This window comes from Pseudacidovorax sp. RU35E, assembly GCF_900156165.1.
Taxonomy (GTDB): Bacteria; Pseudomonadota; Gammaproteobacteria; order Burkholderiales; family Burkholderiaceae_C; genus Xenophilus.
Genome location: NZ_FTMY01000002.1, coordinates 278,577 through 334,277, shown reverse-complemented (window position 1 = coordinate 334,277; position 55,701 = coordinate 278,577). Strand labels below are relative to the sequence as shown.

Sequence of the window (55,701 nt, the reverse complement as noted above, 5' to 3'; positions counted from 1 at the left end):
GCAGGCGGTGGCGCTGGCCGCGCGCGAGCTGGGCATGCCGGCCGCCATCCTGATGCCGGAGGACGCCCCGGCCGCCAAGATCGCCGCCACCCGCGGCTACGGCGGCGAGGTCATCACCTACGACCGCTACACGCAGGACCGCGAGCAGCTCGCCCGCAGCCTGTCCGAGGAGCGCGGCATGACGCTGATCCCGCCCTACGACCACCCGGACGTGCTGGCGGGCCAGGGCACGGCGGTCAAGGAGCTGATCGAGGACACGGGCCCGCTCGACGCGCTCTTCGTCTGCCTGGGCGGCGGCGGGCTGCTGTCGGGCTCGGCGCTCGCGGCGCGGGCGCTGTCGCCGCAGTGCAAGGTGTATGGCGTGGAGCCCGAGGCCGGCAACGACGGCCAGCAGTCCCTGCGCGCCGGCCGCATCGTGCACATCGACACGCCGCGCACCATCGCCGACGGCGCGCAGACGCAGCACCTGGGCGCCTACACCTTCGCCATCATCCGCCGCGACGTCCAGGACATCCTCACCGCCACCGATGCGCAGCTGATCGAGGCCATGCGCTTCTTCTTCACGCGCATGAAGCTGGTGGTCGAGCCCACCGGCTGCCTGGCCTTCGCCGCGGCGCGCGCCATGAAGGCGTCGCTGCGCGGCCAGCGCGTGGGCGTCATCCTGAGCGGCGGCAATGTGGACATGGCGCGCTTCTGCGCGCTGATCGCGGAGCCGGCCGCCGCGCGCTGAGCGGGTCGACCGGCGGGGGCCGGCGGCCCCTGGTCATTCAATTCAGGCGACGGCGGCTTCGCGCGGAAAGCGCTCGATCATCTGTCGCCCCAGGGGCGTGATGCCAGAGACGGTGGCGGGCGGCTGGTGATGGCCTGTGAGGGTGCGCACGGGACGAGGAATCACGGCCTGCACATGGCCGGCCAGGGCCAGCATGCGTACGGCGTCGACGTCGGCGCCGCCCGTCAGCGACACAGGCAGTTGCGTGGCGGCAAGGCGGTGGAGAAGGGACAGCGTCATGGGCCGAAATGTTCGGCCGAACCAAAGGTTGCCGCTATGCAACAAATTCACACAAAGTGAATTTTTGATTTCTCAGAGCAGCGCGCGGAGTTCTCGCGCGGCCTCGGTCAGCAGGGGCAGCATGGTCCGTTCCAGCGCCTGCGGCGACTGTGGCGCACCCGACAGCACGAGGTTGAGGGCGGCGACCGTACGACCCTGCATGTCGCGCAACGGTACGGCCAGGGCCTGGACACCGAGCTCGTGCTCTTCGCTGGCCAGGGCGTAGTCGTCCTTCCGGATCTGTGCCAGCCGGCGCCGCAGTTCCGCGGCGCGGGTCAGGGTGTGCGGCGTCAGTCGCGCCAGGTTGCGCCCCTTGAGCCAGGTGGTGAGCGCGGGCGACGGCAAGGCTGCCAGCAGCAACTGGCCGGTCGACGTGGCATGCGCCGGCAGCCGGGCGCCCAAATGCAGGCCATAGGCCAGCACGCGCGACGGTGCGCCGTAGCTGCCGCTGCGCGCGACGATGACCACCTCCTCGCCGTCCAGCACGACGGCCGAAAAGGATTCGCCGGTCTGCGCCGACAGCCGGTTGAGCGTGGGCTGCAGCGCACGCGGCAGCCGCGACGAGGCCAGGTAGCTGCCAGAAAAACGCAGCACCCGCGGCGCCATCCAGAAATAGCTGCCGTCGGTTTCCAGATAGCCCAGGTGCGCCAGGGTCAGCAGATGGCGCCGCGCCGCTGCCCGCGTCAGCCCGGCGCGCTGGGCCGCCAGCGTCGCGTTGAGGCGCTGGCGCTCGGTGTCGAAGCTCTCCAGCACCGCCAGGCCCTTGGCCAAGCCCTCGATGAAATCCGCCCTGGCGATGGTCATGAATCGGCTCCGTGCATCCGCAATGATGCGCGATCATCGCGCAACACGACGAATGATCGCGCCGGACGACCTTGCCGGGGCCCGCAAGGGGGCCGACTTTTCCTACGCTTGCAGCCATTCCTTCTTGCCCTCGAATCAGGAGACTTTCCGCATGCGTACCCAAGTCGCCATCATCGGTGCCGGCCCCGCCGGCCTGCTGCTCGGCCAACTGCTCCACGTGGCCGGCATCGACAACGTGATCGTCGAACGCCAGACCGGCGACTACGTGCTCGGCCGCATCCGCGCCGGCGTGCTGGAACAGGTCACGATGGACCTGCTCAAGAAGGCCGGAGTCGACGCCCGCGCCCATGCCGAAGGGCTGCCGCACCACGGCATCGAGCTGCTGTTCCAGGGCCAGCGGCACCGCATCGACATGCATGCCCACACGAACGGCCGGCAGGTCATGGTCTACGGCCAGACCGAGGTCACGCGCGACCTGATGGAGGCGCGCGCCGCCGCGGGCCTGACCACCGTCTACGGTGCCGCCAACGTCAGCCTGCACGACTTCGACGGCGAACGTCCACGCGTTCGCTACGAGAAGGACGGCGCCACGCACGAAATCGAGTGCGACTTCATCGCAGGCTGCGACGGCTACCACGGCGTCAGTCGCGCCAGCGTGCCGGCCGGCGCGGTCAAGCTCTATGAGAAGGTCTATCCCTTCGGCTGGCTGGGCATGCTGGCGGACGTGCCGCCAGTGTCCGATGAACTCATCTACTGCAACACGCCGCGCGGCTTCGCCCTGTGCAGCATGCGCAGCCGCACCCGCAGCCGCTACTACGTGCAGGTGCCGGTGGAGGAAAAGGTCGAGAACTGGAGCGACGACGCGTTCTGGAACGAACTGCGCCTGCGCCTGGACCCCGAGGGCCGCGAGCGCCTTGTGACCGGCCCCGCGCTGGAGAAGAGCATCGCCCCGCTGCGCAGCTTCGTGGCCGAGCCGATGCGCTTCGGCCGGCTCTTCCTGGCCGGCGACGCGGCGCACATCGTGCCGCCCACCGGCGCCAAGGGCCTGAACCTCGCGGCCTCGGATGTGGGCTACCTGTACCAGGCGCTCGAGCGCTACTACGGCGAGCGCAGCAGCAGCGCCTTGGACCGCTATTCGGACCTGTGCCTGCGCCGCATCTGGAAGGCCGAGCGCTTCTCGTGGTGGTTCACCTCGCTGATGCATCGCTTCCCGGACACGGGCGATTTCGGGCAGAAGATCCAGGAGGCCGAGCTGGACTATCTGGTGCACTCGCCGGCCGCCTCGACCTCGCTGTCCGAGAACTACGTCGGGCTGCCGCTGGAATCGTTCTGAGTCTTCGGCACTGCGGCTGCCGGCCGCCTGCCCTACGAAGGCGGGGCGACACCCTGCGCGAATGGCGGACGGTGATCGGCGGCCCGCCTTGAGGCCGCCGCTGCACAGGGATGGACGCTCACAGGTCGACGTCCAGCGTGTGCGGCATATGGGTCCGTTCTTCCAGCCCGCGCAGCTGGAAGTCCAGCGACACCCGCCAGCGCCTGCCATCCGACTGCCGTTGGAGCACGGACAGCCAGCCCTCACCGTCCCAGGCACCCAGCCCCGTCACCCTCACCTGCAGCCCCTCGCCGATCGGCAACCGCTCGTCCGCCATCACGGTCTGCGCGAGCGAATTGGCGAAGCGCATGGGTGCGTGAAGCGGCGGCGCGACGATGGCCAAGCCGCGCAGCGCGGGGCCGATCTCGAGCCGGGCCACAGCGCTGCAGTGATAGTCGCTGGACAGCAGGACCACGTTCTGGATCCGGTGGCGCACCAGCAGATCGAAGAATCGCTGCCGGTCGCTGGGCGACATCTGCCAGCTGTCCGATTGGCGGGGCGAAGGACGACCTGCGGATTCGCGCAGGCCCGGCGCGATCACCGAGCCGGACATCACCCACTTGGGCGCATCGCCCCGCTCGCGCTGCTGCGCGCAGAGCCACTTCTCGAGCAGTGACCAGGCGGTGGTCGACAGGATGGCCCGCGTGCCCAGGCGGCGCGCCGTGCGGGTATCGAGCAGGAAGGCCGACACGCCGCCGCACCGGAAGGCCCCATGGTGCTGCAGGTCGTCCGTGGCCCCGAGCTCGCCCAGGAAGGGATCGGGTCCATGCGCGCGCTGGAAGGCGCGGTACGCCGTGCGCGCCGTGCTGGCACGCCACAGACCGTTGCGGCCAAGATCCAGCTGCTCACGCGTCCAGTTGTCCACGATCTCATGGTCGTCCAGCACCATGTAGAGCGGCAGACGTTCGGCCAGCGCACGAAAGCCGGGAGAGCCCAGGGCGTCGCGGTAGCGCGGCAGGATGCGCTCCAGCTCGGAAGCCGTGTCGAACAGGCCGGCCCGCGCATCGGCATAGACCTGGTCGCCCAGCATGGCCATGAAGCGAGCCTCTCCCGACGCGGCATGTGCGGCCGTCAGGGCCGCAAGGCTGCCGTCCGAACGCGCGGTCTCGAAACCCGAGATGCCCGGATGCCGGCAGGCCGCGGCATAGAAGGTGGTGTCGATGTCGTCAGGACGGCGCAGGGCGTCGGCCACCTGCACCCGGGCCTGCGCCAACGTGGCGAGCTCGCGGGCCACACGCGACAGCGTCGCGGGATCGGCGCTGCGTGCGGCGCTGGAGCGCCGTGTGAGCTCCGCCGACAGGCGGTCGATCAACGCCTCCACGAAGTCCTGGTCCAAGACCGCGCCCTGTCCGCTCACCGGTCCGATCAGGTGGTCCTTGCCGAACGGGCTGTCGTCGGCGTCGGCGCCTTCCGGCGGGAGCGCCACGCGGGCCACTCTGGGCATCAGGCGGCGAGGCGTCTTCGCCGACGGCGGGTCGACGTCGCCGGGCGCAGGGCGCGCCATGCCGACGGGGCCGCGGTCCACGGTCGCGCCCTGCGCCGGCTCGACCACGCCGGCGCCCTGGCTGGTGATGGCTTCGAAGTCGAGCCGGGCCTGGGCGAGCTCACGCGCCTCCAGGTCCCACCGCCTGCCTGCATCCGCCAGCGCATCGGCCGCCGGCGCCGCCTGCCCAAGCAGCATTCCGGCGCCAGCTGCTGCGCCACCGTCGAAGGTGTAGAGCCCGAAGACGTCGATGTGCGCCTCGGTCACATCCACGGGCAGCACCACGTCGGCCACCAGGATGCTGAGCGGGTAGGCCGTGCCCGGCGGCGCGTCGGCACCCGGCTGCGTGCGCAGGACCACGGTGCGCGTGGGCCAGGCCTGGTCCAGGCGCCAGGGTTTCCCATCGCGCATTCCTTGTGCCGTGGTCAGGCCGCCCACCAGCAGTCCGCTGTAGCGGCGGCCGAACTCCGCCCAGACGCGGACCACGGTGCCCCCGTCTTCATCCGGCCGCACCCAGCCCATCAGCGGGCCGGTGGCGGGCAGTCGGGCTTCGACATGGCGTCGCACCGGGGGCTGAGCGAGGGGCCGGTCCCAGGCGTCGGCCAGGAAACGCGCGATGCGGGGAAAGACCTCCTGCGCCGCCGCGCGGCCGATCGTGCAGTCGAAATGCGCGAAGCCGGGAAGCCGATGCGCTGTGACGCGGGGCATGGTCGTGGCGGACGGGTCCACGGGCCCCTCCTCTCCGAAGACGCGGCGCAGCTGGTCCGCGCTGCGTGCCAGCGAGCCGATGTCGAAGAGCTGGTTGTCGCTGCCATGCATCAGCATGATCGGCATGTCGAGGTACTGGCGCACCTTGTCGTCGGAGAGGTAGTCGCGGCCATCGTTGTCCACCAGCCGCTCATGTTCCACGCACTTGGCGCCATGCAGGAAGACGCCGAGATTGGTCCGCCCGAAGTACATGTCCAGCCGCGCGTGGTAGGTCTCGCCCAATCGCCCGTGATCGAACAGCGGACTGAGCAGTCCGGACATGCGCTTGCAGGTGGTGGTGTCGGGCTGGTGCAGGCGGAGGTCCGATTCATGCGGACAGGCCTGCGTCTTGTGCGGACAGCGCGCCCCGTGGGGGCAACCCGCGTCCTGGTGCGGGCAGGCCTCGCCGCGAGGCACGCAGGGCAGGTCGGGATGGGGCATGGTGGCGAACACACGGTCGAGCAGGCCATGCAGAACGTCCGGCGTGCCCACGCCCGCCGCGAACTCCAGGTACTCGCGCCCCAGCACGTTGTTCATGAAAGCGCCCAGCTGCAGGCGCTGCTGCGCAGAGTTGGAGCCGATGACGTAGGGCTGGAACTGCGAGAAGACCACGCCGGCCAGACGATGGATCTTGTCCTCGCCCCCGTCCGGATGCGCGATGGCGAGGTGACCGCCCGCCAGCGACATGGCAAGCGACGCCGCGCCCACGCAGTGGCTGAAGGCGTGGATGCGCACGAGCTCGGGCGGCATGCCCAGTTGCTCGCCCAGCTCTTCGCAGATGCGCGCCACGGCCGCCGGGATGTCGAAGGCGGCGATGTCGTCCATGGTCGCGAAGCGGGCGGAGGCTTCGAGCAGCGGGCTCACCCGGTACTCGAGCAGCCAGAGGTCCCAGCCCTCGTCATAGAGACGCGCGGCGAGGCTGTCGCTGTGCATCAGAGGCTCGACGAAGGGCAAGGTGGACTGCGCGAAGCCATTCATCATCAGCAGCGCACGCACGCGCCGGGCACCCTGGGCATCGCGTGGCTGGACGTGCAGGTCGTCCTGCCGGTAGCGCACGAGCGCCAGTTCCACGGGCGAGGCGGCCGGATCGTCCAGACGCGCCCGCACCTGCAGGCGGATCGGCGGGCACGGCGCCTTGTCGGGGTGGGCGCGCCGGTGCAAAGGCGGAAAGCCCAGGTGCTCCCAGCCCTCGGGAAAGCGCAGCCAGACCCGCTCGTCCCTGGCGCGCCGGTACGCCGGCGGATCCTTGCCCTCGTCCTGCAGTTTCGGGACGGTGCGCTCGGCATAGTCAGGCGCCCGGAAGTCCAGAAAGCGCGTGCGCAGCAGGCCGCGCGCCAGCAGCAGCGGATAGCCCAGCGCCGCCATGGTCGCCGTCAGGCTGTCGCGGCCCGCATGCAGCTGCGGCAGCAGGTTGCGGGCGATGTCGGGCAGGTCCATGCGCAAGCGGCCCTGCAGGAGGACGCGGCCCGCGCCATCCGGCGCATCGGTGAGCGAAACCGGCAGTTCGCCCAGCTGGCTCCAGATGCTGAGCCGCTCCACCGCCGGCCAGCCGCCGTGCTTCACCCGCTCAGCCAGCCAGTGCCGCAGGGCCTCGCCCGAGGCCGCACCGTCGATGACCTTGGTGCCCTGGAGGTACAGCGGCTGGTCGGGCGCCTCCTGCATGCGCAGCACCAGCCGGTAGTCGAAGACGCGCACCTCGGCCGCCTGCCACAACATCGTCAGCGTGCTGCGCAGCAGCTTGGCCGTCCGCCACAGCCTCGAGGGGCGCCACCCGCCGCTCTGCCCAGGCGTCCTGCCCCGGTCTGGCCACCAGCGGTTGATCGTGTAGGTCAGGCCCAACCGCACGAAGCGGCCGGCATGCACGGGCCAGGGCTCGGCTCGACGCGCATAGAGGTCCGCATGGCCCTGCTCCACCCACAAGGTGCGCTCGGCCCGTCCTTCGAGCTTGAGGCGCAGGCGCGCCGCCTCGTAGGTCTTGGGCTTCGTCGTCCACGATGGCTGCACCGGCGCACGGTGGCGGGGATCGGCGAGAAACGCGGCCCAGTCCGCCACCTCCATCTTCACGAAGAGCGATGCGGCATGCTCTGACGCGGCCATGCCCGATGGCAGGGGCCCGCACAGCTGCAGCGCCGTATCCACCGCCACCGGACCCCGCAGCACCTCGCGCAGCGATGCGCCGGCCGGCACGGCGCCCGCAGTGCTCGTCGGTCGGGGCGCAGGGTCCAGGGGCGGCGGAAGCGGCCGGCGGGTGGCGGTGGACGGCACCGGCGCGCGGGCGCCTCCCGCGGCCTGCTCCCGCGCGATGAGCTCGGCGCAGCTTCTCTCGGCCAGGGCCGTGATCGTGAGCATCGGATTGACGCCCAGCGAGGTGGGAATCACCGAGCCGTCCATGACGTACAGGCCCTCGTGGACGTCGGTGCCGCCCGCACCGCGGAAGACCTGGCCGACATGGTTGCACACACCCTGCGTCGCATCGTCGGCCATCGCGCATCCACCCAGCGGATGGACCGTGGCCAGCACCTGGCCCATGTCGGGGCCGCTCATCAGGCTGCTCAGGGTGTCGGGGAGGATGCCACTGCCGGGGTTGCGCAGGTAGCGTCCATGGCGGCCGCCCGTGCCCGCCTGCACGCGCGCCCGGTGCAGCGGCGGCGCCTCCGCCTGCTCCGGTCGGGGCCAGAGCCAGCGCACCCGGTCGCCCTGCGCATCGAGTTCGATCCGCGCGGGACTGTCGTCGTGCCCCATGCCGAGCAGGGTGAGCGAATGAGTGCGCACCTGCGGTTGCGGTGCGAGATCGTCCGAGCCGTCGGCTGGTGGCGCCGCCGGGTCGTCCAGTCGGGCCACGGTGGTCAGGGTCTGGATCAGTTCCTGGAACACCGGACCCAGCAGGCCGGGTACGCCGCCGTCCTGCACCAGCGTGGAACGACGCGCGTCCCCGCCGTCGCGAAAGCGGATCATGGCCGAGATGGTCGGCCCCGTCGGCTCGTCGTTCGGCCCGGCGGATGTCTCGCCCAGGGCGTTGGCGGGCGCCTCCAGCTCCGCGATGCAGGCGACGTCGTCGCCATTGCCGGAGACGCGCTCGCCCAGGCGCTCGCTGGTGGAAAGGCCATGCCAGCGAAGTCCGTCGGCATCGGTCTGCGCCACGCGGGAGCGCAGCAGGATCTCGGTGCTGCCGAAGGTGCCTGCGGCCAGCACCACATGGCGCGCCCGCAGGACATGGACCCACTGCGTGGGCATGGCGGCCGCGACATCCGCGCGCAGGCCCTCGTACAGCGCGCGCTCGGCCGTGCGCACGATCCGCAGCGCCCACGGGAAGCGATGCCCGTCGTCCCGATGGACGCTCAGCACCGTCGCGCCGGTGAAGAGGCGCGCACCAGCCCGACGCGCCGCCGGCAGGTAGGTCTTGGTCAGGCTGAGCTTGGCGTCCTCGTTGCACCCGCTGACGCAGTTGCCGCAGCCGATGCAGGCCGAACGTGGCCCCAGCGCGCCGCCGTCCGCGTCCAGTTGCCACGGGTGCAGGCACACGGCCACTGGCACTTCCTCGAACACCGCCCCCACCGTCGCCGTGTCCGGCGTAGGCATCCGGCTCGGCAGTCGTTCGTGCAGGGCCTGCAAGGACTGGTACTTGCGCGTGGACCGCATGTCGAAGACCCGCATCGGGTCGGCCGGATCCGACAGCTCCAGCATGCGGCGGGCCTCGTCGAACCAGGGGCCAAGGTTGGTGCGACGGATCGCGGTCGGCCAGGGCTCGGCCTGGAACACCTCGGCATCGGGCTGCAAGCCCACACCCGCGTTGATGAGGCTGCCTCCCCCCAGGCCATTGCCCACCAGGGCTGCAGCGCCCTGCCCCACCCGGAAGTCGAAGAGGGCCTCTTCGTAGCCCGCACTCTGCACCCCTGCCGGCCCTTGCCACTGGGCTCGCACATGCTTGCCCACGTCGCCCAGGTCGCTCGGAAACTCGCCCGCGACGTACTCCTGGCCGCGCTCGAGCATGCAGACCTTCAGGCCGGCATCGGCCATTCGCAGGGCGGCGACCGAGCCGCCGTAGCCCGAGCCCACCACCACGACATCGGAACACCGCTGGTCATCGGGCGCTTGGAGCAGCGCCTCCAGGTTGTCGGAAAGCCACTGCATCGATCGCCCTTTCGTTCGTCAGTCGTCCATGGCGCGGAACAGTCCCAGCACCGCACGCAGTTCTTCAGGATCCACCGGTTTCTCGAGCACCGGCAGACCCTCGTCCGCCAGCCGTTGGCGGATGGCGGGATCGGACTCGCCGGTGACGATCACACAGCCCATCTCCGGCTGCTCGGCCCGCAGGGCCTCCAGCGCGGCCAACCCGTTCTCCGTCGGGCTCAGGCGGTAATCGGTCAAGGCGACGTGCGGCGCGCCCAGGCGCTGCACCGCCCCGGCCACCTCGCTGCCCGAGCGGCAGGTCGCCACAACGCAGCCCCACTGCTCCAGCAGGGCCCGGGTGGCGTCGAGCACGGCCGCCTCGTCGTCAAGGATGAGCACTCGCAGGCCGTGAAGGTCGGGCAGCGCTACCTCGGGCTCGACCGCCTGCTCGTCGGAGGGCTGTGCCATCGGCAGCACCAGCATGACCCGCGTGCCGGTCCGGCGGACCGGGTCGACGAACTCCATCCGCAATTCCGCATGGAGCAGCCGGGCCAGCCGCTGCACGATCGACAGGCCCAGGCCCATGCCGGCGGATGTCACGTCCCGGCTGCGGTAGAACTCGTCGAACACGCGTTCGCGCTCTTCGACCGGAATGCCCGGACCGGTGTCCGAGACCTCGAGCATCACCTGGCCGGATGGCGTGGAAAGCGCCAGGCAGACACCGCCATCGCCGCCGTGCTTGAGCGCGTTGTCCAGAAGGTTGCGCAGCACGCGTTCGAGCAGCGCGAGGTCGGTGCGCACGTGGGCCGTCTCGGCGCGGCACTCCCAGCGCCGGCCACCTTCGAGGCAGAGTGCGCGGTATTCAATGTCCAGGCGGGCCACGAGCGGCGCAATCGGGACGTAGCGCAGATCGGGGCGCAGCGTGCCGCTGTCCATGCGGGACAGATCGAGGATCGCCGAAAAGAGCTGCTGCAGGCCTTCGAGCGCGGTCGACAGGGCCTCCCGCGCCCGGTGGATGTCTTCGGCGCTGGTGGCACGCGCCAGCACGCCGCCCAGCAGCCCGATGGCATGTAGCGGCTGGCGCAGGTCATGGCTGGCGGTCATGATGAAGCGTGTCTTGGCCGCATTCGCGGCCGACAGCTGCTTGACCAGTTGCGCGTTCTCCGCGCGGATGGCGATGCCTTCGGCGACCCGGCGCGAGAAGCCATGGCCGAATGCACTCAGCACAAGCCAGTACATGAGCAGGCCGCCCATGATCGCCGGCGACAACGAGGTCGTGAAATCGCGCGCCCATCCCAGTGCGACCCCGCCCAGCATGACACCCAGGTAGCTCGTGTAGAGCCGCGGCACGATGCCCAGGGACGACATTCCCGCCGCGCCCCAGCAGCAGAAGAACAGCGTCACCAGCAGCCCGACTTCCGTCTCCATGTGGGGCAGTCCGGCCGCGGGCAGGCTGGCCAGGACAGCGGACAGCACGAGCGACGACACCCAGAGGACACGGCGCGCCTGCGGCGCCGGGCGCCCTTGCGCCAGCAAGTCCGTCGGTCGCGCGATCAGGCGGTTGCGCAGCAACAGCGTGCCCGCCGCGGACACGCCCCAGGCCGCCACGCCCCATGCGCCCACATCGTGCCAGGTCACGGCGACCAGGATGAGCACGCCCACCAGGGCCAGCTTGGCCGCAGCTGCAGCCTGGGCCAGGGCAAAACCGATCAGTTCGCGTTCGTAGGACTCAGCATCCAAGCGTGATGCCCCGTCGATGCGCCTCGACCACCGCCTGCGCGCGCGAACTCACATTGAGGGCTCTGAAGACGGCCACGGTGTGGCTCTTGACCGTGCCTTCGGACAAGCCGAGCGTACGCGCGACCTGCTTGGCCGACATGCCATGCAACAGGCAGTTCAGCACATCACGTTGCCGGGCGGAAAGCGCCAGCCCGTCGTCGGGCACGGTGCGACCGCGGCCACCGGCCTTGGCCGTGATGCTCTCGGGCAAGGCGAGCCGGCGGCCGCACACGTCCTTGAGCGCCTGGAACAGCACCGTCTCGCTTGCCGACTTGAAGAGGTAGCTGGAAGCACCGGCCTGCAGGGCCGCATCGACGCTCTGGGGGCTTTCGTCGGCCGAGAGCACGAGCACGGCCAGTTCGGGGCGCAGCTGCTTCACTTCCGACAGCACGTTGAGGCCGGACATGCCGGGCAGTTGCAGGTCGAGCACCAGCAGGTCGAAGTCACGACGACCCCGCAGCACCTCGACAAGATCCCGGGCGTTGCCGGTTTCGGTGACGTCGCTCGTGGCATCGACCTGTCGGGCGAGCAGCCGCAGTGCCGTCCGGATGGGCGGATGGTCGTCACAGATCAGCAGGCGAAACACGCAAGCTCCTGGAAAGGCGGATTCGCCTCGAAACTTCTTCTCGACGCCGACGAAGTCTGGGTCGGCGCCCTCGATGGCTCGGTAAAAACCGGCCGGCCGGAAGTGTGCCGCAATCTCGGTTGAGCACGTAGCCTTTTTGGGTGACATGGCCCGAGGAGGGGGGCGCACGTCCGAGCGGGCGCTTCGACAGCTTCCAGGTCCAGGGCCGCGGGTGCGCCAAGGGATTGCCCCAGAATCGGCCTGTGGCCCGATCTCCTCGAAAACTGCCCTGGCTCGCTGAAGGCGAGCCCTTGCCGCCGGCCGAAACCGCCTGGGGCCCGAGCGACCCCGTCCCCGGCGTGGTGGCCGCCGGGGGCGCGCTCGACGTGCCCACGCTGCTCGATGCGTACAGCCACGGAATCTTTCCGTGGTTTGGCGACGACCAGCCCATCCTGTGGTGGAGCCCCGACCCTCGGATGGTGCTGCGACCGCAGGACTTCCGGCTGCACCGCTCGCTGCGAAAGACGCTGCAGGTGTTTCGCCAGCAGATGCCGCGGTGCGAAGTCCGCATCGATCACGCATTCAATGAGGTGATCGCCGCCTGCGCAGGTTCACCGCGGCCTGGGCAGTCGGGCACCTGGATCCTTCCGCAGATGCAGGAGGCCTACCGCGCGCTGCACCGCGCCGGCCATGCGCACAGCGTGGAGACCTGGATCGACAACGAGCTCGTCGGTGGCCTTTATTGCGTCGCGCTGGGCCGGTCGGTCTTCGGCGAATCGATGTTCGCGCGACGAACCGATGCTTCGAAGATCGCGCTGGCGGCGCTGGTGGCCTTCTGTCGCCATCATGGCGTGCAGGCCATCGACTGCCAGCAGAACACGGCCCACCTCGCCAGCCTGGGCGCAAGCGAATGGCCGAGGGCGCCATTCCTCGCCCACATCGGCGACGCGTGCAAGCAGCCAGCCATCCCGACGTGGCAATTCGACCCCATATACTGGAATGAACTCCTGCCGGCACCGCAATGACGCTCCTCAAGGATCTGCCGCTCCAGACGCTGCAGTTCTACGCGACTGCGCCCTACCCCTGCAGCTATCTGCCCGACCGTCAGGCGCGCTCCCAGGTGGCCACGCCCAGCCACCTCATCAACAGCGACGCTTATTCCGATCTGGTGTTGGGCGGCTTTCGCCGCAGCGGCATGTTCACCTACCGCCCCTACTGCGACGGATGTCGGGCCTGTATCCCACTGCGCATCCTGGCCGACAAGTTCACCCCCAGCCGTAGCCAACGCCGTGCGGTGCAGCGCCATCAGCACCTGCAGGCCCGGGTGCTGCGGCTGTGCTTCATGCCCGAGCACTACCAGCTCTACCTGCGCTACCAGAACGGCCGCCATGCAGGCGGCGGCATGGACCACGACAGCATCGACCAATACACCCAGTTCCTGCTGCAGAGCCGGGTCAACTCGAGGCTGGTCGAATTCCGCGAGCCGACCGAAGACGGCAGCCCGGGCGCGCTGAAGATGGTGTCGATCCTGGATGTGCTCAATGACGGCCTCTCGGCCGTCTACACCTTCTACGAGCCGGAAGACGGAACGGCCTTTGGCACCTACGGCGTGCTCTGGCAGATTGCCCAGGCCCGCGAACTGGGCCTGCCGCACGTCTACTTGGGCTACTGGATCGAGCACAGCGCCAAGATGGCCTACAAGGCCAAGTTTTCGCCCCACCAGATCCTGGTGGATGGCAACTGGCGCGACGTTTGATTTCACGCTGTAAAATGGCGGCCGTTTGGTTCAGCGCCGTCCCATGAGAAAGAACAACACCGACGTTCCTGCCACGCCCGTCATTCAGGTCATCGAGCGCATGTTTGCCTTGATCGACGTGCTGGCGTCTCGCGAGGACGCCATCTCGCTCAAGGAGATCAGCGAGAAAACGGGCCTGCACCCCTCCACCACCCACCGCATCCTCAACGATCTGGCGGTGGGTCGTTTCGTGGACAGGCCAGAGCCCGGCAGCTACCGGCTCGGCATGCGGTTGCTCGAACTGGGCAACCTGGTGAAAGGCCGGCTCAACGTCCGCGATGCAGCGCTCGGGCCGATGCGCGAACTGCACAAGCTCATCCAGCAGCCGGTCAACCTGAGCGTGCGCCAGGGCGACGAGATCATCTATGTCGAAAGAGCCTACAGCGAGCGCTCCGGCATGCAGGTGGTGCGCGCCATCGGCGGTCGGGCGCCTCTGCACCTCACGTCGACGGGTAAGCTGTTCCTGGCGGCGGACGAACAGCCGCGCGTGCGCAGCTACGCGACGCGCACGGGTCTGGCCGGACACACCCGCAACAGCATCACGCAGTTGCCGGTGCTCGAACGCGAGCTGGCCCGCGCCCGCCAGTACGGCATTGCACGCGACAACGAAGAGCTCGAGCTCGGGGTGCGTTGCATGGCCGCAGGCATCTACGACGACCAGGGCAAGCTCGTGGCCGGCCTGTCCATCTCTGCGCCGGCCGATCGGCTCGACGACGGCTGGTTGCCCAAGCTGCAGGCGACGGCAAACGAGATCTCGGGCGCGTTGGGCTATGCGGGTGCGACGCCACCGTCCGACGGCACCTCTTCGGCAGCACGCGCCGCCTGACCTTCCGCCACAGAGCGCTGTTCAAGCGACCGCGTCGCGGACGCAAAGCGTAAAGGGCCCCGAAGGGCCCTTTCGTCTGGTCGGCACGGGTGCCGCGCCGGCTTATCCCGAGATCTGGCTGCTGGCCGTGTGCACCGGCGCAAAGCGGTTCGTCTCGACCCACCGACGCACGCGCTCGGCATCGGCGATCCGGCTGAATTTGCCAGCCGAATCGAGGAACACCATGATCAGCTTGCGACCGGCGACACGCGCCTGCATCACGAGGCATTGACCCGCCTCGGAGATGTAACCCGTCTTCTGCAGACCGATGTCCCAGTCGGGGCTGCGCACCAGCCGGTTGGTGGTGTTGAACTGAAGCGTCCGGTTGCCGATCTCGACCTGGTACTCTGGCGAGGTCGTCAGGCTGCGCACCAGCGAATCCTGGGAGGCTACGGCGACCAGCAGAGCCAGATCCTGTGCCGTCGACTGGTTGCTGCTCGACAAGCCGGTCGGCTCGACGTAGCGGGTGTCCTTCATGCCGAGCATCCGCGCCTTGGCATTCATGACACTCACGAACGTGGCCAGGCCGCCGGGGTAGGTCCGACCAAGCGCATGGGCTGCACGGTTCTCGCTGGACATCAAAGCCAGGTGCAGCAATTCGCCGCGCGGCAGCGTGGTGCCAACGGCCAGACGGGAGCGGCTGAACTTCTCGGTGTCGACGTCGTCCTGGGTGATGGTGATCGGCTCGTCCATCGGCAGCTTGGCTTCGCTGATCAACAGGCCCGTCATGAGCTTGGTGATCGACGCGATGGGCAGCACGGCGTGGTCGTTCTTGCTCAGCAGCACTTCACGGGTGTCCTGATCCATCACCAGTGCCACGCTGGACTTGAGGTCCAGGGGGTCCTGCGAATGGTGCAGACCTGCAAGCTGCCCGAAGGACTGGCGAGGCGGCTCGGCGACGCGCACCACCGAGCGGCGCTGCACAGCGACCACCGTCTTGCCGCCGCTCTTTCGCACCGTGGCAATGACGTTGCGGCCGCCGCGCACGACGCGCTCTTCGGTGCGCGCCTTGGACGCCTTCGCAGGCTTGGCCGCCACTTTGCTGACCGCGGCCGGCTTCTTGGCTGCTGCCTGCTGCTTCTTGCCGTTGGCATGCGCGGCGGGCGTGAAAAAGGATGCTGCACAGAGCGCCACGGCCAGAAGGCGCAGGGCGGGCAGATACCGCTGTGAGGAAATTCGGGACAAAACAGGCTGCGCGGGGGCTTCGGCCATCAACTACTCCAGCGGCTTGGAAATCGACAAGGTGCCGCAGTCTATCGAATACAAAAAAGAGACGCAAATCAGTGACTTGCGCCTCCTTCTTCAAGCAAGCAGGAAAACGCCCGAAACTAGCCTTGCGCGGCCACGCGCTCAGTCTGGCTGTGCAGCTTGTTCAGGGCACTCAGATAGGCCTTGGCGGAGGCCACGACGATGTCGGGATCGGCGCCCACTCCGTTGACCACGCGCCCCGCATTCTGCAGCCGCACCGTCACTTCGCCCTGGCTTTCGGTCGAGCCGCTGATGGCATTGACCGAATACAGCACCATTTCGGCGCCGCTCTTCACATGCGACTCGATGGCCTTGAGCGAAGCATCAACCGGGCCATTGCCACCGGACTCGCCCACCACTTCCTTGCCATGGTCGACAAAGACGACGCGTGCATGAGGCTGCTCACCGGTCTCGCTGTGCTGGGAGAGCGAAACAAAGCTGAACTGCTCGTCAACGTTCGACTGCTGCTCCGCGCTGACAAGGGCCAGGATGTCTTCGTCGAAAATTTCGGCCTTGCGGTCCGCCAGTTCCTTGAAGCGCAGGAAAGCCGCGTTGAGGTCGGCTTCGCTGTCCATCGACACACCCAGATCCTGAAGACGCTGCTTGAAGGCATTGCGGCCACTGAGCTTGCCGAGCACGATCTTGTTGGCGGTCCAGCCCACGTCTTCGGCTCGCATGATCTCGTAGGTGTCGCGTGCCTTGAGCACGCCGTCCTGGTGAATGCCGGACGCATGGGCGAAGGCATTGGCACCGACGACGGCCTTGTTGGGCTGCACCACGAAACCGGTGGTCTGGCTCACCATGCGGCTGGCCGCCACGATGTGCTGGGTGTCGATGTTGAGCTGGAGGCCGAAATAGTCCTTGCGCGTCTTCACGGCCATCACGATCTCTTCGAGCGAGCAGTTGCCGGCGCGCTCACCCAGGCCGTTGATGGTGCATTCCACCTGCCGGGCGCCGCCGATCTTGACGCCGGCCAGCGAGTTGGCCACGGCCATGCCCAGGTCGTTGTGGCAATGGACGGACCAGATCGCCTTGTCACTGTTGGGAACGCGCTCACGCAGCGTCCTGATGAAGTTGCCGTACAACTCGGGCACTGCATATCCCACGGTGTCGGGCACATTGATCGTGGTCGCGCCTTCCGCAATGACTGTCTCCAGCACGCGGCACAGGAAATCCACGTCACTGCGATAGCCGTCCTCAGGGCTGAATTCCACATCAGCCACCTTGTTGCGAGCGAAGCGCACGGCCAGCTTGGCCTGCTCCAGGACCTGTTCTGGCGTCATCCGCAGCTTCTTCTCCATGTGCAGCGGCGACGTCGCGATGAAGGTGTGGATGCGGGCGCGGGCCGCGCCGGCCAGCGCGTCCGCGGCCCGCGAGATGTCGCGGTCGTTGGCACGCGACAGGCCGCAGACGGTCGAGTCCTTGATCGCGTTGGCGATCGCCTGCACCGCCTCGAAGTCGCCGTTGGAACTGGCCGGGAACCCGGCCTCGATCACGTCGACCTTGAGCCGCTCCAGCTGCCGCGCGATCCGCAGCTTCTCGTCACGCGTCATCGAGGCGCCGGGCGACTGCTCGCCGTCGCGCAAGGTGGTGTCGAAAATGATCAGCTGGTCGGTCATCGTGGGCTCCTTGTGGGCGTTGCGCTTTCAGGCCGTCGTCTCGGCGGCAACCGGCGATTGTGCCTGCTGCATCCCCGTGTTTCCGACACGCTGCATGCCCGAGACGATGGCCTTGAGCGCGGCGGCCGTGGTGTCGGCATCGATGCCGACGCCGAACACCGTGCGCGAGTCGCCCATGCGCATTTCCACATAGGCAACCGAGCGCGCGTCGGCGCCGGCGCCGATGGCATGCTGGTGGTAGTCCATCACGCGGATCGGCTGGCCGACGGCCTCAGCCACCGCCCGGCTGAAGGCATCGATGGGTCCGTTGCCCCGACCTTCGATCGCCACTGACTCACCGGCCCACATGAGTTCGCCGCGCAGCACGGTGAGCGCCTGATCGCCCTCGCCTTCCACGGACTGCACGCGCTGGCGCAGCCCCTGAGCGTTGTCCATGCGGTACTCGCGGCGGAAGATGCTCCAAAGGTCGGCCGCGCCCAGCTCCTTGCCTTCCACGTCCATCACCTGTTGCACCACCTGGCTGAATTCGATCTGCAGGCGGCGCGGCAACTCGAGGCCGTATTCGCTCTCGAGCAGGTACGAGATGCCGCCCTTGCCCGACTGGCTGTTCACGCGGATCACAGCCTCATAGCTGCGGCCCACGTCCTTCGGGTCGATGGGGAGGTAGGGGATGTCCCAGATGTCGCCGTCCTTGCGGGCCGCGAAGGCCTTCTTGATCGCATCCTGGTGCGAGCCCGAGAAGGAGGTGTAGACCAGGTCTCCCACGTAAGGGTGGCGCGGGTGCACGGGGATCTGGTTGCAGTGCTCGACCGTGGCGCGGATGTCGTCGATGTGCGAGAAGTCGAGGCCCGGTGGCACGCCTTGCGTGTAGAGGTTGAGCGCGACGTTCACGATGTCGAGGTTGCCGGTGCGCTCGCCATTGCCGAAGAGGCATCCCTCCAGACGGTCGGCACCAGCCATCACGGCGAACTCGGCGGCGGCCGTGCCGGTGCCGCGGTCGTTATGCGGGTGTGCGCAGAGCACGATGGCATCACGCCGCTCGAGGTTGCGATGCATCCACTCGATCATGTCCGCGAAGATGTTGGGCGTGGAATGCTCGACGGTCGACGGCAGGTTGACGATGCACTTGTGCTCGGGCGTCGGTGCCCAGACCGCGGTCACCGCATCGACCACACGCTTGGAGAAGGCCAGGTCGGTGCCCGAGAACATCTCGGGCGAATACTGGAAAGTCCACTGGGTGGCGGGCTGGCGCGCGGCCTGGTCCTTGAACATCCGCGCATGGGTCACGGCGAGTTCGACGATGCCGTATTCGTCGAGCCCCAGCACCACGCGGCGCATGACCGGCGCCACGGCGTTGTAGAGATGCACGATGGCCCGCGGGGCGCCCTGCAGCGACTCGAAGGTGCGCTCGATCAGGTGCTCGCGCGCCTGCGTCAACACCTGGATCGTCACGTCGTCGGGAATGCGGTCTTCCTCGATCAGCTTGCGCACGAAGTCGAACTCGGTCTGCGAGGCCGAGGGAAAGCCAACCTCGATCTCCTTGAAGCCGATGGCCACGAGCGTCTCGAACATGCGCATCTTGCGCTCGAGGTCCATCGGTTCGACCAAGGCCTGATTGCCGTCGCGCAAGTCGGTCGACAGCCAGATCGGCGCACGGGTGATGACGGCGTCGGGCCAGGTGCGGTCCTTGAGGCCGATCGGTTCGAAGGCGCGGTACTTGGTGTGAGGCTGCTGAAGCATGTCGATTTCTCTGCAAGAGGTTGGAACGGACCAGCAACCCCATAGACAAACGGCCCGTTGCTGGTGCAAACGGGCCGTGTCGAGGGTGTTTTGCGCGTGCGCCTTTACCTTCTCCGCCCGTCGGGGGAGACCAGTAGTAGCGCCAGGGCAAAAACGTTCATGAGGGTTGCGACTCTAACACAGGGCTTGATCATTCGTGCAAGCCGCGCTCGTCTGGCTCATCGGTGGAAATGCTGATCAGGCTTACCGGTCGGCCCTTGGTCTTGCGCCATGCATAGATCGCGTAGCCACTCAGGCCATAGAGCACGAAAAGGCAGAACAGCACGGTGGGCGGATGGATGTTGATCACCGCGATGCCCAGCGCAATCAGCACCAGCGTGGCGAAGGGCACGCTCTTGCGGATCTGCATGTCCTTGAAGCTGTAGAACGGCGCATTGGTCACCATCGACAGTCCCGCGTACAGCGTGAAGAAGAAGGTGATCCAGGTGATCTGCGTCCAGCTCAGGTACCAGACGTCGGCGCCGCGCCGACCCCAGTCGGTCATCAGCCAGATGAAGCCCGCCACCAGCGCTGCCGCTGCAGGCGAAGGCAGACCCTGGAACCAGCGCTTGTCGACCACACCCGTGTTGACGTTGAAGCGCGCCAGCCGCAGCGCCGCGCAGGCGCAGTACACGAAGGCAGCGATCCAGCCCCAGCGGCCCAGTCCCTTGAGCGACCATTCGTAGGCGATGAGCGCCGGCGCCGCGCCGAAGGACACCATGTCCGCCAGCGAGTCCATCTGCTCGCCGAAGGCGCTCTGGGTGTGCGTCATGCGTGCCACACGGCCATCCAGGCTGTCGAGCACCATGGCGCAGAACACGCCCACCGTGGCCAGGTCGAAGCGGCCGTTCATGGCCATGACGATGGCATAGAAGCCACCGAACAGCGCCGCCAGCGTGACCAGGTTGGGCAGTACGTAGATGCCCTTGCGGCGCTTGCGGATCGGCGCGTCGTTCAAGGGGGAATGGTCGTGCATGAGTTCGGCCTCCGGCCTGCCGGGAAACTTGGCAGTGTAGTCAATGACGTTGTCGCGTCCTGTGCAGTACCGAGGCTGCCGAAGGACATCGGTGCACACGCCATCGAGGGTGACGACAAAGAAAAAGGCCACCGCACGCGGTGGCCTTTGCGCCTGGCGGAGATGACCCGCCAAGGCCCGATCAGTTGCGGCTCTGATCGACCAGCTTGTTCTTGGCGATCCAGGGCATCATCGCGCGCAGTTGGCCGCCGACTTGCTCGATCGAGTGATCGGCGGTGTTGCGGCGGCGGGCCGTCATCGAGGGATAGTTCAGGCGGCCTTCCTGGATGAACATCTTGGCGTAGTCGCCGTTCTGGATGCGCTTGAGGGCGTTGCGCATGGCGGCGCGCGACTGCTCGTTGATCACCTCGGGGCCGGTCACGTACTCGCCGAACTCCGCGTTGTTGGAGATCGAATAGTTCATGTTGGCGATGCCGCCTTCATAGATCAGGTCGACGATCAGCTTGAGCTCGTGCAGGCACTCGAAGTAGGCCATCTCGGGCGCATAGCCGGCTTCGGTCAGCGTCTCGTAGCCCATCTTGATCAGCTCGACCGCGCCGCCGCACAGCACGGCCTGCTCGCCGAACAGGTCGGTCTCGGTCTCTTCCTTGAAGTTGGTCTCGATGATGCCGGCCTTGCCGCCGCCGTTGGCCATGGCGTAGCTCAGGGCCAGGTCACGGGCCTTGCCCGACTTGTCCTGGTGCACGGCCACGAGATGGGGCACGCCGCCACCCTGGGCATAGGTGGAACGCACGGTGTGGCCGGGGGCCTTGGGCGCCACCATCCACACGTCCAGATCGGCGCGGGGCACGACCTGATTGTAGTGCACATTGAAGCCGTGGGCGAAGGCCAGCGAGGCGCCTTCCTTGATGTTGGGCTCGACGTTGTTCTTGTAGACCTCGGCGATCTGCTCGTCGGGCAGCAGGATCATCACGACGTCGGCGGACTTCACGGCGTCATTGACTTCGAGGACGTTCAGGCCGGCCTTGCCGACCTTGTCCCACGAAGCGCCGCCCTTGCGCAGGCCGACCACGACCTTCACGCCGCTGTCGTTCAGGTTCTGTGCGTGCGCGTGGCCCTGCGAGCCGTAGCCGATGATGGCGACCGTCTTGCCCTTGATCAGGCTCAGGTCACAGTCCTTGTCGTAAAAAACTTTCATGTCTTCTCTCCGGTTGGATGATGCGTTTGCGATGCGTGGATGCCGTCCGTGCTGAGCCTGTCGAAGGGCTCATTGCAGTCCCGCAGGCCGGCTGGCTCGCGGGGCTTCGACAGGCTCGGACCGGACGGACAAGGACCGAGCCCCGATGTCGTCACACGCGCAGGATGCGCTCGCCGCGGCCGATGCCGCTCGGACCCGTTCGCACCGTCTCAAGGATGGCACTGCGGTCGATGGCGTCGAGGAAGGCGTCGTTCTTGCCGTGGTCGCCCGTGAGCTCGATGGTGTAGCTCTTGTCGGTCACGTCGATGATGCGGCCGCGGAAGATGTCGGCCATGCGCTTCATCTCCTCGCGCTCCTTGCCCACGGCGCGCACCTTCACCATCATGAGCTCGCGCTCGGTGTAGGCACCTTCGGTCAGGTCGACCACCTTGACCACCTCGATGAGGCGGTTGAGGTGCTTGGTGATCTGCTCGATCACGTCGTCCGAACCCTGGGTCTGGATGGTCATGCGCGACAGGCTCGGGTCTTCGGTGGGGGCCACCGTCAGCGACTCGATGTTGTAGCCGCGGGCCGAGAACAGCCCAACCACGCGGGAGAGTGCGCCGGGCTCGTTCTCGAGCAGCACGGCAATGATGTGCTTCATGATGTCGATTCCTCTTTTCGCCGCCCTCCCCTGCACACGGTAATGCGCAGGCTTGGCGGGCAATAGATTCGTCTGAAAGAAAGGGGAAGAAGGCGCCCGACCGGACACGCCGGCGACGCCCGGTACGTCAAAGGTCTTCGCTGCCCAGCAGCATCTCGGTGATGCCCTTGCCGGCCTGCACCATCGGGAACACGTTCTCGGTGGGGTCGGTGCGGAAGTCCATGAACACGGTGCGGTCCTTGAGCTTGCGGGCCTCACGCAGCGCGGGTTCGACGTCCTGCGGCCGCTCGATCAGCATGCCGACGTGGCCGTAGGCCTCGGCGAGCTTCACGAAGTTGGGCAGCGCGTCCATGTAGCTGTGGCTGTAGCGGCCGGAGTATTCGATCTCCTGCCACTGGCGCACCATGCCCAGGTAGCGGTTGTTCAGCGAGCAGATCTTGATCGGCGTGTTGTACTGCAGGCAGGTCGACAGCTCCTGGATGCACATCTGCACCGAGCCTTCACCGGTGATGGTGAAGACCTCCGCCTCCGGCTTGGCCAGCTTGATGCCCATGGCGTAGGGAATGCCCACGCCCATCGTGCCCAGGCCGCCGGAATTGATCCAGCGGCGCGGCTCGTCGAAACGGTAGTACTGCGCGGCCCACATCTGATGCTGGCCGACGTCGGAGCACACATAGGCCTCGACGTCCTTGGTCATGTTCCACAGCGTCTCGACGACGTACTGGGGCTTGATTACATCCTTGTTGTCGCGGTCGTACTTCAGGCAGTCGCGGCTGCGCCAGGTCTCGATCGTCTTCCACCAATCCGCCAACGCACCGCCGTCGGGCTTGGTGCCGCTCTCGCGGATCATCGAAATCAGCTCGGTCAGCACGTCCTTGACGTCGCCGACGATCGGCACATCCACCTTCACCCGCTTGGAGATGCTGGACGGGTCGATGTCGATGTGGATGATCTTGCGTTCGTTCTGCGCGAAGTGCTTGGGGTTGCCGATCACGCGGTCGTCGAAGCGCGCTCCGACGGCCAGCAGCACGTCGCAGTTCTGCATCGCGTTGTTGGCTTCGATGGTGCCGTGCATGCCAAGCATGCCCAGGAACTTGCGGTCGCTCGCCGGATAGGCGCCCAGGCCCATCAGCGTGTTGGTGACCGGATAGCCCAGCATGTCCACCAGCGTACGCAGTTCGTTGGTGGCATTGCCCAGCAGCACACCGCCGCCGGTGTAGATGTAAGGGCGCTTCGCCGTCAGCAGCAGTTGCAGCGCCTTGCGGATCTGACCGCCGTGACCCTTGCGCACGGGGTTGTACGAGCGCATCTCAATCTTGTCCGGGTAGCCGTGGTAGGCGACCTTCTTGAAGGACACGTCCTTGGGCACGTCCACCACCACCGGGCCGGGGCGGCCGCTGCGCGCGATGTGGAAGGCCTTCTTCATGGTCGCTGCCAGATCCTTGGGATCCTTGACCAGGAAGTTGTGCTTCACGATCGGCCGGGTGATGCCGACGGTGTCGCATTCCTGGAAGGCGTCCAGGCCGATGGCGGCCGTCGGCACTTGGCCAGCGACGATCACCATGGGGATCGAATCCATGTACGCCGTGGCAATGCCGGTGACGGCATTCGTCAGGCCGGGGCCGGACGTGACCAGCGCGACGCCCACGTCACCAGTGGCGCGGGCATAGCCGTCAGCGGCATGCACGGCGGCCTGCTCGTGACGCACCAGCACGTGCTGAATGGTGTCCTGCTTGTAGAGCGCGTCGTAGATGTAAAGAACGGCGCCACCGGGATAGCCCCAGATGTACTTCACGCCTTCGGCCTGCAGTGCCTTGATCAGCACTTCAGAGCCCATGAGTTCTTGAGGTTGGCCAGCCGCGACGGCGGCGCTCTCAGCCTTGGAGATTTCCATTTTGATGAACCTTCCGAGTTTTCGGGAACGAAAAACCTTGGGTGCCCCTTGCCAGCCCTTGTGGGGCCGCGTCAGGACTTGAGGCCAAAACCATGGGCGGACAGGTGAACCGCCGGACTTTGACCCGTTTGCCTTTTGATTGCGAATCGCGGATTATGACACCGCGTAGGACGAAAGCCAGCATCCAACTGGCCGATGCAATAATCAAATCGTCTGCCGGCGTGTGTTTGTCACAGCCTCCTGCCGGCACCCTGCAGTCGCTCCACCTCTCGCGCCCTACGGCAACCCGCGCTTGGCCACCGAACAAGAACTCTCAGACTTCCTCAAGAGCGTCGAGAAGCGTGCATTCAAACGCTCGCTCTACCACGTTCGCGACGAAGAGGCTGCTTTGGACATCGTGCAGGACAGCATGATGAAGCTGGCAGAGCACTACGGTGACAAACCGCCGGCCGAACTGCCGATGCTTTTTCAGCGCATCCTGTCGAACTGCACGCTCGACTGGTTCCGGCGTCAGAAGACGCGACGTGCGCTGTTTTCCAACCTGAGCGACTTCGAGGGCGTTGATGATGACGCCGGCGACTTCGACCTGCTCGCCAGCTTCAATGGCGACTTGGATACGCGCGAAACCGAAAGCGCGGAAGACGTCACGCGGCGCACCCAGATTTTTCATCAGATCGAATCCGAGATCGCGGCACTCCCCATTCGTCAACGAGAAGCTTTCCTGTTGCGTTACTGGGAGGAGATGGATGTGTCCGAGACAGCCGCCGCAATGGGTTGCTCAGAAGGCAGCGTCAAGACGCACTGCTCCCGGGCCATCCAGGCACTCAGCCGCGCCCTCAAGGCGAAAGGGTTTCTGCCGCCATGACTTCGACACGCACCTCCGCCACCTCCACACCGGAAGACCTGTTCGGCCGGGCCATCGCTGCCCGGCTCAACGCAGGCGTCCACACCGTGCCGCACGACATCAGTGAGCGCCTGAGGGCAGCTCGTATGCAGGCACTCGCCCAACGAAAGCGCGAGCTGACGCATACGGTCGTGGTCGACAGCGGGGGCAGCGCCCTGCTTGGCGGGCGAGGATGGTGGCAGCGCGCGCTGGCCGTTGTGCCATTGCTTCTGCTGACGTTCGGGCTTCTCACGATTGGCCTCACACAGGAAGAGCGCCGCACAGCCGAATTGGCAGAGGTCGACGCCGCCCTGCTGACCGACGATCTACCGCCCGCTGCATACACCGACCCGGGCTTTGCCCAGTTCCTGAAGGCCAACGCGGCCGCTGCGCACCAGTGATGGAGGTCTTAATGACCGTCCTGGCAACACCCCAACCTTGCTCCAGCCCTGGGTTTGGATTGGCCGCCGCGTTGCTCAAGCGCAACGTCCTGGCGGTGACCCTGGCGCTCACGGCGGTCGGCGCATACCCGTTGGCCGTACACGCGGGCGAGCCCAGTGCAGTCGCCCCGCAGGCCAGACCCGCCACATCGTCGCGCAGTGGCCCGCGGTGGACCACGCTGACCAAGGCGCAGCAGCAGGCACTTGCACCTCTCGCCCCGCACTGGAACACCTTGAGCGATGCCCAGCGCCGCAAGTGGATCGCCTTGTCGCGCAACTTCGACCGGATCGGTACGGCCGAGCAGGCAAAACTGCATGCACGCATGACCGACTGGGCCGCGCTGAGTCCGCGCGAGCGCGCGTTGGCCCGGCTGAATTTCGCAGAAGTCCGCAATCTGGCACCGGCCGATCAGCTGAAGGCCAAATGGGAGGCCTACCAGGCACTGAGCGAAGACGAGCGCCGGAAGCTGGCTGAAAGCGCTGGCGGCCGCAGCATCGGCGCGGCGCCTGCAGCACGGCCCGTGCCCGCCGACAAATTGGTGCCGGTGCCTGCCGCTGCCTTTCAACAGCCGCATGGCGGGCCTCGCATCCAGATCACGCCCTCGCCGGGGCCCGAAGTCGCCAACGCAGCGCCGGTGGGCGATAGCGTGGGTGCCCCGTCAGGCAACGGCGCACTGCCTGGCCGGCAAGCTTCTGAGCCGACTGCCACGGCGCCGTAGTCCGCGTGTCCGACAATAGGGCATGCCTTCGTTGCACCCCCGGGCTTCATCCTCTCCCGCCGATCTTCAACCACCGTCGACCGCAGCCGGCACACCCGGGATCTGGCGACGCATGGCCTGCTGGCTGTATGAAGGCCTGCTCCTCTTTGCGGTGGTCTTCGTCGCTGGCTGGCTTTTCAGCACGCTGGGCCAGATGCGGGACGCCATGGACACCCGCCGACCGCTTTTTCAAGCGTTTCTATTCGTGGTGTTCGGGATCTACTTCACCGTGTTCTGGTCACGAGGCCAGACCTTGGCCATGAAGACCTGGAAGTTGCGGCTGGTCGACCGGCAGGGCCGCACGCCATCCCAAGGCCGGGCGCTGGTTCGCTACCTGCTCAGCTGGGTGTGGTTCCTGCCGCCGCTTGCGGCGATCCATGCCCTTCCCTTCAAAGTCAGCGGTGGCGAAGTCACCGTTCTGCTGACGGGCTGGGTGCTCGTCTGGGCACTCCTGGCGCGCTTTCATCCTCAACAACAGTTCTGGCACGACGCGTGGGCAGGCACCCGCATCGTCGATGCCACTTCTCCTCCCCGATGAGCACTCCCGACCCCACCCTGCATGCCAATCCGCAGAAGGCGCGCAAGGGTCTCGATCGTCTTTGGCATGCCACCCTGTATTCCCTCCACGGCCTGAAGGCAGGGTGGGATGAACCGGCTTTCAGGATGGAAGCATGTCTTGCGATCGTCCTTGTGCCGCTGGCATTCGTGGTGGGGCAGAGCTGGGTTGAGACGGCGCTGCTGATCGCTGGCGTGGCACTCCTCATGATCGTGGAATTGCTCAACACGGCGGTCGAAGCCGCCATCGATCGGATTGGACCCGAGTGGCACGACCTGTCGAAGCGTGCCAAGGACATGGGCAGCGCCGCCGTGTTCATCACCAGCCTGCTGACGGGTGGCATTTGGCTTGCCGCCCTTTGGCAACGTTTTCTGGCCTGAACGCGGAGCCCAGCACGATGAGTCACCCTGCCACCTTTTCCGTCTGCGTGTACTGCGGCTCCCGTCCGGGAACGCGGCCGGAATATCTGCAGTCCGCCGAAGCCACGGGTCGTTGGATCGGCAAGAACGGTGGTCAGTTGGTCTACGGTGGCGGGCGCACCGGCTTGATGGGCGCCGTGGCGGAGGCCACCCGGCTTGCCGGTGGCCGCGTGGTCGGCATCATTCCCAAGGCGCTGGTCGACAAGGAACTGGCCAACACGCTGTGCGACGAACTGCACGTGGTCGACACCATGCATGAGCGCAAGGCCATGATGGCCGAGCGTGCACACGCCTTCCTGGCATTGCCGGGCGGCATCGGCACCTTCGAGGAACTTTTCGAGATGTGGACTTGGCGCCAGCTCGGCTACCACGACAAGCCGATCGGGCTGCTCAACGTCGCGGGCTACTACGACGGATTGTTGGCCTTTGCCGACCAGAGCATCCAGGCCGGCCTGATGAACGATTGGCAGCTGGGCCTGATCGAATCGGGTTCAAGCCTGGAGCCGCTCCTGGAGAAGCTGCGGCAACAAGCCCCCGTGGATCGCCGCGCCCCCTTGCTGAACCAGAACATCTGACGAGTCCGGCGGCCGTTGTGCCGCCAATGGGCGTGGTTCGATACGCAGGTCGGAGGCCGTCAGACGGCGCTCTCGTCTTCCTCGCCAGTGCGAATCCGCACCACGCGCTCGACCTCGGTCACAAAGATCTTGCCATCGCCGATCTTGCCCGTGCGCGCGGCCGTCACGATCGCGTCCACGCAGTTCTCGACATCGGCGTCGGCCACCACCACTTCGACCTTCATCTTCGGCAGGAAATCCACCACGTACTCTGCGCCGCGGTAGAGCTCGGTGTGACCCTTTTGCCGACCGAAGCCTTTCACCTCGGTCACCGTCAGCCCCGAAACACCCACCTGACCCAGCGCCTCGCGCACGTCGTCGAGCTTGAAGGGTTTGACGATGGCGGTGATCTGCTTCATGGCGATGTTCCTGAGTGAGGTTGGATGCGAAAGGCCGCAGGGACAGCGGGACCGACCGACCGGTGAGAGAGCGCTGCCAATGCCAGGAAATTATGTCATTCGACCAGAGCCCAAGCGCGCCGGGCGACCGGCTGCTACGCTCGCCGATCCATGCCTCCGACCTCCCAGACTGCCTCCCGAGGGATTGCCGCCGCATATAGGCGCGCCAGCCAGAGTGCCACCATGCTGTTGGTGTTCACGACCTTGATGTGGGGATGCAATGCCGTGGCCGCACGGCTCGCGGTAGGCAACATCTCGCCCATGATGCTGACCACCGCGCGCTGGACGATCTGCTGCGTGGCACTGTGGTTGACGGCTCGGCACGCCATTGCGCACCACTGGCGAACCGTGGCCCGGTCTTGGCGGCTGGTCGCCGTGATGGGCACGGCGGGCTTCACGGCCTTCAACGCCCTGTTCTACGCCGCGGCCCACCATACCTCGGCCATCAACATCGCCATCATCCAGGGCACGATCCCGGTGCTGGTACTGATCGGAAGCTTCGTGTTCGCGGGCCGGCGTTTCAGGGCAATGCAGGCACTGGGCGTGGCCGTCACCCTGGCAGGCTGCGCCGTCGTGGCCTCCAGAGGACAGTTCCACGTTTTGGCCACGCTCGACTTCAATGTTGGCGACGTCTGGATGCTTCTGGCCAGCTTGTTCTATGCGGGCTACATGCTGGGACTGACCCGCCGCCCGCCCGTGCCGCCCATCGTCTTTTTTGCGGCGGCCGCGGGCGTCGCGGCCCTGACTTCGCTGCCCCTGCTGGCTTTCGAGATCGCCACAGATCGATTTTTCGCGCCCACGCCCACAGGCTGGGCGTTGATGCTCTTCGTCGGGCTGCTGCCTTCGTTCGTGTCGCAGATCACCTTCATCCAGGCTGTCTCGCTGATCGGGCCTGAACGCGCGGGCGTCTTCGTCAACCTGACGCCGATCTTCGGACCATTGCTGGCAGTGCTGGTGCTGAGCGAGCCGCTGCATGCCTTCCACCTCGTGGCCCTCGCGCTCGTGCTAGGCGGCATCTGGATCGCCGAGCGCCGACGGCGCCCAGCGGGCGCGGAGTGAGGCCGCCATGACTCGCACTTCGTTGGAATTCAGGATCGTCCCCGACCCGCAGCGGATCGATGCGGACGCGTGGAACGCCCTGCACGCCCGGCAGGCCGCTCCCACGCCCTTCATGCGTCACGAATATCTCGCCGCGCTGCATGCGAGCGGCAGCGCGACCGAACAGACGGGTTGGACGCCCGCCTTTGCCACACTGTGGCGGGGCAGTGAGCTGGTGGGCGCGTGTCCGCTTTACCTCAAGTCGCATTCCTATGGCGAGTACGTCTTCGACTGGGCCTGGGCCAATGCATACGAGCAGCATGGGTTGCGCTACTACCCCAAGGCGCTTGTGGCCGTTCCTTTCACGCCAGTGCCCGGCGCCCGGCTGATGGCGGTCGACGCGCCCACGCGCCTCGCGCTCGTCCAGTCGCTGATGGCATGGGCTTCGGACAACGATCTGTCGTCCCTGCACCTGTTGTTCGGCCAAGAAGAGGACATCGCCGCCTGTGAAGCCGCAGGGCTCATGCTGCGGCACACCGTGCAATTCCACTGGGAGAACATGCATCCGGCGTCGAAGGATTCGGCACTCCCCTATCGGGACTTCGACGATTTCCTTGCGGCCCTCAATCAGGAGAAGCGCAAGAAGATCCGGCAGGAACGCCGCAAGGTCGCCGAGAGCGGCGTGCGCTTTCGTTGGGCGCGTGGCGCGGACATCCGCGGCACCGACTGGGACTTCTTCTATCGCTGCTATGCGCGCACATACCGGGAGCACGGCAACCCGCCCTACCTGACCCGGGACTTCTTTCATCGCATGGCGACCCAATTGCCCGATGCCTGGCTGCTCTTCGTGGCAGAACGCGAGGGCCGCCCCATGGCCTGCAGCCTGATCGGCCTGGGCGCCGATGCCGCGGGGCGTGGCATTGCCTATGGACGCTACTGGGGTGCCCTGGAGCGGGTCGACTGCCTGCATTTCGAGGCCTGCTATTACCAGCCCATCGAGTGGTGCATCGCGAATCAGGTGCATCGCTTCGAGGGCGGCGCCCAGGGCGAGCACAAGATGGCCCGGGCGCTGATGCCCGTCAAGACCAGCAGTGCCCACTGGCTGGCCCATCCGGCGTTCGCGGATGCGGTGGAGCGCTTTCTCGAGCGTGAAGACGTAGGTGTGTCGGCCTATCTGTCGGAACTTGGCGAGCGCAGCCCCTTCCGGACCTGACTGCTGCGCTCCACGCATTCGCAGGCGCATTGCTGCGCCACGTCAGCCCCGCCACACGCGTCGGCGGCTAAGCTCGGTCGATGACCGACCCAGCCACTGTTGCCTCCACTCCGGGGGCTAGGACCCGCCACGCCTTGTGGGAGGATGCGCTGGCCATCGCCAGCGGCACCCTGCTCATCTCGATGGGCGTGGCGCTGTTCACCACGGCCGGGCTGCTGACAGGCGGCACCGCCGGCATCGCCTTTCTCCTGCACTACGGCAGCGGGGCCAGCTTTGGCACGTTGTTCTTCCTGCTCAATCTGCCCTTCTACTGGCTGGCCTGGCGCAAGCTGGGTCTTGCGTTCACGGTCAAGACTTTCCTGGCAGTCGCGTCGCTGTCCTCGCTGAGCGTGTGGCAGCCAACACTCCTCCACTTCGACCGCCTGCAGCCGCTGTATGCCGCGCTCGCGGGCGGGCTGGTGACCGGCACCGGCTTCCTGATCCTGTTCCGGCACCGCTGCAGCCTGGGCGGCATCGGCATCCTCGCGATCTGGCTGCAGGAGAAGAAGGGCTGGCGTGCAGGCCAAGTGCAGATGGCGTTCGATTGCCTCATCGTTGCCACCGCTTTTGCACTGGTGGAGCCCCAGCGGGTGATGCTGTCCATTGCCGGTGCCGTCGCCCTCAACGCAGTGCTGGCCATCAACCACAAGCCCGGACGCTACCTGGGCTTCTGACCTGCACCGCGCCGGCGGCGCCGTGCGCACATAAAAAAAGCCCGCCAAGGCGGGCTGGGAAGCGCAATCCGCAGGGCGGATTACTTCTTGTATGCGGCGATACCGTCTGTGATTTCCTTGTGGGCGGCCTCAATGCCGTCCCAACCCAGCACCTTGACCCACTTGCCCGCTTCCAGGTCCTTGTAGTGCTCGAAGAAATGGCTGATGGCCTTCAGGCGCATCTGGTTCACATCATCCACCGTCTTCCAGTGGCTGTAGATCGGCAGGATCTTGTCGGTGGGCACGGCCAGCACCTTGCCATCGATCCCTGCTTCGTCTTCCATCTTCAGGATGCCGAGCGCACGGCACTTGACCACCACACCCGGCATCAGCGGATAGGGCGTGACCACCAGAACATCCACCGGGTCGCCATCGCCCGACAGCGTCTGGGGCACGTAACCGTAGTTGGTGGGGTAGTACATCGCCGTGGTCATGAAGCGGTCGACGAAGATCGCACCGGTTTCCTTGTCCACTTCGTACTTGATCGGGTCGGCGTTCATCGGGATCTCGATGACGACGTGGAATTCTTCAGGGGCCTTGGGGCCCGGGGGGATTTTGTCGAAGGACATGGCTTGTCTTTGGTTGGTATGGCGTTCGCCCCGGGGCTCGGGGCAAACCCCGAGTTTAGCCAGCGGGCCGACACGAGCCTGACAGCGGCGCACTTTGCCTGTAAATTCAGTGCGTTGGCCAATCAATGCGCGGCACGTTCCGCACCAGCATCGAGGAAGCAACGCGGCGGCAGTTGGGCCCGGCGCGTTGTGGCAGGGTCCCAGCTGGCGTCTTCACAACCACATGGAGACGGCAATGAGTGGCAACTTCCCTTTGTATGCGGTGATCGCCTGCGGGCTGATCGCCGTCGTCTATGGCATCTGGGCGCGAAGCTGGATTCTTTCCCGCGATCCAGGCAATGCACGCATGCAGGAGATCGCAGCCGCGATCCAGGCGGGCGCCTCGGCCTACCTCGCCAAGCAGTACACCGCCATCGGCATCGTGGGCGCAGCGCTCGCCGTGCTCATCGCGCTCTTTCTCGACATCCTGACAGCCGCGGGCTTCGTGATCGGCGCGGTGCTGTCTGGTGCCTGTGGCTTCATCGGCATGAACGTGTCGGTGCGTGCCAACGTGCGCACGGCGCAGGCGGCGGCACAGGGCATCGGCCCCGCACTGCAAGTGGCGTTCCGGGGCGGCGCCATCACCGGCATGCTCGTCGTTGGGCTGGGCCTGCTGGGCGTGGCAGGCTTCTATGCCTTCCTGGGAGCGGGCACGGCGACGCCGCAAGCACTCAATCCCTTGATCGGCTTTGCTTTCGGCTCCTCGCTCATCTCGATCTTTGCGCGCTTGGGCGGTGGCATCTTCACCAAGGGTGCCGACGTCGGGGCTGACCTCGTCGGCAAGGTCGAAGCCGGCATCCCAGAGGACGATCCGCGCAACCCCGCCGTGATCGCCGACAACGTCGGCGACAACGTCGGCGACTGCGCCGGGATGGCGGCCGACCTGTTCGAGACCTACGCCGTCACGCTGATCGCGACCATGGTGCTGGGCGCACTGATGGTCACGGCAGCACCGGCGAATGCCGTGCTCTATCCGCTGGCTCTGGGCGGCGTCTCGATCCTCGCGTCCATCGTCGGCTGCTTCTTCGTCAAGGCTTCACCCGGCATGACCAATGTGATGCCGGCGCTCTACCGCGGGCTGGCGGTCGCAGGCGTGCTGTCGCTCATCGCCTTCTGGTTCGTCACATCCTGGCTCATGCCCGACAACGCGGTGGTCGCGGCCGGCAGCCAGATGCGCCTGTTCGGCGCCTGCTTCGTGGGCCTTGCGCTCACGGCCGCGTTGGTGTGGATCACCGAGTACTACACGGGGACGCAGTACAAACCGGTGCAGCACGTCGCGCAGGCCTCCACCACCGGCCATGGGACGAACATCATTGCCGGACTTGGGGTGTCGATGCGCTCGACCGCCTGGCCCGTGATCTTCGTCTGCGCCGCAATCATCGCCGCCTACACGCTGGCCGGCCTCTATGGTGTGGCAGTCGCCGCGACGTCGATGTTGTCGATGGCCGGCATCGTCGTGGCACTGGATGCCTACGGGCCCATCACCGACAACGCCGGCGGCATTGCGGAGATGGCGGAACTGCCCTCGGCCGTGCGCGACGTGACGGATCCGCTGGACGCCGTCGGCAACACGACCAAGGCCGTGACCAAGGGCTACGCCATCGGCTCTGCAGGGCTCGCCGCGCTGGTGCTGTTTGCGGACTACACGCACAAGCTCGAAAGCTACGGTCAGGCCATCGACTTCAACCTGTCCGATCCGATGGTCATCGTCGGCCTGTTCATCGGCGGCCTGATTCCCTACCTCTTCGGCGCGATGGCCATGGAGGCTGTGGGACGAGCGGCTGGCGCCGTGGTCGAGGAAGTCCGCCGCCAGTTCCGCACCATCCCCGGCATCATGGACGGCACGGGCAAGCCCGAATATGGCAAGGCGGTTGGCATGCTCACCAGCGCGGCCATCAAGGAGATGATGATCCCGTCGCTGCTCCCGGTGCTGGTGCCCATCTTGGTGGGCCTGGTCCTGGGTCCCAAGGCGCTGGGGGGCCTGCTGATGGGCACCATCGTCACCGGCCTGTTCGTCGCGATCTCGATGTGCACCGGCGGCGGCGCCTGGGACAACGCCAAGAAGTACATCGAGGACGGCCATTTCGGCGGCAAGGGCAGCGAGGCGCACAAGGCGGCCGTCACGGGCGACACGGTCGGCGATCCCTACAAGGACACCGCCGGCCCGGCCGTCAACCCGCTGATCAAGATCATCAACATCGTGGCGCTGCTCATCGTGCCGCTGGTGGTTCAGTTCCATGCACCGCAGCCCGGGCTAACGACCGGCAATGGCGATTCCGCCGTCAGCCGTGTGGCGCAGGCGCCCCTCACCGCCACAAGCCCCGTGGCACGCGGGCGCTGAACGTCAGCGCAGCGCCACCGCTCGCACCAGGCGGGTGGCCGGGCCGACCAGGGCCGTGAGGTCGGCCTCGCGCCCCTCCTCCACGGCATGCAGCACCAGTTCGTGGATGCCGCCGACGACCGTCATGCCCATCTCTCGATCCAGAGGCTTTCCCTGCGCATCGGGTACAGCGGCGCAGATGAAGTCGACGATGGCCCGATGGACGCGGCGACGCACCGCGAGCCCCTCAAGGCCGAGGCCGAGGATTTCCACGAACAGCGTTCGCAGGAGCACGGGATCGGCCGCCAGGCACTCCAGATAGGCGCGCACGGCGCCCTCGATCTGTGCCTGCCAAGGCCGATCCGCATCGACCGCTTCGGCCAGCACACCGAGCGCCACGCCGCTCGCGGTCTCATAGAGCGCCAGAAGACATGCAGTCTTGCCGGAGAAATGTTCGTAGAACGTACGCCGCGACACTGCGGCCTCGCGCACGATGTCGGCAATGGACGTCTGCGTGTAGCCGCGCGCTGCAACAGCCCGGGCCATGCCTTGCAGCAGGCGCTCGCGGTGGCCGACATCGGGAATCTTCGTATCGGCTGCGACTGACGTGTTCATGCAAGAGGGGTGGACCAAGGCAAGGTGAAACGGCGATCGTACAAAACCACACCGTTGATGCTGCCGCGGTACGTGGGCGTACCAAAACGTTGGACAATGGGCGTGGTACGCTGACGTACCACGTCCAGAAAGGCGAATTTCCTATGAGCCAGCTCGTGATCCGACGACTGTTGATCGACCTCGAAACCCCGTTCGAACGTCAGTGGTGCGCGGGCAATGCGTTCCGGACGGCCTTCTTCAATGCGCTGTCGATGAGCTTTCCATTCGGGGAACAGTTTTTCATCGACGCCGTTCGCGGCGCCGTACCGATGCTGTCGGAGGACGCCCAACAGCAATGGCAAGCGGAAGTCCGCGGGTTCATTGGACAGGAAGCCACCCACCGCCGGATTCATGCCTTGTTCAACGGCCAGCTCTCCCGCCAGGGCCTGGACGACCATTGGACGCCTCGCGTGACGCGCCGGAGGAAGCTGTTGGAGGACCAGGACCCGCGGCATGCCCTGGCGATCACCGCCGCCACGGAACATTTCACGGCGATCTTTGCGGACTGGCTGCTACGCCATCCTCAAACACTGCAGGGCGTCGAGCCTCGGTTGCGCACGATGTGGATGTGGCACGCCGCCGAAGAGTCGGAGCACAAATGCACCGCCTTCGACCTGTACCGCGCCGTGGGCGGCTCCGAGAAATGGCGGCGACGCTGGATGCGCCGCGTCACCACCCTTTTCCTGTCTGACCTGCTGCGTCAAACCGTGAGCAACCTCCGGCACGAAAAACAGCTGTGGAAGCGTTCGACCTGGCGGGACGCCTGGCAAACCTTGATGAATCGCGACGGCCTGCTGCGCAGCAATGTCGGCGCGTGGCGCGCGTACTTCCGCCCGGAATTTCACCCGTCGGAGCAGGAGAGCACCCTGGCGCAGCAGTGGCTGGACGCCAATCGCGGAAGCTACACGCCCGTCGGCGCGAATTGACGTCGGCCAAACGACGAAGGCGGGTCGCGCCCGCCTTTCATCGTTCGGGAACCCGTGCCGTCACCCTGGCACGCCCCCGTGTGGAGGAATCAGTTCAGCCGCCGCCCTTGAGCGTGGCTTCCAGCTCCTTGCAAGAAGGCGCGCAGACGGGCTGCGCCTTGCCCAGCACCCGCTTCGTCTGCATCAAGGAACGCGGACGGTGTTTGCCGCACAGGAAGCACGACATGGTTGCACCGCTGAAAGAGGACGATGCCTTGAAGGGAGAACCGGGAGTCTTGGACTTGTAGCGCAGCCCAGCCTCGTCCATGGTCGTCTTGACATCAGAGCTGGCCATCAGCGCCTCCCTGTTGAACGAACACGCCGCGGACGGCAGAGAGAAGTGGGGAGTACATGCACGGCATGTCGTGATTTTCGGCGATTTCCGGTTTTCTGGTTTGACGAGGGACATTATCCCCGCGAGCGCTGGGGCGGCGCGGGGACGACGCCTCCTCCACAATGGGGGCATGCAACTGAATTTCATCGCCAATGAGCATGCCGCGTCGGCGAGCGGCCGCGTGATTCCCGTTCTGGATCCCTCCGACGGCCAGGCTTTCGACGAATTGCAACGCAGTGATGCTCGCGACATCGATGCCGCCGTGCAGGCCGCGCGCGCCTGCTACGAGGGCGCGTGGGCCCGGCTTTCTGCCGCAGACCGCGGGCGCCTGCTGTACCGCCTGTCCTTGAAGGTCGCTGAACATGCGGACGAACTGACCGCGCTGGAGCAGCGCGACTGCGGCAAGCCGACAAAGCAGGCCCGTGCGGACGCGCTGGCGCTGGCCCGGTACTTCGAGTTCTATGCCGGCGCCTGCGACAAGTTCCATGGTGAAACCATTCCCTACCTGGACGGCTACAGCGTCATGACCTGGCGCGAGCCGCATGGCGTGACCGGCCACGTGATCCCTTGGAACTACCCCATGCAGATCTTTGGCCGCAGCGTGGGCGGCGCACTGGCGGCGGGCAACTGCTGCGTGGTCAAGCCGGCCGAAGACGCCTGTCTGTCGCTCATCCGCGTGGCGCAACTGGCGGCAGAGGTGGGCTTTCCGGCCGGTGCGATCAACATCGTCACTGGCTACGGCCATGAAGTGGGCGATGCGCTGGCGCGCCACCCGGGCATCGACCACATCAGCTTCACCGGCAGCCCCCGCGTCGGTACGCTGATCCAGCAGGTCGCCGCCGAACGGCACTGTCCGGTCACGCTCGAATTGGGTGGCAAGAGCCCGCAGATCGTGTTCGCCGACGCCGACCTGGATGCGGCCGTGCCGGTGCTCATCAATGCGATCGTGCAGAACTCCGGCCAGACGTGCTCGGCCGGTTCGCGCGTGCTGATCGAAGGCAGCATCTACGAGTCGCTGCTTGACCGCCTTGGCGCCGCCTTCGAGAAATTGCGCGTCGGCCCCGCGGCGATGGACCTGGACCTCGGCCCGCTGATCCGCCAGAGCCAGCAGCAGCGCGTATGGGATTTCCTCTCCGACGCGCAGACCGCCGGCATTCCCATGGTGGCCCAAGGACAGGTCGTCGACGAAGCGCCCGAGTCGGGCTTCTATCAGGCGCCCACGCTCCTGCGAGACGTCCCCGTGGACCATCGCGTCGCGCAGGAAGAGGTCTTCGGGCCCGTGCTCGCCGCGATGCGCTTCGACGGCGACGACGAGGCCGTGCGACTGGCAAACGCCACCCAGTTCGGCCTGGTGGCCGGCGTGTGGACGCGTGACGGCTCGCGTCAGTTCCGCATGGCCAAACGGCTGCACAGCGGACAGGTGTTCATCAACAACTATGGAGCAGGCGGTGGGGTCGAACTGCCGTTCGGCGGCGTGAAGTCATCGGGCTATGGCCGCGAAAAGGGTTTCGAGGCGCTCTACGGCTTCACCACTATGAAGACGGTCGCCATCCGCCACGGCTGATACGCCGGGTAAGGCTCAGCCGAGTGCGGTGTCCAGCAGCATCATCAACACGAATCCCACCATCAGCCCGCCTGTCGCGAAGGCTTCATGGCCCTTGCGATGAGACTCCGGGATGATCTCGTGGCTGATGACGAACAGCATCGCACCAGCTGCAAAGCCCAGTCCCCAGGGCAGCAGAAGCGCCGAATGCTCGACCACGGCGGCGCCGAGCACGGCGCCCACGGGCTCCACGAGCCCTGACGCCATGCCGAGCGACACGGCGATTCCGCGTCCGTAGCCTGCCGCCAGCAGCGCCACGGCGACGACGAGGCCTTCCGGCACGTCCTGGATCGCAATGCCCGTGGCAAGGGCGTTGGCCCGCAACCCATCGTTGCCCGCATAGCCGACGCCGATGGCCAGCCCCTCGGGCAGGTTGTGCAACGCGATGGCGATCACGAACAGCCAGGTTCGCCGAAGGGTGCGGACAGCATCCGTATCGCGCCCTTCCCGCCCTTTGATGAAATGCTCGTGAGGCAGCAGCTTTTCCATTGCCATCAGCGCGGCCGCCCCCATCAGGATCGCGGCGCCGATCACCCCGCCCGACGACCAACGGCCACCACCAAACAGCGCCTGCTCCTTGGCAACCTCCAGTCCGGGCAGGATGAGCGAGAAGGCACATGCCGCCAGCATGACGCCAGCACCGAAACCGAAGAGCGTGTCCTGCACCCTCTCAGAGAGGCGTTGTGAGAAGAGCACCGGCAGCGTGCCGAGGGCGGTGGCAAGCGCGGCGACTGATCCGCCCACCAGCGCCTGTCGCACCACGTCGCTGCTTTCCACCAGAGACCAGAACTGGCCCAGCAGGACCAGCACACCCACCCCCATGATCGCCAGGCCCAGCCAGCGCCGGGCGGTACGTGGTTGCCCGCGTGGCGCACGCCAGACAACGGTATCGGGGTCGTTCATGGTCGGTCCTTCGGTTGCATCGTCGTTCCGGCGCGCCGATGACTCGCGCCTTCAGGGCTCGAGCGACGTGAGTGAACCATCGGCCTGGAAGCCGCGTTGTAGTCCGGACGCCGGTCGCGCTACCAGCGGACTCGGAGGTCTTGTCGCTCCTGCGTCATCGCGCATCGTCCCGAGGTGCCTGGCGCCGAGGTTTAACGCAGGGGCCGACCCCACGTCGTGCTCGAAACCATCCCATCGATAAACTGACGCATCCCTGCCGTTCCGGCCGGACATCCTCCTCCCACTTCCATGGCCCCCCGCGTGATCCCCCTGGTCGACCAGCGCCGCGACGCGCCCCTGCCCGTGCTGGGCGATGCCGACGCGCTGGGCGATGGCGTCCTGCAAGACCGACGGCGACGGCCTCTGACCGACCTGCGCATCAGCGTGACCGACCGCTGCAACTTTCGTTGCAGCTACTGCATGCCCAAGGAGGTGTTCGACAAGAACCACGCCTACCTTCCGCATTCGGCGCTGCTGAGCTTCGAAGAGATCACCCGGCTCGCCCGCGTCTTCGTCGCCCAGGGTGTGCGCAAGATCCGCCTGACCGGCGGGGAGCCGCTGCTGCGCAAGAACATCGAGCATCTGATCGAGCAACTGTCCGCACTGCGCACCCCCGACGGGTCGCCGCTGGACCTCACGCTCACCACCAATGGTTCGCTGCTCGCGCGCAAGGCGCGGGCACTGAAGGCTGCCGGCCTTCAGCGCGTCACCGTCAGCCTCGACGCGCTGGACGATGCCATCTTCCGCCGGATGAACGACATGGACTTCCCGGTTGCCGACGTGCTGGCCGGCATCGACGCCGCGCATGAAGCAGGGCTGGGCCCGATCAAGGTCAACATGGTGGTCAAGCGCGGCACCAACGAGCAGGAGATCCTGCCGATGGCGCGCCACTTCCGGCAACGGCACGGCGGCAGCGTGGTGCTGCGCTTCATCGAATACATGGACGTCGGTGCCACCAACGGCTGGCGCATGGACGAGGTGATGCCGTCGGCCGAGGTGGTGGCGCGTATTGCCACCGACTTTCCGCTGCGGCCCCTGGTGGCCAGCGCGCCGGGCGAGACCGCGCAGCGCTGGGCCTATGCCGACGGTCGTGGCGAGATCGGCGTCATCAGCAGTGTCACCCGGGCCTTCTGCAGCGACTGCAGCCGGCTCCGTCTGTCGACCGAAGGCCGCGTCTACCTGTGCCTGTTCGCCACGCAAGGTCACGACCTGCGGCAGTTGCTGCGTGGCGGAGCCGATGACGAGGCCCTGGCCCGCACCATTCGCGGCATCTGGACGCAGCGCGACGACCGCTATTCCGAGTTGCGCGCGGGCCGTCAGGCCGACCGTGCAGCCGACGGGTCCGCGCCCCGACGCGTCGAGATGAGTTACATCGGCGGTTGACCCTGCGCTGCGGTCGCCGCGCAGACGACGTGACCCTGCGCGAATCTGCACGAATGCCCATGAGCACTGCCAGCCATTTGCCCCAGGTGCCAGCCGAAGCAGCGATCGATGCCATCACAGGGGTTGTCCTGGCTGGTGGCATGGGCAGCAGGATGGGCGGCGCAGACAAGGGCCTGCAGAGCTACCGGGGGCAGCCGCTCGCCCGTCATGCACTGAGTCGCCTGCAACCGCAGGTGGGCACCTGCCTGATCAGCGCCAATCGACACGTCGAAACCTACGCAGGTTTCGGCGCTCCGGTGGTGCGGGACGACATTCCGGGCTTTGCCGGGCCGCTCGCGGGCATGCTGGCGGCGATGGAACGTTGCACAACGACATGGCTTCTGACGGTGCCCTGCGACGTGCCCGGCGTTCCGCACGATCTCGCCGCGCGACTGCTCCATGCCGCCCAGAAGGCAGATGCAGCCCTGGCCATACCGGTGGTCGATGCAGGCGACGGCGGCGAGGCCCGGCCTCAACCCGTGTTCTGCCTGGTGCAGGCACGCCTGCATGCCAGTCTGCGGGCCTGGCTGACGCGGGGCGAGCGCCGCGTCATGGGCTGGGCACGCAGCGAGCAAGCCCTGCGGGTGGCTTTCGACCGCCCGGACGATCCGTCCGCCTTCGCCAACATCAACACCCTCGACGAGCTCGCGGCCCTCAACCGCATGCGCTGAGGCGGCTGATACTCTTTCTTCCCCACGCCGCGTCGGCGCGCCCCGCTGCCATGACTTCTTCACCCCAGAACTCCTTCCATGCCGGCGCCACGGCCGACCTGCACGTCGACGAGGTCCACCGCCGCATCGCCGATCTGGTGGCTCGTGGATGCAAGGACCTGCCGACCGAGCGGGTCGCGCTTGGCGATGCATTGGGGCGCATCCTGGCCCAGGACGTTCTGTCGCCCGTCTCCGTGCCGCCACACGACAACGCCGCGATGGATGGCTACGCCTTTGCCGGCGCGGCGCTGGATGCCGGCACCGGCGAGGTGACGCTTCACGTCGTGGGCCACGCGCGCGCCGGCGCGCCTTGGACGGGGCGGCTCGGTGCAGGCGAAGCCCTGCGCATCATGACGGGCGCCGTCATGCCGACAGGCGCTGACACCGTGGTGCCGCAGGAGTTGTGTCGCACGGAGGCAGATCGGGTCCGCTTCGATCGCCGTGCCGTTGCCGCCGGCGCGCACCGGCGCGAAGCGGGTGAGGACCTGCGCGCCGGCGGCCTCGCCCTCGCTGCGGGTACCCCTCTCAACGCGCCGGCGCTCGGACTGCTGGCAAGCCTCGGCCAGGCGCATGTGGCCGTGCGGCGCCGGCTTCGCGTGGCCATCGTGTCGACAGGGGACGAACTGCTCCAGCCCGGCGAACCCGCCCGCCCCGGCGCCATCTACGACAGCAACCGCGCCACGCTCTCGGCCCTGGTGCGGGGGCTGGGCTGCGACGTGGTGGACCTCGGCCCAGTGCCCGACAGCGCGCAGACCTTGGCAGACGTGCTGGCTGCCGCCAGCAGGCAGGCCGATGCCGTCATCAGCTCCGGTGGCGTCAGCGTGGGCGAGGCCGATCACACGCGTGCAGCGCTTGCGGACGCGGGCGAGTTGGCGTTCTGGCATGTGGCGATGCGGCCCGGCCGGCCCTTTGCCGCCGGCGTACTCGCAAACGACAGCAGCGCGCCGAGCCTGTTCTTCGGCCTGCCCGGCAATCCGGTGGCCGCCGTGGTGAGCTTTCTGCTGTTTGTACGGCCGGCTCTGCTGCAACTGGCTGGCCGCAGCGCGGACCTGGCGCCGATGCCGCCCCTGGTGCGCGCACGCACCAGCCACGCGCTGCGCAAGCGCGCCGGCCGTACCGAGTACCAGCGCGCGATGCTGCGCCAGGTTCCCGGCGCCCTGCCCGTGGTGGACGTCGCACCCAGCCAGAGTTCGGCAGTACTCAGTGCCATGGTGGGCGCCAATGCGCTGATCGTTTTTCCGCACGACCAGGCCAGCGTCCAGGCGGGTGACGAGGTGGATGTGCTGCTGCTGGACGGCCTGCTCTGAGCATCTCAAAGCAAGCCTTGCCCCGAGCACGCGGGCACCTGCCAGGCCGCCGTCGCTTCAGGCCCTGCCCTGTGCGTGCAACACGCCGCGGTTGGCGAGTGCGTCCGCCCGTTCATTGCCCGGATCGCCCGAGTGCCCGCGCACCCATCGCCACTCGATCTGATGCCCACCATCGGCCACCAGCTGATCGAGCCGCTTCCAGAGCTCCACGTTCTTGACCGGCTGCCCAGTCGACGTGCGCCAGCCCTTGGCCTTCCAGCCGCGGATCCAGGCCGTGATGCCCTGGCGCACGTACTGGCTGTCCAGGAAGAGCACCACCCGGCAAGGCCGCTTGAGCGCGGCCAGCGCCTCGATCACCGCCATCAGCTCCATGCGGTTGTTGGTGGTGTCCAGTTCGCCGCCGAAGAGTTCTTTTTCATAGGTGCCGGATTTGAGCCAGGCCCCCCAGCCGCCAGGGCCGGGATTGCCCTTGCAGGCACCGTCGGTGTAGATCGTGACTTCGTTCAAGGGTTGTGTTTCTTTCCAGTGCGGGACGTCCGACCGGCGATCGGCCGGGGCGCTGCCGCCAGGGCTGGCCGCCGCTTCCAGTCGGTCGGCAGGAGGCGCATGCCGCGCACGCGCTTGACCGCCACGACGAAATAGGCGGCACCGAAGATGGGCCACCAGCGCTCGCCCAGATCGTCCATCCAGCGGTAACGCTGCAGCCAGGCCTCTCCGCGCGCGGCCGGCCGGTACAGGCCGAAGCGGCTGGATTCGACCTCGAAGCCCAGCAGCCGCAGCCAATCGCGCAGACGCCAGTAGTTGATGAGTTCGGAGGGGCCCGGTAAATAAAGTTCGCCGCCGCCCAGATGCCGGTACAGTCGGGCCCGGCGTTGCCGCAGGCCCCAGAGACTCGCCGGGTTCAGCCCGCAGACGACCACGCGGCCTTCTGGCACCAGCACCCTCTCCACCTCGCGCAGCGTGGTGTGCGGATCGGCTGCCAGTTCGAGCGTGTGGGGCAGCGTGACGAGGTCCAGGCTGTTGGCGCCGAAAGGCAAGGCCGAAAAATCCGTCAGCAGGCCGGCCGATGTTGCCTTCGGCTCCTCGGAGCCTCCGGCCAGCCAGCGATGCGGCATGCGGTTGGTGCGCAGCGTGTCGATCTCCGCGCAGCCCAACTGCAGCGCGTGATAACCGAAGATGTCGACCACCGCCTCGTCGAACTGCGACGCCTCCCAGGCCTGCAGCAGGCGGCCGGGCGGGGTCTTCAACCATTCGCCCAACTTTATAATTTGACCGGTCATGACCCTTGTTCCGTTGCCTGCTTTCGCCGACAACTACATCTGGATGCTCCAGATCGACGGGCAGGCCGCCGTGGTGGATCCAGGCGACGCCGGACCAGTGTTCGACGCCTTGGCCCGGGAGCCCGGGCTTGAACTGGCGGCGATTCTAGTCACACACCATCACGGCGATCACACGGGCGGCGTGGCCGCTTTGCGGGAGGCCACGGGAGCGCAGGTCTTCGGTCCCGCCACCGAAAACATCCCCGAGCCCTTCACGCCGGTTCGCGGTGGCGACCATGCGCATGCACTCGGCTTGCGCTTCGACGTCATCGACGTGCCGGGCCATACCGCCGGTCATATCGCATACGTCCTGCGGGGCACGCCCACTCCTCTTTCCCGTCCGCTGCTCTTCTGCGGCGACACCCTCTTTTCGGGCGGCTGCGGCCGCCTGTTCGAGGGCACCCCGGCGCAGATGCTGGCCTCGCTCGACGCGCTGGCCGCCCTGCCCGACGACACCCAGGTGTGCTGCGCGCACGAGTACACCCTTTCCAACCTGCGCTTCGCCCTGGCAGTGGAACCCGGCAATGCCGCGCTGATCGACCATGAGCGCCACTGCCAGGCACTGCGCGCCCAGGGGCGCCCGACCTTGCCGGTCCAACTGGCAACGGAGCGCCACATCAATCCCTTTCTGCGCTCGCGCGAAGGCACCGTCATCGCCGCCGTCCAGGCGCACGCGCCTGGCGTGCAGCCAGATGACGAGGTCGCCGTCTTCGCCGCCCTGCGCCAATGGAAAAACGACTTCCGATGAAGAGACTTATTGCCGCCGCCATGGTGGCCGCCTCGCTGTTCCTGGCCGGCTGCGCCAGCGCTCCACCCGACTCCAAGGCGCTCCAGGCCGCGGCTGCGGTCTCCTCACCTGCCGCCGCTCCGGTCTATCCCCGCGGCGGGCTCAAGCCCCTCGTGCCGAGCAGCCAGGAATGGTCGGGCCACAGCGTGGTCACCCTGGCGCCGCCCACGGACATGTGGGACCGCATCCGCCGCGGCTTCAAGATGCCCGACCTGGACAGCGACCTCGTACGCGACCGGGAGCAGTGGTACGCCACCCGGCCCGACTACATCCAGCGTATGACGGAGCGGTCGAGCAAGTACATCTTCCACATCGTCGAAGAGCTGGAGCGGCGCGGCATGCCGACCGAGCTGGCCCTGCTGCCCTACATCGAGAGCGCGTTCAACCCGCAGGCGGTCTCCAGCGCACGGGCCACGGGCATGTGGCAGTTCATGCCCGCCACGGGCAACGACTACGACCTCAAGCAGAACCTGTTCCGCGACGACCGGCGCGACGTGGTCGCCTCCACCCGCGCCGCCCTGGACTACCTGCAGCGGCTCTACACCATGTTCGGCGACTGGCAGCTGGCGCTGGCCGCCTACAACTGGGGTGAAGGCAACGTGGGCCGCGCGATCGCGCGCAACCAGAAGGCCGGCCTGCCCACCGGCTACGCCGACCTGAAGATGCCCGACGAGACCCGCTACTACGTGCCCAAGCTGCAGGCGGTGAAGAACATCGTCGCGAGCCCGCAGCAGTTCGGTGTCGACCTGCCCTTCATCGCCAACCACCCGTATTTCCAGACCGTCGAGCTCAAGCGAGACCTCGACGTGGAACTGGCCGCTAAGCTGGCCGACGTGCGCATCGAGGACTTCCGCGCACTCAATCCGGCCGCGCACAAGCCGGTGCTGCTGGCCGCGAGCGGCACGCCCATCCTGCTGCCCTGGGACAACGCCGCGGTCTTCAAGCGCAACTTCGAAGCCTACAGCCAGGGGCAGTACGCCAGTTGGACGGCCTGGACCGTTCCGTCGACCATGACAGTGGCCGATGCCGCGCAACGCGCGGGCATGAGCGAGGCCGACCTGCGCGCGATGAACAACGTGCCGCCGCGCATGCTCATCAAGTCGGGCTCCACGCTGATCGTGCCGCGCACGGCCCGGGTCAAGGAAGACGTGGCGGCCGTGGTGGCCGAGACCGGCCACCTGAGCTTCGAGCCCGAGATCGTCACCCGCCGTACCGTCGTCAAGGCGGGCCGCAGCGACAGCGTGACCACCATCGCCAACCGCTACAAGCTGAGCCCAGCGCGCGTGGCGCAGTGGAACGACGTGGCGGCAAGCCATCGCTTCAAGCGCGGCTTCCAGGTCGTGGTGTACCTGCCGGTGCGCGCGGCGGCCGCCGAACGCGTGGGTACGGGCGCCAAGCATGCCGTGGTCACCAGCAAGCGGGGCGGCGGCGTTCCCCGTGCGGCGGTCACATCGGTGTCCACCCGCGCTGTGCCCGCCTCCAGCAAGACCACCGCAAGTTCCAAGAAAGCCGTCTCGGGTGCACCGCGCGGCGGCTCGCCGTCCAAGAAGAAGCGCTGAGGACGGCGCGGGTCAGGCCTTGTACCGGTCCTTGGCCCTCAGGGCGAAGTCGTTGTTGTAAAGCCTGGCCGGCTCGATGCGCTCCGGTCTGAAGTTGACGTCGAAGGCGGTCATGGCCGCCAGCGCCGTACGCGGCCCTTCCTGCGGAACCAGACCATCCAGCGCGATCGATTCGCGCACCTTGTCGAAGGCGGCGAGATACAGCGCCCGGTCCCCGAGCAGCTGGCTTTCGGGGATCGCCTTGATGATGTCGCCCGGTCCTGCCGTCTGGAGCCATTTCAGGCTGCGGACCATGGCATTGGCGACGGCCTGCCCGGTATGGGGTGCGCGCCGCAGGAAGTCCTCTGACGCATAGAGGCACGCCGCCGGCATGGGGCCTCCGAACACTTCGGACGTGCCCCGCAAGGTCCGGCAATCGGCGATGAGCCTCACGTCGCCCTTCTGCTCGAGCATGGTCATCACGGGCTCGATGTTGCTCATGGCGTCGACCTGGCCGGAGCGCAGCGCGCCGAGTGCGCCCGCGGAGGAGCCGACCCCCACGTACTGCACATCGCCCGCACGCAGACCGCCGCGCAGAGCCACCAGGCTGGCCATCATGTGCGTCGGCGAGCCGACAGCCGAGACACCGACCCGCCGCCCGCGCAGATCGGCCGCGGCCTGGTACGAGGCAAAGCCCTTGGTGGATGTGCCCATGGCCACCTGCGGCGCACGGGTCTGCAGCACAAAACATGGAAAGAACTGGCCGCCTGACTGCAGGCTCAGCGTCTGCTCGAACGTGCCCGCGCAGATGTCCGCGCTGCCCGACAGCAGGGCCTGGGAGGCGCGCACGTCCGCGGCATGGTCCATCACCTCCACGTCCAGTCCTTCGGCCCGGAAGTAGCCCAGTTGCTCGGCGAGCGTGAGCGGCAGGTGATAGAACGAAGCCTTGCCCGCCACGGCGATGACGATACGGGTCTTTTCGAGCCGCGGCTGGGTGCGCACGCCAGGCGCGATGGCCAGCGCGACACCCGCGGCGGCCGCGGCGCAGAAGGCGCGGCGGTGGAGCATGGCGACGGTGGTTCCTCTGTGGCGAGAACCGAGGCACGTCCGGTGCGCTGTCCGCCATCTTGGCGCATCGCTGCGAGCAGCGGCCGGGACACCTCAGCAGGTTGCCACGAGCTTAGAAGGCGTGGCCGTGCAGGAGCATCCGGACCATCCCCACATGGGTTTCCACGGAACGGCGCATCCCTGGCATCCCCGGTCACGGGGCCGTCGCTCTTGGCTCAGCGCCCGACGAAGAGGATCGCGATGTTGACCAGCAAGGCCAGTGCGAACACGGCACTGCGCATCGTGCTTCGACCGCGGATGTACAGGGAGATGAACACCACCCGCAGCAGCACATACGCGACGGCGAGCGCATCGAGCCGGCCCTGTGCGGCGCCGTATTGATGGGCGATCACCACCGCCCCGACAAAGAAGGGCAGGCTTTCGAAACCGTTGGTGTGCGCCGCCATGGCGCGCGCGCGCCAACCTTCCAGCCGGCCAGCCCATGCACGCGGCGCGTCGTTGTCGCAGGCCGCAAACGCGCCCGCCTTGGCGATGTAGGCCGTCAGATAGGGCAGCAACGCCGCCGCCAGCACACACCAGTACGCCAATGTCAGATGACTCGTACCCATGCCTTGCTCCTCAGCGGCGATCGACCAGCGCATGGGCGATGGTGCCCAGGTCCACATATTCCAGTTCGCTTCCTGCGGGCACGCCGCGCGCCAGCCGGGTGACCGTCAGGCCGCGACTTCGAAGCGCTTCGGCGATGACATGCGCGGTCGCTTCGCCTTCGGCAGTGAAATTGGTGGCCACGATCACCTCGCTCACATGCCCGTCGGTCGCCCGGGCCACAAGCTGGTGCAGGCCGATGTCGCGTGGCCCCACCCCATCGAGCGGACTCAGGCGGCCCATCAGCACGAAGTAATAGCCGCGGAAGGCGCCGGTGCGCTCCAGCGCGGCCTGGTCGGCAGGGGTTTCCACCACCGCCAGCTTGCTGGCATCCCGCTGCGGGTCGCGGCAGACGTCGCACAGCTCGGCCTCGGTGAAGGTGTTGCAACGACTGCAGTGGTGCACCTGCAGCACGGCGTCCTGCAACGCGCGCGACAGCACCTGGGCGCCATTGCGGTCGTGCTGCAGCAGATGGAAGGCCATGCGCGAGGCCGATTTGGCGCCCACGCCCGGCAGGCGCCGCAGCGCCTCGATCAGCGTGTCGAGCGAATGGGCGTCGGACATCGTTCGGGGGCTGTCGCGAGGCTCAGAACGGGAACTTCATGCCGCCAGGCAGGCCCGGCATGCCGGCGGTGATCTTGCCCATCTTCTGCTCGCTGGTCTCCTCAGCCTTGCGCACTGCGGCATTGAAGGCCGCAGCCACCAGATCCTCGAGCATGTCCTTGTCGTCGGCCAGCAGACTCGGGTCGATGGTCACGCGCTTGACGTCGTGCTTGCAGGTCATGACGACCTTGACGAGGCCGGCGCCGGACTCGCCTTCGACCTCGATGTGGGCCAGCTCTTCCTGGGCCTTCTTGAGGTTGTCCTGCATGGCCTGCGCCTGCTTCATTAGGCCGGCAAGTTGTCCTTTGTTGAACATGGGGCGGGTTCCTTCTTAGGTCTGGAGATGGGGTTTCAGGAGATTAGGGTCAGGCCGGCTTGAGAGAGCCGGGCACGATGCGGGCGTCCCACTGGCGCATGAGGGCCTGCACATCGGGGTCGCCCATGATGGCCTGCTCGGCCGCGAGCTGCCGGGCCTCGGCCGCGGCCTTGTTGCGCAACGCCGGGCTGTCGACGACCGCGCCGACCTCGATGGCCAGCCGCACGGCATGGCCGGCGCCAGCCAGCGCATTCTGCAATCGCTCACGGCTCGCGCCCTGATTGAGGGTTTCGCGCTCCACGCGCAGCAGCCACTGGTCGACGTCGCGCGCCACCAGCTGCGACTGCAACGCCAGCTCGCGCGCCAGCGCGTTGATCGCCTCTGCGGCTACGAGGCCCATCACGGTCTGGTGCCAGAAGTCGCCCTCTTCGCTGGGACGTATGCGCGCCGCCGCGGACTCGCGCGGCGCTTCGCGCGCACCGGGGGGCGGCTGCACACGCAAGGGGACAGCGACGACGGGCGTGTCCGGCTCCTCGGTGGAGGACACCGGCCGCGCCGACACCGAGGCGCCACGGGCCGGCATGTCGACCACGGGCAGTCGGTGCACGGGATGGGCAGAGGCGGGCGCAGACCCGGCCCCGGCCATTGCGGGACGCGGATGGGGGGCGACCGCAGGCTCCACGTCACCACGGGGGGCGACAGGCACAGGCACCGGCGATCCACGGTCCGCGCCGGGCGTCGGCACGGCGGAGGGCCGGCCCGCCTGCGCCACCGGCGTCGGCACGGCAGGCATGACGGGAGCGGGCGCCGACGCAACCGCCGCCTTCGCCACGGTGGGGGCTGACGGCGTCGCAAACGTCGTCGCAACGCCCCCGGCCGGCGGCCGCGCTTCAGCGTTCAGCGGACTTTTTTTTTCAGCCCCGCCCGAAGGCTTGAAGGCCAGCAGGCGCAGCAACACCATCGTGAGCCCGGCGTACTCGTCGGGCGCCAGACCCAACTCCGAGCGGCCATGCAGGCAGATGCTGTAGAGCAGTTGCGTCTCGTCCGGGGGCATGCTGCCGGCCAGCCGAGCGACTTCGGCCGCATCCGGGTCCGCGGCATCGATGGCCGCCGCACGCGAGGGCACGGCCTGCAGCACAGCCATGCTCTGGAGCACCGCCGTCATTTCTTCCAAGGTGGAGGCAGCGGCCAGGCCGGCCACACGCATGGCCTCGACCGTCTCGACGACGGTGCCTCCGTCGCCGCGCGCCAGCGCATCGATCAACGCATGCACATGACCGCGGTCCGCGCTGCCCAGCATCTGCCGTACGCCGCCCTCGGCCAGGCTGCCATTGCCATAGGCGATGGCCTGGTCGGTGAGGGACAGCGCATCGCGCATGGAGCCGCGCGCCGCACGCGACAGCAGGCGCAGGGCACCCGGCTCGGCCTCGATCCGCTCGGCGCCCAGCACATGCGTCAGATGCTCCAGCACCGTCTCGGGCGCCATCGGCCGTAGGTTGAACTGCAGGCAGCGGCTGAGCACCGTCACCGGCACCTTCTGCGGGTCGGTGGTGGCCAGCACGAACTTGAGGTATTCGGGCGGCTCTTCCAGCGTCTTGAGCATCGCGTTGAACGCGGTGTTCGTGAGCATGTGCACTTCGTCGATCATGAAGACCTTGAAGCGGCCCTGCACTGGCTTGTAGACAGCCTGTTCCAGCAAGCCCTGCACCTCATCCACACCGCGGTTGGAAGCCGCGTCCAGTTCGGTGTAGTCGACGAAGCGGCCGGCGTCGATGTCGGTGCAGGCCTGGCACACGCCGCAGGGCGTGGCGGTGATGCCGCCCTGCCCGTCCGGCCCCTGACAGTTGAGCGACTTGGCCAGGATGCGCGAGACGGTTGTCTTGCCCACACCGCGCGTGCCGGTGAAGAGGTAGGCATGGTGCAGCCGCTGCTGCGTGAGCGCATTGCTCAAGGCCTGCACCACGTGCTCCTGCCCCACCATCTCGCCGAAATTGCGAGGACGGTATTTGCGGGCGAGCACGAGGTAGGACATCCGGTCGATTCTAAGAGGCGGTCCCATCGCGCCCGGGATGGCCCGCCGCGGCGGGATGGCATGCAGGCCTGGGTTATGATCGATCTCGACGGGCCTCCCCGCATGGTCAAGCGGCCAACCGGGTCAGGTGGGGAACCAAGCAGCCCTAACTGCGTAGCCAGTGCCGGGGGTAAGGCTCGTCACCTTCTTCTTTCTCCCCTTCTTTCGTCGTTGCGCGGCCATGACCGCGGCGGCCTCACCGCCCCCCGACGAACCCCGCCAGCATCCGGTCGATCAGCGCGAGAAGGGGCGACTCCAGCATCGGCAGCACCCACGCCATGGCGGCCATGCCGGCCGTGAGCGTGACGGGGAAGCCGATCGCGTAGATGTTCATCTGCGGCGCGACGCGCGAGATGATGCCAAGCACCAGGTTCACGAACAGCAGCAGCCCGATCATGGGCAGCGCGATCCACAAGGCGCTGGCGAAGAGCTCGGCGCCCAGCTCGTGCACGCGCACCCGCATCAGCGCATCCATGAGCCCGCCGCCGATGGGGAAGACCTCGAAGCTCTTGATGACCGCCATCAGCACTGCCAGGTGGCCGTTGATCACCACGAACAGCAAGGTGGCGAGCGTGCCGAAGAAGCGCGAGACGGCGCTGGCCTGGGTGTTGTTGATGGGGTCGAAGAAGCTCGCGTAGTTCAGGCCCATCTGCAGGCCCGCGAGTTCCCCGGCCAGCTCGACCGCCGCCAGGATCAGCCGCGCCGCGAAGCCGATGGCCATGCCGATGCCGGCCTGCTGCACCAGCGCGGCCAGCGCCAGCGGGCTGTCCACACCGATGGCCGGCGCCGGCGGCAGCACGCCCTGCGCGCACAGCGCGATGACGAAGGCCAGGCCGATGCGGGCGCGCACCGGCAGCGCGCGCGAGGAGAACACGGGCGCCGTGGTGAACAGTCCCAGCACGCGCAGGAAGGGCCAGAGGATCGGGGTGATCCAGGCCGTGAGCTGGGCGTCGGTGAAGGTCAGCATGTCACGCCGCCTCGCAGGGCCGGCCGCCCTTTCGAAGAAGAGCGAAGGATCAAGCGACGACGCTGGGCAGCGACTCGATGATGCGGCGCAGATAGTCCACGAGCATCGTCAGCATCCAGGGCCCGGCGATGGCGAGCACCGCCACGGCGGCGACCAGCTTGGGGACGAAGGCCAGCGTGGCCTCGTTGATCTGCGTGACGGCCTGGAAGATGCTGACCACCAGTCCGACGGCCAGCACCGCCAGCAGCATGGGGGCGGAGACCATCAGCATCAGCATCAGCGCGTCCTGGCCGGTGGTCAGCACCATCTGGGCGTTCATGGAAAAGGTCCTTGCAGAGATCGGTCAGGTGATGAAGCTGGCGGCGAGCGAACCCAGGAGCAGGTTCCAGCCATCGGCCAGCACGAAGAGCATGAGCTTGAAGGGCAAGGCCACCAGCACCGGCGACAGCATCATCATGCCCAGCGACATCAGCACGCTGGACACCACGATGTCGATCACCAGGAAAGGAATGAAGATCATGAAGCCGATCTGGAAGGCCGACTTCAGCTCGCTGGTGGCGAAGGCCGGGATCAGCACGCGCATGGGCGCCGTCTCGGCCGTGGTCTCGGAGGGCAGCTTGGCCAGCCGCGCGAACAGGGCGAAGTCCGATTGGCGCGTCTGCTTGAGCATGAACTGGCGCATCGGCTGCTCGGCGCGCGACAGCGCCTCGTCGAAGGCGATGGCATTGCGGCTGTAGGGCTCGTAGGCCTCGGCGTAGACCTTGTCCAGCGTCGGGCCCATGACGAAGAGCGTGAGGAAGAGCGACAGCCCGATCACCACCTGGTTGGGCGGCGCGGCCTGCGTGCCCATGGCCTGCCGCAGCAGCGACAGCACGATCACGATGCGGGTGAAGCCCGTCATCATCAGGACCACGGCCGGCAGAAAGCTCAGCGCGGTGAAAAAGAGCAGCGTCTGGATGGGCACCGAATAGCTGGTGCCGCCGGCGCCCTGCCCGATCAGCAGCGGCAGCTGGCCGGCCGCGGGTGCCTGCTGCGCCAGCACGGGCACCGTGAAGGCCAGGCCGAGGGCCAGACCCGCGTGCCACTTACGCATCGACCGGCTCCTGCACCGCGACGGAACCGGCGGCCGGCAGCGTGTGCAGACAGTTCACGGCCTGCGCCGTCACACCGAGCACCAGCCAGGTCCGTGCGTGGGCCGGTCCCACCTCCACCGTCACCACCCGCTGCTGCGGCCCGACGGCCACGGCAGAGACCACGCGCGAGGCGGCATCGGCCGCGCCCGGCGCGAGCAGCTGGCGGGCGCGGATGCGGCGCAGCACGAAGGGCAGCGACGCAATCAGCGCAATGAACAGGACGATGGTGAGAAGGCTCTGCGTCACGCGGCAAGCATCCGGATCGAATCGAACACAAGGCGCTCAGGCGCGGTGCACGCGCCGCAGCCGCTCGGAAGGGGTCACGACATCGGTCAGGCGGATGCCGAAGCGGTTGTTGACCACCACCACCTCACCCTGCGCGACCAGATAGCCGTTGACCAGCACATCCATGGGCTCGCCGGCCAGCGTGTCCAGCTCGACGATGGTGCCCTGCCCCATCTGCAGCACCTGCTTGATCGGCACCTTCTTGCGGCCCAGCTCGACCGACAGCTGCACCGGGATGTCCAGCACACGCTGGATGTCCTGCGCCATGGCTGCCGCATCGGGCGTGGCGGCCGTGGCCGCGCCGGGCTCGCCCGGCTCCAGCGGCTCGGCCCAGGCGGCGGAAGAGGAAGAGGTGTCATTGCTCATGGAAAGCTCCTTGGCTGCCGAGGTGCTGCTCGATGCGCAGCGCATAGCGGTCGTTGTGCGTGCCGTAGCGGCAGGCGAAGACGGGGGCGCCTTCGATGGTGGCGAGCACCATCGGCTGGCGGTCCAGCTGGATGAAATCGCCGGGCTTCATGGCGAGCAGGTCGGCCACGCTGAGTTCGGCCTGGGCCAGCTCGGCCACCAGCGTGACCTCGGCAGCCTGGATCTCGCGCGCCAGCTGGCCGACCCAGCGGCGGTCCTCCGCCAGGGCGGTGGCCTGCTGCGGCCCGTAGAGCACATCGCGGATGGGTTCGAGCGCGGCGTAGGGCAGGCACAGGCGCAGCTCGCCCTCGTAGGTTCCGAGCGTGATGGACAGCGTTGTCACCACCAGCGCGTCCTGCGGCGTCGCGACGCCGGTGAATTGCGGCAGGCGCTCGTGGCGGACATAGCTCGGCACCAGCGGATAGACGTCCTTCCAGGCGCGGGCGTATTCCTGGCCCAGCAGCACCATCAGGCGCTGGATCACCCGCTGCTCGGTAGGCGAAAAGTCGCGGTCGATCGGCGTGTGGACGGTGCCGCCACCGCCGTAGAGCGCATCGACCAGCGCCGAGACGAAGCCGCTGTCGCAGGCCACCAGCGCACTGCCGCGCAGCGGCTGCAGGCCATAGACGCCGAAGCACGCGGGCATGGCCATCTCGCCCGTGTAGTCGGCCATGACCTCTTCCCAACGGCGCACCTGCACGCCCGTGGTGCTCAGCTGCGCGCTGCGGCGCGACAGCTGGAACAGGCCCTGGCCCAGGTGACGCACGAAGCGTTCATTGACCACGTCCAGCATCGGCAGCGGCTGGCGCACGCGCCGGTCGCTGGGCAGCAGCTCCAGCACGCCGGGCGCCGTCGCGGCCTGCGCGACGGTGTCGGTCTGGGTGTCCTCGGTCATCGCTTCACCTCCGGGCACGGCCGGTCGTCATTGAACGATGAAAGCGGCGAACAGCACGGCACGGATGGGCCCGCTGTAGCGCGGCATCAGCGGGCGCTTGTCGCCTTCTTCGGCGCGGACCGGACGCGGCGCGCGCAGGCCGACCACACGAGAGACCTCGACCACGATGTCCTGGGCCAGCTTTTCCTTGCCATCACGCTTGAGCAGCTCTTCGGCCGTGCGCTGCGACACCAGCATCAGGATGCTGCTGCGCACCGCCGGAAGCCGCTGCTTGATCTGATCGCCCACCTTGTCGTCGCCCAGCTCCAGCGTGACGCCGATCTGGGCGAAGCGGTCACCGCCGGGATCGGCCAGGTTGACCACCATGTTCTCCAGCGCCATGTAGATCGGCGCGGGCTTCTTGGCCGACGAGGGCGCTTCGTCGTCCTCTTCGTCGCCCGCCGAAGCCTCGGAATGGCTTTCCTTGGCCTTGGCGTGGCTGCCGCCCTTCATGAAGAACCACGTCCCGCCCGCGGCGCCGCCCACGAGCACGAGCACGGCCACGACGATCACGATGATCTTGATGAGGTTGCTCTTGGGCTTGGCGGCCCCTTCGGCTGCGGCAGTGGCGGACACGGATCATTCCCCTCGGGTTGAAAGGCCCGGTACCGGACCTTGGGGGAATTATTCGGCGCAGCCGCCCGGCCCGAGCCGTCGAACAAAGGCAGGAAAACCGGCTTCTTCCAGGATTACACGAACAGGTCCAGCGCGCCGCGCCCCGACGCACCCGGTCGCCCAGCCGCCGCAACACGGGTGGCGGGCGGCGCTGCGGCCCTCGCGTCACCGCGTTCGGCGCCCTGGCCGGATGAGCCTTGCCCCTGCCCTTGCGCCTGGGCCTGCGCGCCCAGACCTTGTCCGCCGCCCTGCCCCGGCCCTGTGCCCACGCTGGCCGAGCCCAGGCTCAGGCCCTGCCCCGCCAACATCTGTTCGAGCTGCGGCAGTGACTGGTGGATCAGCTGACGCGCCTGCCGGTCGTCGCTCTGGAAGAGCACCTGCGCCTCCTGGCCCTGCAGCCGCAGTTGCACGGAGACCGGCGCATCACCCGGGCCGGCGACCGTGAGCTGGGCGCCCTGCGTCTGCTGGGCCGCCCACCAGCTGACCTGGTCGAGCAGCGCTTCGGAGGCGTCCCGGAAGGCCGAGCCTGCCTCTGCCATCGCCGACGGCGACAGCACGGGCAGCGTCGCGCCCAGATCGGGAGCACCCGGCGCCTGCCAGCCGCCTGGAATCGCCGCGCCGGAACCGGCAGACGGCCCGTCGTCATCGGGCTGCTCGACGCGCTGCCAGGCCGACGCGAAGTCGGGCGACAGCGTAGCGGCGGTGGGCACGGGCTGGGCGGTTGCAGCGTCGGCTGCCGGATGGACGACCTGGGTCGGGGCATGCAGGGCCGCTGCCTGGGACGGCGCCTGCGCTTCCTGTGCGGCCAGCGACGGCGTCGTCGGCGCCGGGGTGGGCGTGGCGGCGGGATGCGGCGCGCGCACCACCTCCGGCACCGGCCGGTGATCGCCCAAGGCCTGGCCCAGCATGCGGGTCTGCCATGTCGCCGTGCCAGAGGCGTTTGCCGCTTCCGCCGGCGTCTGCACGACCGGCAGCGTGGCCGGCCGCCCGCCGGGCAGCGCGGGCGCCACAGCGGGCGCGACCGCGGGTCGGGCATCCAGGTTGGCGAGGACCGGATCGGCAACCGGCACCGTCGCCGCTGGCGCATCAGAGGCGGCCGCGACGACCGCCCCGGAACGCCCTCGCACCTCGGTGCCCGGCGCGGCTGGCCTGCG

The 55,701-nt window shown here is 67.5% G+C and carries 54 protein-coding genes and 1 other RNA gene (2 of these 55 running past the window's edge); 23 read left to right on the top strand and 32 right to left on the bottom strand.

The annotated features are described in order from the left end of the window. Window positions 1–730, top strand: partial view of a threo-3-hydroxy-L-aspartate ammonia-lyase gene (locus BXA03_RS04435; protein ID WP_200803330.1) — the 3' portion only. It extends 254 nt beyond the left edge of the window; only the last 730 of its 984 coding nucleotides appear in the window; its start codon lies off the left edge, out of view; the stop codon is at window positions 728–730. A 42-nt stretch (window positions 731–772) separates the two neighbouring features. On the opposite strand, the gene BXA03_RS04430 is transcribed toward BXA03_RS04435, so the two are convergent. Both BXA03_RS04430 and BXA03_RS04425 read right to left on the bottom strand, forming a co-directional pair. Further along, complete coding sequence (locus BXA03_RS04430) at window positions 773–1,009, bottom strand: hypothetical protein (protein ID WP_076504289.1); 237 nt, start codon at window positions 1,007–1,009, stop codon at window positions 773–775. 72 nt (window positions 1,010–1,081) lie between these two features. Further along, on the bottom strand, window positions 1,082–1,852 hold the full coding sequence (locus BXA03_RS04425; RefSeq protein WP_076504286.1) for an IclR family transcriptional regulator domain-containing protein: 771 nt from the start codon (window positions 1,850–1,852) through the stop codon (window positions 1,082–1,084). A 151-nt stretch (window positions 1,853–2,003) separates the two neighbouring features. On the opposite strand from BXA03_RS04425, the gene pobA reads away from it, so the two are divergent. Further along, window positions 2,004–3,185 carry a 4-hydroxybenzoate 3-monooxygenase gene (gene pobA / locus BXA03_RS04420; protein ID WP_076504845.1) on the top strand — a complete coding sequence of 394 codons (1,182 nt, stop codon included), beginning with the start codon at window positions 2,004–2,006 and terminating at the stop codon, window positions 3,183–3,185. A gap of 118 nt (window positions 3,186–3,303) precedes the next feature. Here pobA and BXA03_RS04415 read toward each other — a convergent pair whose 3' ends face one another. From BXA03_RS04415 to BXA03_RS04405, 3 genes are read right to left on the bottom strand one after another with little or no spacing between them, the layout of a single operon-like run. Continuing rightward, the gene (locus BXA03_RS04415; protein ID WP_076504283.1) at window positions 3,304–9,585 is read right to left on the bottom strand and encodes an alkaline phosphatase D family protein; all 6,282 of its coding nucleotides are present in this window, start codon (window positions 9,583–9,585) and stop codon (window positions 3,304–3,306) included. An 18-nt stretch (window positions 9,586–9,603) separates the two neighbouring features. Beyond that, window positions 9,604–11,304 (bottom strand): hybrid sensor histidine kinase/response regulator, encoded by a 1,701-nt coding sequence (locus BXA03_RS04410; protein ID WP_076504280.1) that lies wholly within the window; start codon window positions 11,302–11,304, stop codon window positions 9,604–9,606. Beyond that, window positions 11,294–12,076, bottom strand: a complete 783-nt coding sequence (locus BXA03_RS04405; protein WP_083715873.1) for a response regulator — start codon at window positions 12,074–12,076, stop codon at window positions 11,294–11,296. The genes BXA03_RS04410 and BXA03_RS04405 overlap by 11 nt, the downstream gene beginning before the upstream one ends. Before the next feature lie 143 nt (window positions 12,077–12,219). On the opposite strand from BXA03_RS04405, the gene aat reads away from it, so the two are divergent. Genes aat through BXA03_RS04390 form a run of 3 tightly spaced genes read left to right on the top strand, consistent with a single transcriptional unit; the run spans window position 12,220 to window position 14,529 of the window. After that, the gene (gene aat / locus BXA03_RS04400) at window positions 12,220–12,933 is read left to right on the top strand and encodes a leucyl/phenylalanyl-tRNA--protein transferase (RefSeq protein ID WP_234983590.1); all 714 of its coding nucleotides are present in this window, start codon (window positions 12,220–12,222) and stop codon (window positions 12,931–12,933) included. Next, on the top strand, window positions 12,930–13,664 hold the full coding sequence (locus BXA03_RS04395; RefSeq protein ID WP_076504272.1) for an arginyltransferase: 735 nt from the start codon (window positions 12,930–12,932) through the stop codon (window positions 13,662–13,664). Before aat ends, BXA03_RS04395 begins: the two co-directional genes overlap by 4 nt. A gap of 43 nt (window positions 13,665–13,707) precedes the next feature. Continuing rightward, window positions 13,708–14,529 (top strand): IclR family transcriptional regulator, encoded by an 822-nt coding sequence (locus tag BXA03_RS04390; RefSeq protein ID WP_076504269.1) that lies wholly within the window; start codon window positions 13,708–13,710, stop codon window positions 14,527–14,529. A 102-nt stretch (window positions 14,530–14,631) separates the two neighbouring features. Here the strand turns inward: BXA03_RS04390 and BXA03_RS04385 are convergent, their stop codons facing one another. The 7 genes from BXA03_RS04385 to BXA03_RS04355 form a co-directional block, all read right to left on the bottom strand. Further along, on the bottom strand, window positions 14,632–15,780 hold the full coding sequence (locus BXA03_RS04385; protein ID WP_076504267.1) for a serine hydrolase: 1,149 nt from the start codon (window positions 15,778–15,780) through the stop codon (window positions 14,632–14,634). Window positions 15,781–15,896: 116 nt separating this feature from the next. After that, entirely contained in the window at window positions 15,897–17,435 is a 1,539-nt protein-coding gene (locus BXA03_RS04380; protein ID WP_076504264.1) for a 2-isopropylmalate synthase, read from the bottom strand. 27 nt (window positions 17,436–17,462) lie between these two features. Next, window positions 17,463–19,175, bottom strand: coding sequence for a 2-isopropylmalate synthase (leuA, locus tag BXA03_RS04375; RefSeq protein WP_076504261.1), 1,713 nt, complete (start codon window positions 19,173–19,175; stop codon window positions 17,463–17,465). Between the two features lie 190 nt (window positions 19,176–19,365). After that, on the bottom strand, window positions 19,366–20,190 hold the full coding sequence (gene pssA, locus BXA03_RS04370; protein ID WP_076504843.1) for a CDP-diacylglycerol--serine O-phosphatidyltransferase: 825 nt from the start codon (window positions 20,188–20,190) through the stop codon (window positions 19,366–19,368). 181 nt (window positions 20,191–20,371) lie between these two features. Continuing rightward, window positions 20,372–21,388 (bottom strand): ketol-acid reductoisomerase, encoded by a 1,017-nt coding sequence (gene ilvC / locus BXA03_RS04365; protein WP_076504258.1) that lies wholly within the window; start codon window positions 21,386–21,388, stop codon window positions 20,372–20,374. A gap of 151 nt (window positions 21,389–21,539) precedes the next feature. After that, window positions 21,540–22,031 carry an acetolactate synthase small subunit gene (gene ilvN / locus BXA03_RS04360; protein WP_017759053.1) on the bottom strand — a complete coding sequence of 164 codons (492 nt, stop codon included), beginning with the start codon at window positions 22,029–22,031 and terminating at the stop codon, window positions 21,540–21,542. 127 nt (window positions 22,032–22,158) lie between these two features. Next, window positions 22,159–23,925, bottom strand: coding sequence for an acetolactate synthase 3 catalytic subunit (locus tag BXA03_RS04355; RefSeq protein ID WP_076504255.1), 1,767 nt, complete (start codon window positions 23,923–23,925; stop codon window positions 22,159–22,161). Window positions 23,926–24,217: 292 nt separating this feature from the next. On the opposite strand from BXA03_RS04355, the gene BXA03_RS04350 reads away from it, so the two are divergent. From BXA03_RS04350 to BXA03_RS04325, 6 genes are read left to right on the top strand one after another with little or no spacing between them, the layout of a single operon-like run. Further along, on the top strand, window positions 24,218–24,790 hold the full coding sequence (locus BXA03_RS04350) for an RNA polymerase sigma factor (protein ID WP_076504252.1): 573 nt from the start codon (window positions 24,218–24,220) through the stop codon (window positions 24,788–24,790). Next, a complete protein-coding gene (locus BXA03_RS04345) occupies window positions 24,787–25,209 on the top strand; it encodes a DUF3619 family protein (protein ID WP_076504249.1) in 423 nt (140 codons plus the stop codon). The genes BXA03_RS04350 and BXA03_RS04345 overlap by 4 nt, the downstream gene beginning before the upstream one ends. 11 nt (window positions 25,210–25,220) lie before the next feature. After that, window positions 25,221–25,967: a DUF3106 domain-containing protein gene (locus BXA03_RS04340; protein WP_076504246.1), complete on the top strand. Its 747-nt coding sequence runs from the start codon at window positions 25,221–25,223 to the stop codon at window positions 25,965–25,967. Window positions 25,968–25,989: 22 nt separating this feature from the next. After that, window positions 25,990–26,544, top strand: coding sequence for an RDD family protein (locus BXA03_RS04335; protein ID WP_076504243.1), 555 nt, complete (start codon window positions 25,990–25,992; stop codon window positions 26,542–26,544). Then, window positions 26,541–26,942 (top strand): diacylglycerol kinase, encoded by a 402-nt coding sequence (locus tag BXA03_RS04330; RefSeq protein WP_076504240.1) that lies wholly within the window; start codon window positions 26,541–26,543, stop codon window positions 26,940–26,942. The genes BXA03_RS04335 and BXA03_RS04330 overlap by 4 nt, the downstream gene beginning before the upstream one ends. A 17-nt stretch (window positions 26,943–26,959) precedes the next feature. After that, complete coding sequence (locus tag BXA03_RS04325) at window positions 26,960–27,556, top strand: LOG family protein (RefSeq protein ID WP_076504237.1); 597 nt, start codon at window positions 26,960–26,962, stop codon at window positions 27,554–27,556. Between the two features lie 59 nt (window positions 27,557–27,615). Here BXA03_RS04325 and BXA03_RS04320 read toward each other — a convergent pair whose 3' ends face one another. Beyond that, complete coding sequence (locus BXA03_RS04320; protein WP_076504234.1) at window positions 27,616–27,954, bottom strand: P-II family nitrogen regulator; 339 nt, start codon at window positions 27,952–27,954, stop codon at window positions 27,616–27,618. Window positions 27,955–28,176: 222 nt separating this feature from the next. On the opposite strand from BXA03_RS04320, the gene BXA03_RS04315 reads away from it, so the two are divergent. From BXA03_RS04315 to BXA03_RS04305, 3 genes are all read left to right on the top strand, one after another. Beyond that, window positions 28,177–29,052 carry a DMT family transporter gene (locus BXA03_RS04315; protein WP_200803329.1) on the top strand — a complete coding sequence of 292 codons (876 nt, stop codon included), beginning with the start codon at window positions 28,177–28,179 and terminating at the stop codon, window positions 29,050–29,052. Between the two features lie 7 nt (window positions 29,053–29,059). Continuing rightward, window positions 29,060–30,244, top strand: coding sequence for a GNAT family N-acetyltransferase (locus BXA03_RS04310; RefSeq protein WP_076504228.1), 1,185 nt, complete (start codon window positions 29,060–29,062; stop codon window positions 30,242–30,244). An 80-nt stretch (window positions 30,245–30,324) separates the two neighbouring features. Further along, complete coding sequence (locus tag BXA03_RS04305) at window positions 30,325–30,957, top strand: YitT family protein (protein WP_076504225.1); 633 nt, start codon at window positions 30,325–30,327, stop codon at window positions 30,955–30,957. A gap of 80 nt (window positions 30,958–31,037) precedes the next feature. Here the strand turns inward: BXA03_RS04305 and ppa are convergent, their stop codons facing one another. Then, window positions 31,038–31,565, bottom strand: a complete 528-nt coding sequence (gene ppa / locus BXA03_RS04300; RefSeq protein ID WP_076504222.1) for an inorganic diphosphatase — start codon at window positions 31,563–31,565, stop codon at window positions 31,038–31,040. A 235-nt stretch (window positions 31,566–31,800) separates the two neighbouring features. On the opposite strand from ppa, the gene BXA03_RS04295 reads away from it, so the two are divergent. Continuing rightward, window positions 31,801–33,945: a sodium-translocating pyrophosphatase gene (locus BXA03_RS04295; RefSeq protein WP_076504219.1), complete on the top strand. Its 2,145-nt coding sequence runs from the start codon at window positions 31,801–31,803 to the stop codon at window positions 33,943–33,945. A 3-nt stretch (window positions 33,946–33,948) separates the two neighbouring features. On the opposite strand, the gene BXA03_RS04290 is transcribed toward BXA03_RS04295, so the two are convergent. Beyond that, complete coding sequence (locus BXA03_RS04290) at window positions 33,949–34,539, bottom strand: TetR/AcrR family transcriptional regulator (RefSeq protein ID WP_076504216.1); 591 nt, start codon at window positions 34,537–34,539, stop codon at window positions 33,949–33,951. 143 nt (window positions 34,540–34,682) lie between these two features. On the opposite strand from BXA03_RS04290, the gene BXA03_RS04285 reads away from it, so the two are divergent. Continuing rightward, entirely contained in the window at window positions 34,683–35,504 is an 822-nt protein-coding gene (locus tag BXA03_RS04285) for a metal-dependent hydrolase (RefSeq protein WP_076504213.1), read from the top strand. A 94-nt stretch (window positions 35,505–35,598) separates the two neighbouring features. Here BXA03_RS04285 and BXA03_RS04280 read toward each other — a convergent pair whose 3' ends face one another. After that, window positions 35,599–35,838: a hypothetical protein gene (locus tag BXA03_RS04280; RefSeq protein ID WP_017757288.1), complete on the bottom strand. Its 240-nt coding sequence runs from the start codon at window positions 35,836–35,838 to the stop codon at window positions 35,599–35,601. A 169-nt stretch (window positions 35,839–36,007) separates the two neighbouring features. On the opposite strand from BXA03_RS04280, the gene BXA03_RS04275 reads away from it, so the two are divergent. Further along, window positions 36,008–37,441 carry an aldehyde dehydrogenase family protein gene (locus BXA03_RS04275; protein WP_076504210.1) on the top strand — a complete coding sequence of 478 codons (1,434 nt, stop codon included), beginning with the start codon at window positions 36,008–36,010 and terminating at the stop codon, window positions 37,439–37,441. A 15-nt stretch (window positions 37,442–37,456) separates the two neighbouring features. On the opposite strand, the gene BXA03_RS04270 is transcribed toward BXA03_RS04275, so the two are convergent. Continuing rightward, window positions 37,457–38,383 carry a ZIP family metal transporter gene (locus BXA03_RS04270; protein ID WP_076504207.1) on the bottom strand — a complete coding sequence of 309 codons (927 nt, stop codon included), beginning with the start codon at window positions 38,381–38,383 and terminating at the stop codon, window positions 37,457–37,459. Between the two features lie 288 nt (window positions 38,384–38,671). Between BXA03_RS04270 and moaA the strand changes: the two genes are divergently transcribed. Genes moaA through glp form a run of 3 tightly spaced genes read left to right on the top strand, consistent with a single transcriptional unit; the run spans window position 38,672 to window position 41,861 of the window. Continuing rightward, complete coding sequence (gene moaA / locus BXA03_RS04265; RefSeq protein WP_076504204.1) at window positions 38,672–39,805, top strand: GTP 3',8-cyclase MoaA; 1,134 nt, start codon at window positions 38,672–38,674, stop codon at window positions 39,803–39,805. A 53-nt stretch (window positions 39,806–39,858) separates the two neighbouring features. After that, window positions 39,859–40,515 carry a molybdenum cofactor guanylyltransferase MobA gene (mobA, locus tag BXA03_RS04260; RefSeq protein WP_083715901.1) on the top strand — a complete coding sequence of 219 codons (657 nt, stop codon included), beginning with the start codon at window positions 39,859–39,861 and terminating at the stop codon, window positions 40,513–40,515. 50 nt (window positions 40,516–40,565) lie between these two features. Then, complete coding sequence (glp, locus tag BXA03_RS04255; RefSeq protein WP_076504198.1) at window positions 40,566–41,861, top strand: molybdopterin molybdotransferase MoeA; 1,296 nt, start codon at window positions 40,566–40,568, stop codon at window positions 41,859–41,861. A gap of 57 nt (window positions 41,862–41,918) precedes the next feature. On the opposite strand, the gene rnhA is transcribed toward glp, so the two are convergent. Both rnhA and BXA03_RS04245 read right to left on the bottom strand, forming a co-directional pair. Continuing rightward, window positions 41,919–42,368, bottom strand: a complete 450-nt coding sequence (gene rnhA, locus BXA03_RS04250; protein WP_076504195.1) for a ribonuclease HI — start codon at window positions 42,366–42,368, stop codon at window positions 41,919–41,921. After that, the gene (locus BXA03_RS04245) at window positions 42,365–43,141 is read right to left on the bottom strand and encodes a class I SAM-dependent methyltransferase (protein WP_200803328.1); all 777 of its coding nucleotides are present in this window, start codon (window positions 43,139–43,141) and stop codon (window positions 42,365–42,367) included. Before BXA03_RS04245 ends, rnhA begins: the two co-directional genes overlap by 4 nt. Here BXA03_RS04245 and gloB point away from each other — a divergent pair. Continuing rightward, window positions 43,140–43,928 carry a hydroxyacylglutathione hydrolase gene (gloB, locus tag BXA03_RS04240; RefSeq protein ID WP_076504190.1) on the top strand — a complete coding sequence of 263 codons (789 nt, stop codon included), beginning with the start codon at window positions 43,140–43,142 and terminating at the stop codon, window positions 43,926–43,928. The genes BXA03_RS04245 and gloB overlap by 2 nt on opposite strands. Then, a complete protein-coding gene (locus BXA03_RS04235) occupies window positions 43,925–45,526 on the top strand; it encodes a transglycosylase SLT domain-containing protein (RefSeq protein WP_076504187.1) in 1,602 nt (533 codons plus the stop codon). Before gloB ends, BXA03_RS04235 begins: the two co-directional genes overlap by 4 nt. Window positions 45,527–45,538: 12 nt before the next feature. Here BXA03_RS04235 and BXA03_RS04230 read toward each other — a convergent pair whose 3' ends face one another. From BXA03_RS04230 to dnaX, 5 genes are all read right to left on the bottom strand, one after another. Then, window positions 45,539–46,573 (bottom strand): ABC transporter substrate-binding protein, encoded by a 1,035-nt coding sequence (locus tag BXA03_RS04230; RefSeq protein WP_076504184.1) that lies wholly within the window; start codon window positions 46,571–46,573, stop codon window positions 45,539–45,541. A 215-nt stretch (window positions 46,574–46,788) separates the two neighbouring features. Further along, window positions 46,789–47,181, bottom strand: coding sequence for an MAPEG family protein (locus tag BXA03_RS04225; RefSeq protein ID WP_076504841.1), 393 nt, complete (start codon window positions 47,179–47,181; stop codon window positions 46,789–46,791). A gap of 10 nt (window positions 47,182–47,191) precedes the next feature. Then, window positions 47,192–47,782, bottom strand: coding sequence for a recombination mediator RecR (gene recR / locus BXA03_RS04220; protein WP_076504181.1), 591 nt, complete (start codon window positions 47,780–47,782; stop codon window positions 47,192–47,194). Window positions 47,783–47,804: 22 nt separating this feature from the next. Further along, window positions 47,805–48,137, bottom strand: a complete 333-nt coding sequence (locus BXA03_RS04215; protein ID WP_017759408.1) for a YbaB/EbfC family nucleoid-associated protein — start codon at window positions 48,135–48,137, stop codon at window positions 47,805–47,807. A gap of 49 nt (window positions 48,138–48,186) precedes the next feature. Next, on the bottom strand, window positions 48,187–50,169 hold the full coding sequence (dnaX, locus tag BXA03_RS04210) for a DNA polymerase III subunit gamma/tau (RefSeq protein ID WP_076504178.1): 1,983 nt from the start codon (window positions 50,167–50,169) through the stop codon (window positions 48,187–48,189). A gap of 87 nt (window positions 50,170–50,256) precedes the next feature. Between dnaX and ffs the strand changes: the two genes are divergently transcribed. Then, window positions 50,257–50,353, top strand: an RNA gene (gene ffs, locus BXA03_RS04205) — signal recognition particle sRNA small type. 51 nt (window positions 50,354–50,404) lie between these two features. Here ffs and fliR read toward each other — a convergent pair. The 8 genes from fliR to BXA03_RS04165 all read right to left on the bottom strand — a co-directional run. Further along, on the bottom strand, window positions 50,405–51,175 hold the full coding sequence (gene fliR / locus BXA03_RS04200) for a flagellar biosynthetic protein FliR (RefSeq protein ID WP_076504175.1): 771 nt from the start codon (window positions 51,173–51,175) through the stop codon (window positions 50,405–50,407). 49 nt (window positions 51,176–51,224) lie between these two features. Next, a complete protein-coding gene (fliQ, locus tag BXA03_RS04195) occupies window positions 51,225–51,494 on the bottom strand; it encodes a flagellar biosynthesis protein FliQ (protein ID WP_076504172.1) in 270 nt (89 codons plus the stop codon). A gap of 24 nt (window positions 51,495–51,518) precedes the next feature. Then, window positions 51,519–52,268 carry a flagellar type III secretion system pore protein FliP gene (gene fliP / locus BXA03_RS04190; protein ID WP_076504170.1) on the bottom strand — a complete coding sequence of 250 codons (750 nt, stop codon included), beginning with the start codon at window positions 52,266–52,268 and terminating at the stop codon, window positions 51,519–51,521. Continuing rightward, on the bottom strand, window positions 52,261–52,554 hold the full coding sequence (locus tag BXA03_RS04185) for a FliO/MopB family protein (protein ID WP_083715870.1): 294 nt from the start codon (window positions 52,552–52,554) through the stop codon (window positions 52,261–52,263). Before BXA03_RS04185 ends, fliP begins: the two co-directional genes overlap by 8 nt. Window positions 52,555–52,590: 36 nt before the next feature. Continuing rightward, entirely contained in the window at window positions 52,591–52,959 is a 369-nt protein-coding gene (gene fliN / locus BXA03_RS04180; protein ID WP_076504168.1) for a flagellar motor switch protein FliN, read from the bottom strand. Further along, entirely contained in the window at window positions 52,949–53,893 is a 945-nt protein-coding gene (gene fliM / locus BXA03_RS04175; protein WP_076504165.1) for a flagellar motor switch protein FliM, read from the bottom strand. The genes fliN and fliM overlap by 11 nt, the downstream gene beginning before the upstream one ends. A 27-nt stretch (window positions 53,894–53,920) precedes the next feature. Then, window positions 53,921–54,508 carry a flagellar basal body-associated FliL family protein gene (gene fliL / locus BXA03_RS04170; RefSeq protein WP_076504162.1) on the bottom strand — a complete coding sequence of 196 codons (588 nt, stop codon included), beginning with the start codon at window positions 54,506–54,508 and terminating at the stop codon, window positions 53,921–53,923. A 113-nt stretch (window positions 54,509–54,621) separates the two neighbouring features. Further along, on the bottom strand, window positions 54,622–55,701 hold the 3' portion of the coding sequence (locus tag BXA03_RS04165; RefSeq protein WP_076504160.1) for a flagellar hook-length control protein FliK. The gene runs 561 nt beyond the window's last position; the window shows 1,080 of its 1,641 coding nt (coding positions 562–1,641); its start codon lies beyond the right edge, outside the window; its stop codon occupies window positions 54,622–54,624.

Bases quoted from the DNA above. Each gene is read 5' to 3' on its own strand.
- BXA03_RS04430 (WP_076504289.1), bottom strand. From the start codon at position 1,009: ATGACGCTGTCCCTTCTCCACCGCCTTGCCGCCACGCAACTGCCTGTG.
- BXA03_RS04425 (WP_076504286.1), bottom strand. From the start codon at position 1,852: ATGACCATCGCCAGGGCGGATTTCATCGAGGGCTTGGCCAAGGGCCTG.
- pobA (WP_076504845.1), top strand. From the start codon at position 2,004: ATGCGTACCCAAGTCGCCATCATCGGTGCCGGCCCCGCCGGCCTGCTG.
- BXA03_RS04415 (WP_076504283.1), bottom strand. From the start codon at position 9,585: ATGCAGTGGCTTTCCGACAACCTGGAGGCGCTGCTCCAAGCGCCCGAT.
- BXA03_RS04405 (WP_083715873.1), bottom strand. From the start codon at position 12,076: ATGTCACCCAAAAAGGCTACGTGCTCAACCGAGATTGCGGCACACTTC.
- BXA03_RS04395 (WP_076504272.1), top strand. From the start codon at position 12,930: ATGACGCTCCTCAAGGATCTGCCGCTCCAGACGCTGCAGTTCTACGCG.
- BXA03_RS04390 (WP_076504269.1), top strand. From the start codon at position 13,708: ATGAGAAAGAACAACACCGACGTTCCTGCCACGCCCGTCATTCAGGTC.
- BXA03_RS04385 (WP_076504267.1), bottom strand. From the start codon at position 15,780: ATGGCCGAAGCCCCCGCGCAGCCTGTTTTGTCCCGAATTTCCTCACAG.
- BXA03_RS04380 (WP_076504264.1), bottom strand. From the start codon at position 17,435: ATGACCGACCAGCTGATCATTTTCGACACCACCTTGCGCGACGGCGAG.
- leuA (WP_076504261.1), bottom strand. From the start codon at position 19,175: ATGCTTCAGCAGCCTCACACCAAGTACCGCGCCTTCGAACCGATCGGC.
- pssA (WP_076504843.1), bottom strand. From the start codon at position 20,190: ATGCACGACCATTCCCCCTTGAACGACGCGCCGATCCGCAAGCGCCGC.
- ilvC (WP_076504258.1), bottom strand. From the start codon at position 21,388: ATGAAAGTTTTTTACGACAAGGACTGTGACCTGAGCCTGATCAAGGGC.
- ilvN (WP_017759053.1), bottom strand. From the start codon at position 22,031: ATGAAGCACATCATTGCCGTGCTGCTCGAGAACGAGCCCGGCGCACTC.
- BXA03_RS04355 (WP_076504255.1), bottom strand. From the start codon at position 23,925: ATGGAAATCTCCAAGGCTGAGAGCGCCGCCGTCGCGGCTGGCCAACCT.
- BXA03_RS04345 (WP_076504249.1), top strand. From the start codon at position 24,787: ATGACTTCGACACGCACCTCCGCCACCTCCACACCGGAAGACCTGTTC.
- BXA03_RS04340 (WP_076504246.1), top strand. From the start codon at position 25,221: ATGACCGTCCTGGCAACACCCCAACCTTGCTCCAGCCCTGGGTTTGGA.
- BXA03_RS04335 (WP_076504243.1), top strand. From the start codon at position 25,990: ATGCCTTCGTTGCACCCCCGGGCTTCATCCTCTCCCGCCGATCTTCAA.
- BXA03_RS04330 (WP_076504240.1), top strand. From the start codon at position 26,541: ATGAGCACTCCCGACCCCACCCTGCATGCCAATCCGCAGAAGGCGCGC.
- BXA03_RS04325 (WP_076504237.1), top strand. From the start codon at position 26,960: ATGAGTCACCCTGCCACCTTTTCCGTCTGCGTGTACTGCGGCTCCCGT.
- BXA03_RS04320 (WP_076504234.1), bottom strand. From the start codon at position 27,954: ATGAAGCAGATCACCGCCATCGTCAAACCCTTCAAGCTCGACGACGTG.
- BXA03_RS04315 (WP_200803329.1), top strand. From the start codon at position 28,177: ATGCTGTTGGTGTTCACGACCTTGATGTGGGGATGCAATGCCGTGGCC.
- BXA03_RS04310 (WP_076504228.1), top strand. From the start codon at position 29,060: ATGACTCGCACTTCGTTGGAATTCAGGATCGTCCCCGACCCGCAGCGG.
- BXA03_RS04305 (WP_076504225.1), top strand. From the start codon at position 30,325: ATGACCGACCCAGCCACTGTTGCCTCCACTCCGGGGGCTAGGACCCGC.
- ppa (WP_076504222.1), bottom strand. From the start codon at position 31,565: ATGTCCTTCGACAAAATCCCCCCGGGCCCCAAGGCCCCTGAAGAATTC.
- BXA03_RS04295 (WP_076504219.1), top strand. From the start codon at position 31,801: ATGAGTGGCAACTTCCCTTTGTATGCGGTGATCGCCTGCGGGCTGATC.
- BXA03_RS04290 (WP_076504216.1), bottom strand. From the start codon at position 34,539: ATGAACACGTCAGTCGCAGCCGATACGAAGATTCCCGATGTCGGCCAC.
- BXA03_RS04285 (WP_076504213.1), top strand. From the start codon at position 34,683: ATGAGCCAGCTCGTGATCCGACGACTGTTGATCGACCTCGAAACCCCG.
- BXA03_RS04280 (WP_017757288.1), bottom strand. From the start codon at position 35,838: ATGGCCAGCTCTGATGTCAAGACGACCATGGACGAGGCTGGGCTGCGC.
- BXA03_RS04275 (WP_076504210.1), top strand. From the start codon at position 36,008: ATGCAACTGAATTTCATCGCCAATGAGCATGCCGCGTCGGCGAGCGGC.
- BXA03_RS04270 (WP_076504207.1), bottom strand. From the start codon at position 38,383: ATGAACGACCCCGATACCGTTGTCTGGCGTGCGCCACGCGGGCAACCA.
- moaA (WP_076504204.1), top strand. From the start codon at position 38,672: ATGGCCCCCCGCGTGATCCCCCTGGTCGACCAGCGCCGCGACGCGCCC.
- mobA (WP_083715901.1), top strand. From the start codon at position 39,859: ATGCCCATGAGCACTGCCAGCCATTTGCCCCAGGTGCCAGCCGAAGCA.
- glp (WP_076504198.1), top strand. From the start codon at position 40,566: ATGACTTCTTCACCCCAGAACTCCTTCCATGCCGGCGCCACGGCCGAC.
- gloB (WP_076504190.1), top strand. From the start codon at position 43,140: ATGACCCTTGTTCCGTTGCCTGCTTTCGCCGACAACTACATCTGGATG.
- BXA03_RS04245 (WP_200803328.1), bottom strand. From the start codon at position 43,141: ATGACCGGTCAAATTATAAAGTTGGGCGAATGGTTGAAGACCCCGCCC.
- BXA03_RS04235 (WP_076504187.1), top strand. From the start codon at position 43,925: ATGAAGAGACTTATTGCCGCCGCCATGGTGGCCGCCTCGCTGTTCCTG.
- BXA03_RS04230 (WP_076504184.1), bottom strand. From the start codon at position 46,573: ATGCTCCACCGCCGCGCCTTCTGCGCCGCGGCCGCCGCGGGTGTCGCG.
- BXA03_RS04225 (WP_076504841.1), bottom strand. From the start codon at position 47,181: ATGGGTACGAGTCATCTGACATTGGCGTACTGGTGTGTGCTGGCGGCG.
- recR (WP_076504181.1), bottom strand. From the start codon at position 47,782: ATGTCCGACGCCCATTCGCTCGACACGCTGATCGAGGCGCTGCGGCGC.
- BXA03_RS04215 (WP_017759408.1), bottom strand. From the start codon at position 48,137: ATGTTCAACAAAGGACAACTTGCCGGCCTAATGAAGCAGGCGCAGGCC.
- dnaX (WP_076504178.1), bottom strand. From the start codon at position 50,169: ATGTCCTACCTCGTGCTCGCCCGCAAATACCGTCCTCGCAATTTCGGC.
- fliR (WP_076504175.1), bottom strand. From the start codon at position 51,175: ATGCTGACCTTCACCGACGCCCAGCTCACGGCCTGGATCACCCCGATC.
- fliQ (WP_076504172.1), bottom strand. From the start codon at position 51,494: ATGAACGCCCAGATGGTGCTGACCACCGGCCAGGACGCGCTGATGCTG.
- fliP (WP_076504170.1), bottom strand. From the start codon at position 52,268: ATGCGTAAGTGGCACGCGGGTCTGGCCCTCGGCCTGGCCTTCACGGTG.
- fliN (WP_076504168.1), bottom strand. From the start codon at position 52,959: ATGAGCAATGACACCTCTTCCTCTTCCGCCGCCTGGGCCGAGCCGCTG.
- fliM (WP_076504165.1), bottom strand. From the start codon at position 53,893: ATGACCGAGGACACCCAGACCGACACCGTCGCGCAGGCCGCGACGGCG.